Annotated in this window: 50 protein-coding genes and 2 pseudogenes (1 of these 52 cut by a window edge); 22 read left to right on the top strand and 30 right to left on the bottom strand. The window is 74.4% G+C overall.

Annotation, left to right across the window (positions count from 1 at the left end; genetic code table 11):
- Nucleotides 1-428, top strand: partial view of a xylose isomerase gene (xylA, locus tag ABZ234_RS04500; protein ID WP_267947724.1) — the 3' end only. Its footprint begins 730 nt before the window's first position; the window shows 428 of its 1,158 coding nt (coding positions 731-1,158); the start codon falls outside the window, past its left edge; its stop codon occupies nt 426-428.
- Nucleotides 429-697: 269 nt separating this feature from the next.
- Here the strand turns inward: xylA and ABZ234_RS04495 are convergent, their stop codons facing one another.
- Nucleotides 698-958: a DUF397 domain-containing protein gene (locus ABZ234_RS04495; RefSeq protein ID WP_344176671.1), complete on the bottom strand. Its 261-nt coding sequence runs from the start codon at nt 956-958 to the stop codon at nt 698-700.
- On the bottom strand, nt 955-1,755 hold the full coding sequence (locus tag ABZ234_RS04490) for a helix-turn-helix transcriptional regulator (protein ID WP_267947723.1): 801 nt from the start codon (nt 1,753-1,755) through the stop codon (nt 955-957). Before ABZ234_RS04490 ends, ABZ234_RS04495 begins: the two co-directional genes overlap by 4 nt.
- Nucleotides 1,756-2,106: 351 nt before the next feature.
- Here ABZ234_RS04490 and ABZ234_RS04485 point away from each other — a divergent pair, with 351 nt between their 5' ends.
- Nucleotides 2,107-2,589, top strand: a complete 483-nt coding sequence (locus ABZ234_RS04485) for an ATP-binding protein (protein ID WP_355011034.1) — start codon at nt 2,107-2,109, stop codon at nt 2,587-2,589.
- Between the two features lie 151 nt (nt 2,590-2,740).
- Nucleotides 2,741-2,902: pseudogene (locus ABZ234_RS04480) on the top strand (BldC family transcriptional regulator); the annotation flags it as partial.
- A 549-nt stretch (nt 2,903-3,451) separates the two neighbouring features.
- Here ABZ234_RS04480 and ABZ234_RS04475 read toward each other — a convergent pair.
- Complete coding sequence (locus ABZ234_RS04475) at nt 3,452-4,435, bottom strand: LacI family DNA-binding transcriptional regulator (RefSeq protein ID WP_355011033.1); 984 nt, start codon at nt 4,433-4,435, stop codon at nt 3,452-3,454.
- Between the two features lie 307 nt (nt 4,436-4,742).
- On the opposite strand from ABZ234_RS04475, the gene ABZ234_RS04470 reads away from it, so the two are divergent.
- Both ABZ234_RS04470 and ABZ234_RS04465 read left to right on the top strand, forming a co-directional pair.
- On the top strand, nt 4,743-5,123 hold the full coding sequence (locus ABZ234_RS04470) for a hypothetical protein (RefSeq protein WP_355011032.1): 381 nt from the start codon (nt 4,743-4,745) through the stop codon (nt 5,121-5,123).
- A 10-nt stretch (nt 5,124-5,133) separates the two neighbouring features.
- Nucleotides 5,134-5,790, top strand: coding sequence for a hypothetical protein (locus ABZ234_RS04465; protein WP_355011031.1), 657 nt, complete (start codon nt 5,134-5,136; stop codon nt 5,788-5,790).
- 206 nt (nt 5,791-5,996) lie between these two features.
- On the opposite strand, the gene ABZ234_RS04460 is transcribed toward ABZ234_RS04465, so the two are convergent.
- Nucleotides 5,997-6,476, bottom strand: a complete 480-nt coding sequence (locus tag ABZ234_RS04460; RefSeq protein ID WP_355011030.1) for a DUF6194 family protein — start codon at nt 6,474-6,476, stop codon at nt 5,997-5,999.
- A 96-nt stretch (nt 6,477-6,572) separates the two neighbouring features.
- Between ABZ234_RS04460 and ABZ234_RS04455 the strand changes: the two genes are divergently transcribed.
- Nucleotides 6,573-7,292, top strand: a complete 720-nt coding sequence (locus ABZ234_RS04455) for a MerR family transcriptional regulator (RefSeq protein WP_355011029.1) — start codon at nt 6,573-6,575, stop codon at nt 7,290-7,292.
- A gap of 73 nt (nt 7,293-7,365) precedes the next feature.
- Here the strand turns inward: ABZ234_RS04455 and ABZ234_RS04450 are convergent, their stop codons facing one another.
- The 8 genes from ABZ234_RS04450 to ABZ234_RS04415 form a co-directional block, all read right to left on the bottom strand.
- On the bottom strand, nt 7,366-9,816 hold the full coding sequence (locus ABZ234_RS04450) for a PEP/pyruvate-binding domain-containing protein (protein WP_355011028.1): 2,451 nt from the start codon (nt 9,814-9,816) through the stop codon (nt 7,366-7,368).
- Nucleotides 9,817-10,094: 278 nt separating this feature from the next.
- Complete coding sequence (locus ABZ234_RS04445; RefSeq protein WP_276567183.1) at nt 10,095-10,427, bottom strand: thioredoxin family protein; 333 nt, start codon at nt 10,425-10,427, stop codon at nt 10,095-10,097.
- Entirely contained in the window at nt 10,424-10,822 is a 399-nt protein-coding gene (locus ABZ234_RS04440) for a MerR family transcriptional regulator (protein WP_267947715.1), read from the bottom strand. Before ABZ234_RS04440 ends, ABZ234_RS04445 begins: the two co-directional genes overlap by 4 nt.
- A gap of 136 nt (nt 10,823-10,958) precedes the next feature.
- Nucleotides 10,959-11,678: a class I SAM-dependent methyltransferase gene (locus ABZ234_RS04435; RefSeq protein WP_355011027.1), complete on the bottom strand. Its 720-nt coding sequence runs from the start codon at nt 11,676-11,678 to the stop codon at nt 10,959-10,961.
- A gap of 11 nt (nt 11,679-11,689) precedes the next feature.
- Nucleotides 11,690-12,061 carry an STAS domain-containing protein gene (locus tag ABZ234_RS04430; protein WP_267947713.1) on the bottom strand — a complete coding sequence of 124 codons (372 nt, stop codon included), beginning with the start codon at nt 12,059-12,061 and terminating at the stop codon, nt 11,690-11,692.
- Nucleotides 12,062-12,411: 350 nt separating this feature from the next.
- The gene (gene meaB / locus ABZ234_RS04425) at nt 12,412-13,455 is read right to left on the bottom strand and encodes a methylmalonyl Co-A mutase-associated GTPase MeaB (RefSeq protein ID WP_355011026.1); all 1,044 of its coding nucleotides are present in this window, start codon (nt 13,453-13,455) and stop codon (nt 12,412-12,414) included.
- A gap of 62 nt (nt 13,456-13,517) precedes the next feature.
- Nucleotides 13,518-15,743, bottom strand: coding sequence for a methylmalonyl-CoA mutase (scpA, locus tag ABZ234_RS04420; RefSeq protein WP_352983140.1), 2,226 nt, complete (start codon nt 15,741-15,743; stop codon nt 13,518-13,520).
- Nucleotides 15,740-17,665, bottom strand: coding sequence for a methylmalonyl-CoA mutase subunit beta (locus ABZ234_RS04415; protein WP_355011025.1), 1,926 nt, complete (start codon nt 17,663-17,665; stop codon nt 15,740-15,742). Before ABZ234_RS04415 ends, scpA begins: the two co-directional genes overlap by 4 nt.
- A gap of 207 nt (nt 17,666-17,872) precedes the next feature.
- Between ABZ234_RS04415 and ABZ234_RS04410 the strand changes: the two genes are divergently transcribed.
- Together ABZ234_RS04410 and ABZ234_RS04405 are read left to right on the top strand one after the other, a co-directional pair.
- Entirely contained in the window at nt 17,873-18,703 is an 831-nt protein-coding gene (locus ABZ234_RS04410; protein WP_355011024.1) for a transporter substrate-binding domain-containing protein, read from the top strand.
- A 190-nt stretch (nt 18,704-18,893) separates the two neighbouring features.
- The gene (locus ABZ234_RS04405; RefSeq protein ID WP_355011023.1) at nt 18,894-19,676 is read left to right on the top strand and encodes a DUF4184 family protein; all 783 of its coding nucleotides are present in this window, start codon (nt 18,894-18,896) and stop codon (nt 19,674-19,676) included.
- 54 nt (nt 19,677-19,730) lie between these two features.
- On the opposite strand, the gene ABZ234_RS04400 is transcribed toward ABZ234_RS04405, so the two are convergent.
- Nucleotides 19,731-20,129 (bottom strand): spore-associated protein A, encoded by a 399-nt coding sequence (locus ABZ234_RS04400; RefSeq protein WP_355011022.1) that lies wholly within the window; start codon nt 20,127-20,129, stop codon nt 19,731-19,733.
- 29 nt (nt 20,130-20,158) lie between these two features.
- A complete protein-coding gene (locus tag ABZ234_RS04395; protein WP_355011021.1) occupies nt 20,159-21,790 on the bottom strand; it encodes a serine/threonine-protein kinase in 1,632 nt (543 codons plus the stop codon).
- A gap of 354 nt (nt 21,791-22,144) precedes the next feature.
- On the opposite strand from ABZ234_RS04395, the gene ABZ234_RS04390 reads away from it, so the two are divergent.
- The 6 genes from ABZ234_RS04390 (at nt 22,145) to ABZ234_RS04365 (ending at nt 27,787) form a co-directional block, all read left to right on the top strand.
- Entirely contained in the window at nt 22,145-22,336 is a 192-nt protein-coding gene (locus ABZ234_RS04390; RefSeq protein WP_355011020.1) for a hypothetical protein, read from the top strand.
- Nucleotides 22,337-22,601: 265 nt separating this feature from the next.
- Entirely contained in the window at nt 22,602-24,965 is a 2,364-nt protein-coding gene (locus tag ABZ234_RS04385; RefSeq protein WP_355011019.1) for a protein kinase, read from the top strand.
- Nucleotides 24,966-25,456: 491 nt separating this feature from the next.
- Nucleotides 25,457-26,029 carry a hypothetical protein gene (locus ABZ234_RS04380; protein ID WP_352983149.1) on the top strand — a complete coding sequence of 191 codons (573 nt, stop codon included), beginning with the start codon at nt 25,457-25,459 and terminating at the stop codon, nt 26,027-26,029.
- 42 nt (nt 26,030-26,071) lie between these two features.
- A complete protein-coding gene (locus ABZ234_RS04375; RefSeq protein ID WP_355011018.1) occupies nt 26,072-26,494 on the top strand; it encodes a hypothetical protein in 423 nt (140 codons plus the stop codon).
- A 15-nt stretch (nt 26,495-26,509) separates the two neighbouring features.
- Nucleotides 26,510-27,355 carry a hypothetical protein gene (locus ABZ234_RS04370; protein ID WP_355011017.1) on the top strand — a complete coding sequence of 282 codons (846 nt, stop codon included), beginning with the start codon at nt 26,510-26,512 and terminating at the stop codon, nt 27,353-27,355.
- A gap of 9 nt (nt 27,356-27,364) precedes the next feature.
- Nucleotides 27,365-27,787 carry a hypothetical protein gene (locus ABZ234_RS04365; RefSeq protein ID WP_355011016.1) on the top strand — a complete coding sequence of 141 codons (423 nt, stop codon included), beginning with the start codon at nt 27,365-27,367 and terminating at the stop codon, nt 27,785-27,787.
- A gap of 137 nt (nt 27,788-27,924) precedes the next feature.
- Here the strand turns inward: ABZ234_RS04365 and ABZ234_RS04360 are convergent, their stop codons facing one another.
- The 12 genes from ABZ234_RS04360 to ABZ234_RS04305 form a co-directional block, all read right to left on the bottom strand.
- On the bottom strand, nt 27,925-28,419 hold the full coding sequence (locus tag ABZ234_RS04360) for a DUF4913 domain-containing protein (RefSeq protein WP_344184370.1): 495 nt from the start codon (nt 28,417-28,419) through the stop codon (nt 27,925-27,927).
- 89 nt (nt 28,420-28,508) lie between these two features.
- On the bottom strand, nt 28,509-30,125 hold the full coding sequence (locus ABZ234_RS04355; RefSeq protein ID WP_355011015.1) for a hypothetical protein: 1,617 nt from the start codon (nt 30,123-30,125) through the stop codon (nt 28,509-28,511).
- A 22-nt stretch (nt 30,126-30,147) separates the two neighbouring features.
- Entirely contained in the window at nt 30,148-31,518 is a 1,371-nt protein-coding gene (locus ABZ234_RS04350) for a hypothetical protein (RefSeq protein WP_355011014.1), read from the bottom strand.
- Between the two features lie 68 nt (nt 31,519-31,586).
- On the bottom strand, nt 31,587-32,240 hold the full coding sequence (locus ABZ234_RS04345) for a hypothetical protein (protein ID WP_355011013.1): 654 nt from the start codon (nt 32,238-32,240) through the stop codon (nt 31,587-31,589).
- A gap of 56 nt (nt 32,241-32,296) precedes the next feature.
- Entirely contained in the window at nt 32,297-34,111 is a 1,815-nt protein-coding gene (locus ABZ234_RS04340) for a TraM recognition domain-containing protein (RefSeq protein WP_344184374.1), read from the bottom strand.
- 8 nt (nt 34,112-34,119) lie between these two features.
- Entirely contained in the window at nt 34,120-35,673 is a 1,554-nt protein-coding gene (locus tag ABZ234_RS04335) for a hypothetical protein (RefSeq protein ID WP_344184375.1), read from the bottom strand.
- A 12-nt stretch (nt 35,674-35,685) separates the two neighbouring features.
- The gene (locus ABZ234_RS04330) at nt 35,686-37,155 is read right to left on the bottom strand and encodes an SCO6880 family protein (protein ID WP_355011012.1); all 1,470 of its coding nucleotides are present in this window, start codon (nt 37,153-37,155) and stop codon (nt 35,686-35,688) included.
- Nucleotides 37,156-38,739 (bottom strand): hypothetical protein, encoded by a 1,584-nt coding sequence (locus ABZ234_RS04325; protein WP_355011011.1) that lies wholly within the window; start codon nt 38,737-38,739, stop codon nt 37,156-37,158.
- A 55-nt stretch (nt 38,740-38,794) separates the two neighbouring features.
- Nucleotides 38,795-39,634 (bottom strand): hypothetical protein, encoded by an 840-nt coding sequence (locus tag ABZ234_RS04320; protein WP_355011010.1) that lies wholly within the window; start codon nt 39,632-39,634, stop codon nt 38,795-38,797.
- 35 nt (nt 39,635-39,669) lie between these two features.
- Nucleotides 39,670-40,011 (bottom strand): hypothetical protein, encoded by a 342-nt coding sequence (locus tag ABZ234_RS04315; RefSeq protein ID WP_344185298.1) that lies wholly within the window; start codon nt 40,009-40,011, stop codon nt 39,670-39,672.
- Nucleotides 40,012-40,013: 2 nt separating this feature from the next.
- Nucleotides 40,014-40,349 carry a hypothetical protein gene (locus ABZ234_RS04310; RefSeq protein WP_344185299.1) on the bottom strand — a complete coding sequence of 112 codons (336 nt, stop codon included), beginning with the start codon at nt 40,347-40,349 and terminating at the stop codon, nt 40,014-40,016.
- Nucleotides 40,350-40,365: 16 nt separating this feature from the next.
- The gene (locus ABZ234_RS04305) at nt 40,366-40,899 is read right to left on the bottom strand and encodes a hypothetical protein (RefSeq protein ID WP_355011009.1); all 534 of its coding nucleotides are present in this window, start codon (nt 40,897-40,899) and stop codon (nt 40,366-40,368) included.
- A gap of 601 nt (nt 40,900-41,500) precedes the next feature.
- Here ABZ234_RS04305 and ABZ234_RS04300 point away from each other — a divergent pair.
- The 7 genes from ABZ234_RS04300 (at nt 41,501) to ABZ234_RS04270 (ending at nt 50,588) form a co-directional block, all read left to right on the top strand.
- Entirely contained in the window at nt 41,501-42,121 is a 621-nt protein-coding gene (locus ABZ234_RS04300; protein ID WP_355011008.1) for a hypothetical protein, read from the top strand.
- Nucleotides 42,118-43,584 (top strand): C40 family peptidase, encoded by a 1,467-nt coding sequence (locus ABZ234_RS04295; RefSeq protein ID WP_355011007.1) that lies wholly within the window; start codon nt 42,118-42,120, stop codon nt 43,582-43,584. Before ABZ234_RS04300 ends, ABZ234_RS04295 begins: the two co-directional genes overlap by 4 nt.
- A 46-nt stretch (nt 43,585-43,630) precedes the next feature.
- On the top strand, nt 43,631-44,032 hold the full coding sequence (locus ABZ234_RS04290) for a hypothetical protein (protein ID WP_355011006.1): 402 nt from the start codon (nt 43,631-43,633) through the stop codon (nt 44,030-44,032).
- A 195-nt stretch (nt 44,033-44,227) separates the two neighbouring features.
- Nucleotides 44,228-45,241 carry a MoxR family ATPase gene (locus tag ABZ234_RS04285; RefSeq protein ID WP_355011005.1) on the top strand — a complete coding sequence of 338 codons (1,014 nt, stop codon included), beginning with the start codon at nt 44,228-44,230 and terminating at the stop codon, nt 45,239-45,241.
- Nucleotides 45,241-46,368, top strand: coding sequence for a DUF58 domain-containing protein (locus tag ABZ234_RS04280; protein WP_355011004.1), 1,128 nt, complete (start codon nt 45,241-45,243; stop codon nt 46,366-46,368). Before ABZ234_RS04285 ends, ABZ234_RS04280 begins: the two co-directional genes overlap by 1 nt.
- Nucleotides 46,356-48,623, top strand: a complete 2,268-nt coding sequence (locus tag ABZ234_RS04275) for a transglutaminase-like domain-containing protein (RefSeq protein WP_355011003.1) — start codon at nt 46,356-46,358, stop codon at nt 48,621-48,623. The genes ABZ234_RS04280 and ABZ234_RS04275 overlap by 13 nt, the downstream gene beginning before the upstream one ends.
- A gap of 48 nt (nt 48,624-48,671) precedes the next feature.
- The gene (locus ABZ234_RS04270) at nt 48,672-50,588 is read left to right on the top strand and encodes a protein kinase (RefSeq protein ID WP_355011002.1); all 1,917 of its coding nucleotides are present in this window, start codon (nt 48,672-48,674) and stop codon (nt 50,586-50,588) included.
- A gap of 49 nt (nt 50,589-50,637) precedes the next feature.
- Here the strand turns inward: ABZ234_RS04270 and ABZ234_RS04265 are convergent, their stop codons facing one another.
- The 4 genes from ABZ234_RS04265 to ABZ234_RS04250 form a co-directional block, all read right to left on the bottom strand.
- Nucleotides 50,638-51,075: a spore-associated protein gene (locus tag ABZ234_RS04265; protein ID WP_355011001.1), complete on the bottom strand. Its 438-nt coding sequence runs from the start codon at nt 51,073-51,075 to the stop codon at nt 50,638-50,640.
- The gene (locus ABZ234_RS04260; protein WP_355011000.1) at nt 51,072-53,282 is read right to left on the bottom strand and encodes a fibronectin type III domain-containing protein; all 2,211 of its coding nucleotides are present in this window, start codon (nt 53,280-53,282) and stop codon (nt 51,072-51,074) included. Before ABZ234_RS04260 ends, ABZ234_RS04265 begins: the two co-directional genes overlap by 4 nt.
- A gap of 272 nt (nt 53,283-53,554) precedes the next feature.
- Entirely contained in the window at nt 53,555-55,060 is a 1,506-nt protein-coding gene (locus ABZ234_RS04255; protein WP_355010999.1) for a PQQ-binding-like beta-propeller repeat protein, read from the bottom strand.
- A gap of 116 nt (nt 55,061-55,176) precedes the next feature.
- On the bottom strand, nt 55,177-55,797 hold the full coding sequence (locus tag ABZ234_RS04250; RefSeq protein ID WP_267947673.1) for a YigZ family protein: 621 nt from the start codon (nt 55,795-55,797) through the stop codon (nt 55,177-55,179).
- A gap of 53 nt (nt 55,798-55,850) precedes the next feature.
- On the opposite strand from ABZ234_RS04250, the pseudogene ABZ234_RS04245 reads away from it, so the two are divergent.
- Nucleotides 55,851-55,948, top strand: a pseudogene (locus tag ABZ234_RS04245) (glycosyltransferase family 2 protein); the annotation flags it as partial.

Below are 55,948 nucleotides of genomic sequence, written 5' to 3'. Positions count from 1 at the left end.
ACATCGACCTCAACGGGCAGCGCGGGGTGAAGTACGACCAGGACCTGAGGTTCGGCGCGGGGGACGTGAAGGAGGCGTTCTTCCTCGTGGACCTGCTGGAGAGCGCCGGGTACGAGGGCCCCCGGCACTTCGACTTCAAGCCGCCCCGGACCGAGGACATGAGCGGGGTGTGGGAGTCCGCCTCGGCGTGCATGCGCAACTACCTGATCCTCAAGGAGAAGGCCGCGGCGTTCCGCGCGGACCCGGAGGTCGTGGCCGCACTGGAGGCCTCGCGCGTGCCGGAGCTGTCGGTGCCGACGCTGGGCCGGGAGGAGAGCCTGGCCGACGTCCTGGCGGAGGAGATCGACCTGGCGGAGGTCGGGGAGCGCGGTTACCACTTCGAGCGCCTGGACCAGCTCGCCCTGGAGCACCTCCTCGGCGTCCGCTGACGCGGCCCCGGGCCGGGCACCGCGGAGCGCGGAGGGCTCCTGCCGCGGACGGGCCGACGGGTGTTCGCGGTGGAACCGGGCCGACCGGGGCGGCCGTCCGGCAGAGGGGCGGCGTGACCTCGGGCGAGTACGGGAAGCGACCGCGCCCTGACGCTCCGGGAGGGGACTTTGGTCACCGGCACAGGCGGTGACCTGCGGGTAGCCTGGTCGAGCAGAACACGACCGCCCCCTGCCAACAGCCCTGGCAGGGGGCGGAACTGTGTGCGGGACTACTGACCGCTGAGTGCGAGACGCAGTGCGTCCCATTCGCGGACCGGCACCGACAGGTGGCCGGACCCGCGGTTCTGCGTGTCGCGCAGGAGCACGCGCGAGGCGGCGGAAACGGTCCGGGCCTCCACGCAGTGGCCGCCGTTGCCGTTGCCGTAGCTGGACTTCTTCCAGGTCTCGCCCATCGCGTGAACGCGTGCCTCCACGCAGTTCCCGCCGTCGCCGTTGCTGTAACTGGACTTCTGCCAGCTCTGGCCCATCATGCGCTATCGCCTCGAATCTGTTCCATCAGAGACCGTGATGCGGGAACCGGCAGGGCGGCGCTCCTCAGCTCCGCGAAGGTCCGGTCGTAGCTGGCCACGATCTCCGGTTCCTTGAGGGACATGCCCGCTTTGTGGCCTTCGACGTAGGCGAAAGTGCCACGGTCAGGGGCAGAACTAAGCATAAACGCGCCCCCCAGACCGGCGTGGCCCTCTGTGCACATCGGGACGACCTGGAGGGTGATCCGGGGCCGGTGCGACGCCTTGATCAGATGGGTGATCTGGGCCGGCATCACGCCGGGGTCCGAGAAGCGGCGGAGCAGCAGCGTCTCGTCCAACAGCACCGTCACCCTGGGGGGATGGGGTCTCTTGAGGATCTCCTGCCGTTTCAGCCGCGCCGCGACGATCTGCTCGATGGCGTCCGGGGAGGCGTGCGGCGAGCCGATCTGGATGACGGCCCGGGCGTACTCCGCCACCTGGAACAGGCCGGGCACCAGCCCCAGCGCGTACTCCCGGATCTCCACCGCGACCTGCTCCGCCTCGGCGACATCGCGGAAGTAGGTGTTCATCCCGGACGGCGAGAAGGCCGTGTCCCAGGAATTGACGAGAACGTCGTGTGCGATAAGCGCCCTGTCGATGCGTACCACTTGCTCACGCCGTGTCCCTTTGATACCACGTTCCAACTCGCTGACCGTACTCTGGGCGATCACGGCAGCCCGAGCCAGTTCGTGTTGCGTCATACCTGCTTGCAGGCGGTATTTGCGCACCAGTAGACCGAACCGCTCGCGTGCGGAATCCACTTCTCCACACCTCATCGCTCATATCGCTGGATTATCGTTTGTCATCGCACGGCATACGAAAGGCAACGTCTTTCCTAATGAATGTAGACCAGGAAATGCCACAAGTGGAAGAGTCGTCGCCGGGAGGGGCCCGGACCGGCCACGATGCGGCGGCACGGGGTGCTCCCGGCCACCCGTCCACCGGTCGGGAGGTGCGCATCCGAGCCGGAAGGACCGGACACGCGGGGCCGCTTCGTCCACCGAGGAACAGGGTGGGGCGGCCCCCCGGCACGAGTTGGCCCGGAGGCCGGGGACGCAGACGGCCGCCGGGACCAGGGCCCACCTGATGACAGAGACCACGAGGTGAGACGTATGCAGCCTGCCGCCGCACCCCCGGCGCCTCCAGGCCCGGACCCCGAACCCGTTCCGTACCCGCACCGCCTCCGCTTCGAGGAGCGCCACCGGAGCGGCATCGTCCTCGGCCCCGAACCCGACTACCGGACCCTGGACTCCTGGGTGCGCGGAACCGTCCTCGGCCCCGCCTCGGACAGGGTCGCACGCGTCACGGCCGCCCTCGTCTCGAACGCCCACCGCCACTCCCTCAGCGGCGAACCGGGCGGAAGCGTGCGCATCGTGATCGACCAGAACCCGTTCCTGCTCACCGTGCGCGTGACGGACGACGGCCCCAGGCCCGGCGCGGAAGTGCCGTATCCGCGCCTGGGAGAGCCCGGCCGGGCCCCGCTCCCCGGCCTGCGCCTGGTCGACGAGCTGACCGTGTACTGGGACTGGGAGTGGGAGTGGCGGGGCACCACGATGGGCCCGCTCACGATCCGCGCCGTGGTCGAGACCCCCTGAGCCGGGTGCGGCGGTCGAGCCCCCACGGCCCCGCCGCCGCATCCCCGCGCACCGACACACCGACGCACCCGCAGACGCGGGAACCGCACCCGCACCGCCCACCGACCGAGGAGACCGCTCCGTGCCCGCCCCTTCGTCCCTGCCCGACCTCATGGACACCGCCGAGGACCTCCTCACGCCCGGCGAGGTCGCCCGCCTGTTCCGCGTGGACCCCAAGACCGTCGCCCGCTGGGAGAAGGACGGCCGCCTGTCCTCGGTCAAGACCCTGGGCGGACACCGCCGCTACCCCAGGTCGCAGATCACCCACGTCCTGCACGCGGGGACGGGCAGCGGCGAGGTCGTCCGCGCCCTGGAGCAGGTCCACGCCCTCGCACTGGAGGTCGGGGCGGTGGGCGACGCCGGACACATCGCGGCCCTCATCGAAACCCTGCGCACCGGCCACCGCTGACCGCGCCGGGCGGGAACACGTACCACCGGGCCCCGCTGCCGCATCGCCCGGGCCGTGGCCGGGGCCCACAGCCGGAAAAGGTCCCCATCCCCCACACTGTTAACAAAAGTGGCCAATACCGACACCAAGCATTGCCGGGGCAGGGACGGGAGAACCATTCCTTCTTTTCCGAACTCCCTGAACTGCGAGAATCCGAAGGGGCATGATTTTTTTCGCCTCTTCCACGAAAAGCAGCCTCCCCCTCGCCTTTCTCCTCTATCCTGTGACCGAACAGGCATCCCCATCCGCACAATGCCCCCGACCGCGTTTGATCGGCGCCCGGCGCCGGGGATGGCGAGCCCGACCCCTTTCGCCCGAAAGGATTGTCGGCCCGCACCGTTCGGCGCCGTTCTGCCCCGGGCGGGAGCGCGGTGTTCAGGGCCGGGGCGCGGTGCTCTGCCTCGTGGTCAGCCTCGGCACCTGGAGGGTCACCCCCGGGTGCGCGGGCCCCTCGATCTTGTCCATGAGCAGGCCGACGGCACGGGCGCCGACCTCCTCGGCGGGGAGGTCCACCGAGGTCAGCGGCGGGACTCCGGGCGGCACCGGCCCGATGGCGACGACGGACAGCTCCGGGACGGTGCGCCCGTGCTCCGCGAACGCCTCGAGCAGCGGGCCCACCGAGGGTTCGTTGTGCACGATGAGGCCGGTGACCCCGGGGTGCTCCCCGACCAGCGTGCCGACGACCTCGCGGACGGTGTCGGGGGAGCAGGGGTGCGAGGTGGCGACGACCCCGCGCTCGGCCGCCGCCTCCTCGAACCCGGCGACGGTGCGCTCGGCGAACCCCGTGCGCCGCTCGTACACCGACGGGGGCTGGCCGACGAACGCCACCTCGGTGTGTCCCAGGTCCGCCAGATGGTGCACGCATGCCGCACCGGCGGCCGCGAAGTCCAGGTCCACGCAGGTCAGACCCTCGGTGTCCTCGGGGACCCCGATCAGGACGGACGGCAGGTCCAGGGAGCGCAGGACGGGCACACGCGCGTCGTCGGCCTCCACGTCCATGACGATCACGCCGTCCACCATCGCGCTGCCGGCGACCCGGCGCAGCCCGTCGGGCCCCTCCCCCTGGGTGAGGAGGAGGACGTCGTGGTCGAAGGCGCGGGCCGCGGTGACCACGGAGACCGCGAAGCGCATCGCGACGGGGACGTGGACGTCCTCGCGCAACGGGATGACCAGGGCGATCACGTTGCTCCGGCGGCTGGCGAGCGAACGGGCGCCGGCGTGGGGCTGGTAGCCGAGCGCGTCGATGCTCTCCCGCACCCGGCGCGTGGTGGCCTCGGAGATCGAACGCTTGCCGCTGAGGACGTAGGAGACCGTGCTGGGCGACACTCCGGCGTGCCGGGCCACATCGGAGATCCGCAAGTGCCGTCCCGTCCATCGTCGAACCGGTTCGAAGAGATGTTACGCACCGCGCCGAACCGGCGCAATGCCACGCCATCATGGCACGGAGCCGGTGTTTCCGGGGTGGACCGGGGCGAATCCGGCGTCCGGCGCGGAGGAGTCCGGCCGCGGAACGGCGGGCCGGGCGGGGCCGCGGGTCGGGAGCCGGACGCGCATGCGGTGCCGGGGTGGAGGCCGGTGCGGTCCCCTGTGGCCGGAATCAGCCAGAACCGGGTACGGAGCACACACCCGTCGTTAGGGTCGGGATGTCCTGCCCCTCGGAGGCCCCATGTCCAGCACCCCCCTGCTCACCGTCCTCTTCTCCGCGCTGACCGTCCTCCTGCTCGCGCTCCTCGGCCTCGTGGTCCTGGTCCTCGCCTTCGCGGCGCCGTCCGGCCGCAAGGGGCCGGTGGCCGCGAGCGGCTCGCTCATCACCGTCGGAGCGCTCCTGGGCGGGCTCGTCCGGGCCGGCGGCCACTACGTCTTCACCGACCTCGGGTACGGCGCCGTCCCCCCGCTCCTGTTCACCCTGGTCTCCCTCGTGCCCGGCCTCGTGTCCGCGGCGGGGCTGCTCCTCCTGGTGGTCGCGGCGACCAGGCGCGTCCCGGACCCGCACGGTCCCCCCGGAACGCCGCATCCCCCTGTCCCTCCGACACACCGGGCGTCCTGAGGAGGCCGACGTGTACATCCTGAGCATCCTCGTCACCGGCGTTGTCGTCGCGGGACCGGTCGCGGCGGTCGGGGTCGTCGCCCTCGTGCGCGCCCGCAGGGCGCCCCGCTCCCCCGGCACGGTGCGGACCGCCGGCGCCCTGTTCCTCGCCGCCGCCCTCCTCCAGGCCGTCGGCGCCCTCCTCCCCCCGGTACTCATCGCCTCGGGGCTGCCTCCCGACCGGTACCTCCTGCTCAACGGCATCGCGCCGATGGCCCTCGACGTCCTCGACGCCCTGCTGGTCTGCGGGGCCGTCGTCCTGCTGGTCGTCGCCCTGCTGCGGGCGGGGTCCGGTCCGGCGCGGGGACCCCGGTACCCGGGGGCGCCGAGCCCGGGGCCGGGACGGCGACCGCGTCCGGGTCCCCGGGGGCGGCCGAGCCCCGGCCACGCGGCTCCGGGCCGTGCGGCCTCCGCCGGGTACGGCCCGCAGCCGGTGTACGGCGCTCCGGACCCAGGCGTCCCGGGCCCCGACCGCGGTGTGCCGTACGGCGACCGCGGCACGGATACCGGCGGGAGCGGTGGCGACGGCGGCGGCTCCGGCGGTTCGGGCTGGGGCGGCGGTGACGGCGGCGGACACAGCGGCGGCGGTGGCGGAGGAGGCGGGGACGGAGGAGGAGGCGGCATGTGACCGCCCCCGAGCGGGTGCGGGCCGGGCTCGGAAGAAGTTCACCGAGGCGGAGGCCGAGTGACCGCCCCGAGCGGGTGCGGGGCCGGGGCAGCGGGTGACGTCCCCCGGCCGGGCTCCGCCCCGGCCGACCCCGGACACCCGCGCCGACGGACCGGCGTGCCCCCTCCTCCGGCCGCCGGGTCCGCTGCCGGGAGCGGGCGTGACCGCTACCGGGCCGGATCCTCTCCGGCACGCCGCTCGTAGCGCGAGCGGGCCAGGCTGTGGGCGGTGACCAGCAGGTCCCGCACGGCCGGCTCCGTTCGCGGACCCGGTTCGACCACGGACAGCCACCCCAGCGCCCCGTAGACGGGGTGGGGGATCAGGGCGTCGGTCTCGCTCGGGTCGGCCCCGTCCGCGGCCGCGTCACGCGGCTGGCGTCCCGTCCGCTCGACGAAGGCGTCCTTGCCGGCGGAGATGTTCAGGCGGAAGGCGCCGGGGCGGTCCAGGCGCGACGACGTGTCCTCCGGGTAGTCCTTCGTCACGATCGTCGCGAACGGCTGGGTCGTCCGCGGGACCTCGCCGTCGGGAGCGTAGTAGAAGAACGTGTCGCCCCAGCTGAGCTCGGGCGAACCGTCCCCGGGCCCGGGCCGGAGGGTCAGAACCCCGTCGAGGCCGCCGACGAATTCCATGATCTCTTCTGTGGTCATGCCTTCTAGTATTTACTTCATGTGCTTGTGGAGACTTGGCCTCAAGGAAGCCCAGGCAGTCCGGTGAGAAGTCGCAAGTCGGCTGTTCTGCGAACCGTGGACGTCGCACGCCGTGCCGGGTACTCGGTCCAACAGGTGCGCAACCTCGAACGGGACGGTGTGCTGCCGCCGGTGCCGCGCACCGGGTCCGGCTACCGGGTCTACGACGCGTCGCACGTGGGTTCCGCGCTCGCCTACCGGGCTCTCGCGCACGGCACGGGGCCCGTGGAGGCAAAAAGGATCATGCGGGCGGTGCACGCGGGCCCCGGCTCGGAACCGCTCGCACTGCTCGACGCGGCGCACGCGCGGCTCCACACCGAGCGCCGGGACCTCGCTCTGGCCAGGACGGCCGCCGGCCTGATCTCCGCCGAACCGATCGGTGACGTGCGCCCCTCGGACGCCATGGGCATCTCCGAGCTCGCCGCCGCACTCGGCGTGCGCCCCTCGACACTGCGGCACTGGGAGGCCGAAGGCCTCGTCGCGCCGCCCCGCTCCTCACCGCGCGGTCCGCGGCGGTACCTCCCCGACGACGTCCGTGACGCGCGGATCGTCCATCAGCTGCGCCTGTCCGGCTACCGTGTCGCCACGCTGCGGGCGATGATGCCCGAACTGCGGCGCGCCCGCCGGTGGGAGGAGGTGGCGACCGCGCTGGACGCCCGGGACGCGAGCATCGATGCCCGGTCGAGGTCCCTCCTCGACGGCGCCGCCGCCCTCGCCGCGCTCGTCGTCCGGGTGGGGGAGCGGCCTCCCGGGGCGGGCGGGGACCGGCGCGGGTGAAGCGGGCCCCGTGCGCCGCCGGCCACGGGGGTGGGGGTCCCCCGCCCCCTCCCCTCCCCCCGCCCCCCGTTCCTCAGTCCTCCAGCCGGATCGTGCCCGCGCCGCCGTCGATCGTGATGGTCCCTCCGTCACGGACCAGCTCGGTGACGCCGGGCACGCAGATCACGCAGGGGATGCCGTACTCCCGGGCCACGGTCGGTCCGTGCGCCACCGTCGAACCGGTCTCCACCACCACCCCGCCCGCGGTCATGAACAGCGGTGTCCATCCCGGGTCGGTGGTGGGCGCGACCAGGATCTCCCCCGGCCCCAGCGACGCCCCGACCGGGTCGTGGACCACCCGGGCCACACCCGTCGCGGTGCCGGCGGACGCGGCCACCCCGACCAGCACACCGTCTCCCGCGTCCCCCGTGGAGAGGGCGGGGAGGGTCGTCTCCACGTCCGTCCCGTCGGACAGCAGCACGGGGGGCACCCTGCGGCGCCGCCGCTCCCGCGTGTACACCGCCCGGCGCTCGGCGACGAGCTGTCGCCGGTCCGCCCCGTCCAGCGCCGCCCGGGCCTCCTCCAGGTCGAGGAACATGATGTCGTCGGGAGCGTCCAGCCTCCCCTCGGCCACCAGGGCCTCCCCGACCAGGAGGAGCTGGCGCCGCATCTCCCCGATCGCGAACAGCCACGCGAACTTGGGGTACTCGCGGAGTCCGGACAGTGCGCGCGCCCGGTCGAAGAAGAACGCGGCCAACCGGGCCCGCACCGGTCTGGACTCCATCGCGCGGCACACCAGCTCGTCCCGCATGCGTTCGGCCTCCGCCGCCGCGCGGGCGAAGCGCCGGTCCGGCGCCTGGTCGGGGTCGTCCACCCGCAGGTAGTTGGCGATCACCCCGAACAGCGGCGCGGGGTCCTCCGCCCAGCGGGGCACGCCGACGTCGATCTCGGCCGCGCCCCGGTGGCCGTAGCGTTCCAGGAAGCCGCCGAGCCCGAACTCGGGCAGCTCCCCGGCGCGGTACAGCTCGGCCAGCCGCCCGGGGGGCGTCTCCCCGAGCAGGGCTCGGTGGGGGCCGGCCTCCTCCGCGAGGCGCCACAGCGCCAGGTCCATCTCCGTGGTGATGTTGTGCGGCATGCCCCCGAGGACGGTGGCGACCTCCCCCGGGGCCGCCACGCCCCGGAGCAGGAGCTCGGGTGCCTTGGCGGAGAGGATGCCGGTGTACAAGGCCCCCAGCATGGGGGTCATACCGCCCGTCATCACCGGGACCTGGACCCCCTCCGCGAAGGCCAGGCGCTCACCTGGCGCGACGACGCCCCTGGAGGACTCGGCGATCTGCCGCCGGATCTCGGGCCCGGCCCGCAGGACCCGGCGCCTGGCGTCGTCGGGGAAGGCGAGGGCGGTCACCGCCCCCGCGACGAAGTCGCGTGTGAGCGGCGCGACCCCGGCGACGATCCGGGCCACGGCGCGCGGGTCGACGCGCCCGCCGCGCCGGGGAGCGAACCGGGGGTCGGCGAGGAGCGCGCGCACGGACGCGGCGGTCCGGGGGCCGTAGACGTTCATCAGCCCCGGCAGGAGACCCCGGATCACCCGGTTGCGCAGGAACGGCGTGAGGTCGAGGTAGAACCTCCCGCCCACCTCGGCGACCGACCGCTCCCACGCGCCGCCCCTCGACGCCCCCACCGCGCGGAACCACGCGAGGCCGGCCACCCGGAGCCCGGAGAACCCCATGGGGGTGAAGGGCCGCAGCATGCCCTGCATGTTGCCGGACTCGAGGTAGGCGCGCGGCCCGTCGGAGGGCGGGGGGAGGGGGAACAGGGTGGTGATCGGGCGGGACTGGAGGATCCAGGCGGTCCCGTCGTGGTCGACGGCCCACTCGACGTCCTGCGGAGCGCCGAAGTGGGCCTGGAGCCGTGTGCCCGCGGCCCGGAGCCCGTCCACCTCCCCGGGGGAGAGGCAGCCGTCCGGGGGCCCGTCGGTGCTCCCGTCGGGGCGGACGACGTAGTGGTCGGGCTCGGCCGTGCCGTCCACGACGGCCGTGCCGAGCCCCGGCACGGCGTCGAGGACCGTCTCCCCGCGGGTGCCGGTGACCGGGTTGGCGGTGAACAGCACCCCGGCCGCCCGGGGGCGCACCATGCGCTGGACGATGACGGCCATGCGCACGGAGGCGTCGTCGATGCCGAGGTCGCGCCGGTAGGCGACGGCGCGGTCCGTCCACAGGGAGTCCCGGCACCGCCTGACGGCGTCGAGCACGTCCTCGACGCCCTCGACGTCGAGGTAGGTGTCCTGCTGTCCGGCGAAGGAGGCTTCCGGCAGGTCCTCGGCGGTGGCGCTCGACCGGACGGCCACGGGTCCGCCGCCGAGTGCCGTGTACGCGGCGGCCACCTCGTCCTCGGGCACCGCCCCGGAGGCGTGCGCCGCGGCGGTCACGCAGAAGCCGGGTGGAACCCTCTCACCCGCCCTGATCACCTCGCCGAGCCCGGCGGCCTTGCCGCCGACCGGCCCGGCCGGGTCCGCGTCGATCCGATCCAGTGGAATCACCGGCACGGCCGTCACCTCCGTCTTCCCGTCCTCCTCCGTCCTTCCCCGCGGGAGGGGGGGTGCACCGGGTTTTCCACAGGACGGGTTCGGGTCGTCGCCCCCTCCCCCGCCGCCGGGCGGGCCGGGACGGGAGGGCCCCGCCCCCGGCTCCCCCGGGAGGGGGCGGCTCCGCCGCGCACGGCGAGGGGAGGGCGGCGGCCCGGAAGGCACGACACCGCGGAATCCGCGGGAGCCGCGGACGGACCGGGGCCGCCCGTACCGGAGGGGGTACGGGCGGCCCGGCCTCACCGCACGTCCTCCAGCTCCTGGAGGAGGCGGCGCCTGGAACGGGCCCCGACCATCGTCATCACGGGCGCGCCGTCGCGGAAGACGAGCATCGTGGGCGTCCCCATCACCCGGTAGGCGCGCGTGGTCCCGGGGTTGGCGCCGACGTCCAGCCTGACCACCCTGATCCGGCCGGCCGTCTCGGCGGCGACCGCGTCCAGCACGGGCACCATCTGCCTGCACGGCGGGCAGTGGTCGGAGGTGAACTCCACCAGGACCGGCCGGTCCGCCCCCAGCACCTCGTCGTCGAAGGTCGCGTCCGTGACCTCGTCCAGCCCCGTCGTACCGTTCATCCGTGTCCCCTCGTCTGGCACAGCGGCTCGGGCGCGGCGGACCTGTCCGCCTCGGCCCGGGCCAGCTGTGCGCCCACCTGGGCGCGTACCGCCCCCAGCCGTCCGATCAGCGCGTCGAGCTCGGCCAGTTTGTCCCGGTAGACGTCGAGCGAGGCGGGGCAGGAATCCCCTGTCGGGTTGCCCTCCCGCAGGCACTCCACGAACGGCCGGGTCTCCTCCAGTCCGAAGCCGAAGTCCTGGAGCGTGCGGATCTGCTCCACCAGCCGCAGGTCCTCGTCGTCGTAGACGCGGTAGCCGTTGACCGCGCGGCGGGTGGGGAGCAGCCCCCGGGACTCGTAGTACCGCAGGGTCCTCGTGCTGACCCCCGCGCGTTCCGCGAACTCTCCGATGCGCATGGACGCCACGCTAGACCTTGACGTCCGCGTCAGGGCAAGGGAGTTCGGGGCCCGTCCGCTCCTGCAGCGGCCGGGGCGGGGCCGGGAGGAGTGCCGGGGCCGGGACGGGAGGAGGGCCGGGGGCGGGGCCCCGGGTTCAGGCGGGGCGGTGGTACACCAGCGAGTACCGCCAGAACAGCAGCCTGCGCAGCCGGGCCCCGGGCAGGTGCCTGTCGACCGCCTCGGCGATCTGGCCCATGTCCATGTCGGGCTCGCGGACGGGCATCTCGGCCGTGGGCCCCACCTTGTGCAGGTCGGGCGTGCCGGTGAGGACGCGCGCCAGTCCCAGGCCGACGCCGATCGCCCACTGCGGGCCGAGCGCGGCCAGGCCCACGGCCGCGTCGGTCCCGCCGCGCTCCCGGTAGTGGCCGAGGACGGCCAGGGTCCCGCCGGGGGCGAGGGCGGACGCCATCCGTTCGAGGGACGGCCCGAACGGCATGTGGTGGATGCTGGAGACCGCGCTGACGAACCCGTACCCCGCCGGGTCCAGTTCGGCCTCCTCCAGGGAGGCCACCCTGTAGTCGACCGGCAGCCGGGGCGGTGTCAGCGTCCGTGCCAGGTCGATCATCCGGCTCGCCGGGTCGATGGCGTCCACGGCGAACCCCCGGGTCGCGAGGACCCGGGCGAACCTGCCGCCGCCGCAACCGACGTCGAGGGCCCGGGGCCGCGCGCGGAGCGCGTCGCGCGAGGGCCCCGGGGCGCCCCGGCGGCCGGCGGGCGGGCCGTGCCCGGGCACCTGGCGCAGGAGGTGATCGTGGTAGTGGCTGTTGTGGTCCCACGAGAGGTCGACGGGACCCGGGGGGAGAAACCGGCTCATGCGGCCGGAGACTACCCGGCCTGCCGCTTGGCCTCCAGCGCCTCCATGGCAGCGACGGCGGTGGCCACGGTCTGGTGGACCGGGACCTGGCGGTGCAGGCCGACCAGGCGGACGACCTTGGTGACGCGTTCGTTGAGGGCGGCCAGTGCCAGCGATCCGCCCATCTCGCGAACGGTCCGGTAGGCGTTGATGATGACGTTCAGGCCGCTCGAGTCCATGAAGTCCAGACCGGACAGGTCCAGGATCAGCCACGGACCGTGGTCCTTGACGGCGGACTGGACGTGTTCCTGGAGGTCGGCGGCGGTCGCGATGTCGAGTTCTCCCTCGATCGCGACGATGACGCTGCGGCTCTCTACCCGCGTGCTCAGCCCAAGCCTGTGCACGTTCACTCCTCCCGGCCCCACATTGAGATGGTGAGGGGTCCCTCGCTTAACCATACGCAGACAGGCGAGTCGCGCCCACCCGGCCCGGCGCCACTCCCACAGAACCGGACCACCGGGGGCAGGACGCTTGCGCGTCCGCGAGTCTGGTAGGTCGTTGGACACACACGGTATAAGCGAACCGCCCGTTCGGGAATGGCATAGGGCAAGAAATTTTCGCCTCGTGGGCACGAACCTCCCTCCGGCCAGGTGGTATCACCCGTTTACGCTGGGTCATTTCACGACATGGAGCCCCTGCGGCCGCACCCGCGTCGAGCACCGGCGCCAAGACCCCCGGTCCGGTCACCGTGTGTTCACCCCTTCGGGGAAGCGTCACCCTGGGTGAAGGCCTCCAGCAGGGTGAGCGCCGCGAGGGTCGCCGTCGTCTCCCCCGAGCGCACCCCCTCCTCCGTTCCCGGGATGAGGGAACTCACCCCCGGGTCCCGCAGGAACGAGTCCATCAGCCTGTCCCGCACCTGGTCCCACATCCAGCTGACGCCCTGGTCCCGGCGGCGCTCCCCGAGGGCGCCGTCGGCCTCCAGCGTCCGGCGGTGCCGCAGGACCGCCTCCCACACCTCGTCCAACCCGTCCCCGGTGAGGCCGCTGCACGTCAGCACCGGCGGGCGCCACCCCGGGTGCACCGGCTGGAGCAGGCGCAGCGCGCGCGACAGCTCGCGGGCCGCCTTGCGGGCGTCGTCGGCGTGGGGTCCGTCGGCCTTGTTGACCGCGGCCACGTCGACCAGTTCGAGCACGCCCTTCTTGATGCCCTGGAGCTGGTCGCCCGTGCGGGCCAGGGTGAGGAAGAGGAAGCAGTCCACCATGGCGGCCACGGCCACCTCGGACTGGCCGACGCCCACCGTCTCGACGAGGACCACGTCGAACCCGGCCGCCTCCATCAGCAGCATGGTCTCCCGGGTCGCCCGGGCGACGCCGCCCAGCGTCCCCGCCGTGGGCGAGGGCCGGATGAACGCGTTCGGGTCGACCGCCAGGCGGGCCATCCGGGTCTTGTCCCCCAGGATGCTCCCGCCCGACCGCGTGGACGACGGGTCGACGGCGAGGACGGCCACGCGGTGCCCGGCGCCGGTCAGCCGGGTGCCCAGCGTGTCGACGAAGGTGGACTTGCCCACGCCCGGCACCCCGGTGATCCCCACGCGGTGGGCCTTCCCGGTGTGCGGGAGCAGCCGGACGAGGAGTTCCTGGGCCGACCGGGCGTGGTCCGGACGGCGTGACTCCACCAGGGTGATCGCCCGTGCCAGCGTCGGCCGGTGCCCGGCCAGGACCCCCTCGGCGAGGGCGGCCACGTCGACCGGCCGCCTCCCGCCTCCGCGCGCCCCCGGTACGGATCCCTCGTCGCCCACGCCTTCTCCCCTTCCGGCCCCTCGGCCCCCGTCGCCGTGCCGCCCGCGCTGCCGACGGCCCGCTACAGCCCCTCCCCGTGGCCCCCCAGCCGCTCCTCCAACTGGTCGAGCAGGTCGACGGCGGCCTCCGCGATGACCGTCCCCGGGGGGAAGATCGCCGCCGCGCCCGCCTCGCGCAGGGCCGCGAAGTCCTGCGGGGGGACGACCCCGCCGACCACGACCATGATGTCCTCCCGCTCCAGGGCGGCCAGCTCCTCGCGCAGGGCCGGCACCAGGGTCAGGTGCCCCGCCGCCAGCGAGGACACGCCGACCACGTGCACGTCGGCCTCCGCGGCCTGGGCGGCGACCTCGGCCGGGGTCTGGAACAGCGGACCGACGTCCACGTCGAAGCCCAGGTCGGCGAACGCGGTCGCGATGACCTTCTGGCCGCGGTCGTGGCCGTCCTGCCCCATCTTGGCGACCAGGATCCGGGGGCGGCGGCCCTCCGCCTCCGTGAACTCGTCCACCCTCCGGCTCACGCGCTCCATGAGCCCGGCCGCGTCCGCGCTGCCGGCGGCCTCGTTCCTGTACACACCCTGAATCGTACGGATCTGCCCCGAGTGGCGGTCGAAGACCTTCTCCATGGCGTCGGAGATCTCGCCGACGGTGGCCTTGGCGCGTGCCGCGTCCACGGCCGCGGCCAGGAGGTTGTTCGTCAGGGACTCGTCCGCCCTGGACTCGCGTCCCGCCGCCTCCGTGAGAGCGGCCAGGGCGCGGCGAACCCCGTCCTCGTCCCGCTCCTCGCGCAGGCGGCGCAGCTTGTCCAGCTGCTGGGCGCGCACGCTGGAGTTGTCGACCTTGAGGACGTCGATCTCGTCGGCCGTGTCGGGGCGGTACTTGTTGACGCCGATCACGGGCTGGCGGCCCGAGTCGATGCGCGCCTGGGTGCGCGCGGCGGCCTCCTCGATGCGCATCTTGGGCAGGCCGGCGTCGATCGCGGCGGCCATGCCGCCCGCGCCCTCCACCTCGCGGATGTGCGCCCACGCCTTCGCCGCCAGCTCCTGGGTGAGGCGTTCGACGTAGTAGCTGCCGCCCCACGGGTCCACGACCCGCGTGGTGCCGGACTCCTGCTGGAGCAGCAGCTGGGTGTTGCGGGCGATCCGCGCGGAGAAGTCCGTGGGCAGGGCCAGGGCCTCGTCCAGGGCGTTGGTGTGCAGCGACTGGGTGTGCCCCTGGGTGGCGGCCATCGCCTCCACGCACGTGCGGGCCACGTTGTTGAACACGTCCTGGGCGGTGAGCGACCAGCCCGAGGTCTGGGAGTGGGTGCGCAGGCTCAGCGACTTGTCCCCGGTCGCGCCGAGGTCCCTGACCAGGCGCGCCCACAGCAGGCGCGCGGCGCGGAGCTTGGCGACCTCCATGAAGAAGTTCATGCCGATCGCCCAGAAGAACGAGAGGCGCGGGGCGAAGGCGTCCACGTCCAGCCCGGACCTCCGGCCGGCGCGGATGTACTCGACGCCGTCCGCGAGGGTGTACGCCAGTTCCAGGTCGGCCGTGGCCCCGGCCTCCTGCATGTGGTAGCCGGAGATGGAGATGGAGTTGAAGCGCGGCATCCGCTGCGACGTGAACGCGAAGATGTCGGAGATGATCCGCATCGAGGGCTGCGGCGGGTAGATGTAGGTGTTGCGGACCATGAACTCCTTGAGGATGTCGTTCTGGATGGTCCCGGACAGCTTCTCCGGGGGGACGCCCTGCTCCTCCGCGGCGACGATGTACAGCGCCAGGACGGGCAGCACCGCCCCGTTCATCGTCATGGACACGCTCATCCGGTCCAACGGGATGCCGTCGAACAGCTGGCGCATGTCGTAGATGGAGTCGATGGCCACGCCCGCCATGCCGACGTCGCCCGCCACCCGGGGGTGGTCGGAGTCGTAGCCGCGGTGGGTGGCCAGGTCGAAGGCGACGGAGAGCCCCTTCTGCCCGGCGGCGAGGTTGCGCCGGTAGAAGGCGTTGGACTCCTGGGCGGTGGAGAAGCCGGCGTACTGGCGGATGGTCCAGGGCTGGTTGACGTACATGGTCGGATACGGGCCGCGCAGGTACGGCGGGATGCCGGGGAGGCCGTCCACGAACTCCAGGCCCGCGCGGTCCGCGGAGGTGTACAGGGGTTTGACGGCGATGCCCTCGGGGGTCTCCCACTCCAGGGCGTCCGCGGCCTTGCCGGTGGCGGACTCGACGGCCTCCCGCCAGGCGGCGGGAGCGGTGGGGACGGCGCCGGACGGTTCCGGGGCGACGGCGGAGAAGTCGGGGATCATGCGTGCGCCCCCTGGGCTTTCGCGGGTGGAACGGGCGGCTCGGTGGCCAGGACGTCGACCAGGTCCGTGAGCAGGGCGACCGCGTCGCAGCCCCGGTGGGCGAAGGCGTCCACCCCGGCCTCGCGGTAGGCGTCGCGCGGCGGTCCCGCGAGCAGCACCCTGCGGGCCCCGGCGCCCTTCAGCGCCCGCGCGACCGCCTCGGCCTGCTCGCCGTACACCCTGTCCGAGGAGCAGATCACCGCGACCCTGCACCCGGAGGCGGCGAACGCCCCGGCGGCGGCGTCGGCGTCGGCCAGCGGTCCGGGTTCATGCACCCCCACGCCGCCCGCGGCGAGGAGGTTCGCGGTGAACGACGCGCGGGCCGTGTGCACCGCGACGGGCCCGAGCGTGGCCAGGAACGCCGTCGGACGCGTCCCCGTCCTCGCCTCCTGCGCGTCGCCGCGGTCCCGCAGCGCCTCGAAGTCCGCGGCGTACCGGCGGACCGGGAACCAGGTCCCGGCCACCGCGGCCGGGTCGGGCTCGCGGACCAGGCGCTTCTCGGCCGGGTCGGGGTACTCGCTGACCCCTGTCAGCGGCGACCTCCGGTGCGCGAGGTCGCGGCGGCGGCGCTCCCACACCTGGTCGACGCGCTCGCGCAGCGAGCCGTCCGCGACGGCCTCGGCCGCGCCGCCCGCCGCCTCGAGCTCCTGGAAGAACTCCCAGCCCGTCCGGTACAGGTCTCCGGTCAGGGCCTCCACGTAGAACGAGCCCCCGGCCGGGTCGATCACCCGCGCCAGGTGCGACTCCTCGATCAGGAGCGACTGGGTGTTGCGGGCGATGCGGCGGGCGAAGTCGTCCGGCAGGCCCACGGCCGAGTCGAACGGGGCGACGGTGACCGCGTCCGCGCCGCCGACCCCGGCCGCGAAACACGCCACGGTGGTGCGCAGCATGTTCACGTGCGCGTCGCGGCGGGTCATCATCGCCTCGGACGTGGCGGCGTGCAGGCTCATGGAGCGCCGGCCGGCGGGCACCCCGCTGGCGGCGAGCACCTGGTTCCACATGCCGCGGACCGCCCTCAGCTTGGCGATGACGCTGAACTGGTCGGCGTTCGCGGCCAGGCGGAAGCCGATCCGGGAGGCCGCCTCGGCGACGTCCAGCCCGGCCGCGTGCAGGGCCCGCAGGTAGGCGGTGCCCGCGGCGATCGCGAACCCCAGCTCCTGCGCGTCCGAGCCGCCCGCGTTGTGGACGAGGGTGCCGTCCGCGACGAACAGGCCCAGGCCGGGGCGTTCCCGGGAGAGTTCGGCGGCGAGGCGGGCCGGGTCCATGACGTCGGGCCGCTCGCCCGCGCGCGCCGCCACGGTCAGGGGGTCGATACCGAGGTGGGAGACGATCCGGCCGTCGGGCACCCCCGCGTCCGCGTGCGCGCCGAGCAGCGCCGCCGCGGCGTCGGCGTGGTCGGCGCCGGGTTCCAGGACGACGGGCGCGAGGTCGAGGTGGACGTCGGCGAGGGCCTCCCCGAGCGCCGGGGGCGGCAGGCCCGCGCCGCCGACGGCGATCCACAGCGAGCCGACACCGTTCATGAGGTCGGCGTGCAGCCGGCGGCGGAGGACGGCCGGGTCGGCGTCGGTGTGGCGGGCGCGGATGTCCCAGCCGTCGGGCCCGCTGCCGCCGGGCCGGTAGCCGCGGGTGAAGGGGGGCAGTCCCGGGAAGCCCGGGTCCGCGGCCGGGGGCTCCGAGGTGTAGAGGGGCTCGATGTCGAACCCGTCGTAGGTGTGCGTGGCCAGCGCCGACTCGGGTGCGTCGGCGAGCTTCTCCTCGGGGACACCGCTCTTGCGCAGCACCCCCGCGACGAGTTCCCGCCACCTTTGTGGGGTGGCGTCGGGAAACCCTTCGGCCAGGTTCGGGGCGCCGGTTCCGGCGGCCCCGCTCTCAGGGACGTCCATACACCGGATGGTAGAGAACGGCGTTCGGTCGCGGGGCTCCGGGGCCCGTGCCGGGCGTGTCCGCGCGGCGGCCGAACGCGGCGGCCGGACGCGGCGGCCGGACGCGGCGGCCGGGCGGAGACCGCCGTCGGTAGCATGACGCGGGTCACACGGCGTCCCGCGCGGCCCGCCCCCGCGGTCCGCGGGACGGAACACGGAGGAGACCCAGTGAAGACCCGCGCCACCACCCTCACCGCCCTCGCGGCCGTCGCACTCGCCACGGGATGCTCCGCCGCCGACACCGGCGGCACCGGGAACGCCCCCGACGGGGAACAGGTCTCCGGGAGCCGGCTCGACGAGATCCTGGAGAGCGGCACGCTGCGCGTGTGCACCACCGGCGACTACCGGCCCTTCACCTACCTCGACCCCGCGACGGGCGATTTCACCGGGATCGACGTCGACATGGCACGCGATCTCGCCGACGACATGGGCGTGGAGGTCGAGTGGGTCCGGACCAGCTGGGACGACCTGATGGGCGACTTCCTCAGCTCCTGCGACATCGCCGCGGGCGGCATCTCGATCAGCACAGAGCGCGCCCGGCAGGTGTACTTCTCCGCGGCGCTCATGGAGGACGGCAAGACGCCCATCACCCTGTGCGAGAACGTCGACGACTACCGGACGATCGAGCAGATCAACCAGCCGGGCGTCCGCTCGATCATGCCCAGCGGGGGGACCAACGAGGTCTTCGCCGAGGAGCACTACCCCGAGGGGGAGCTCATCCGCCACGACAACAACACTGTCTTCGAGGAGATCATCGCGGGCAACGCCGACGTCATGACCACCGACGCGTCCGAGACGCTCTGGGCGGCCAACGAGCACGAGGAACTGTGCGCGGTCCACCCGGACGAGCCCTTCGACTACTTCGAGAAGGCCTTCATGCTGCCCCTCGGCGACGAGGTCCTGAAGCACTACGTCGACCAGTGGCTGAACATCGCCCTCAACGACGGCACCTGGGACGGGATCGTCGAACCGTGGTTCGGCGAGGACGTGGAGCTCTGACCCCGGCGGCCGGGGTCGCCGGGGCTCGGGCGCGGCTCGGGCGCGGTCCCCTGTGGCCGGGCGGCGCGACCGCGCCCGCCCCCCTCTCCCCGGGGGCGCCGGAACACCGGGTCCCACCCGCCCGGCCGCCCTTCCGGAGGACCGCTCGTCCTGCCCCGGAGCCCGTGCGGGAGCCCGGTAGCCTACCGCCGTGCCCTTCACCCTCAGCCACGTCGCGGCCGTGCTGCCCCTTGCGCGCACCCGGCTCCCCCCGGCCGCGCTGGTGGTCGGATCGGTCGTGCCCGACCTGCCCTACTACCTGCCGCTGCCCCTTTCCGCGACGACCACGCACACGCCCGCCGGGCTGTGGCTGGACGTCCTTCTCGGCGGCGCCGTGCTGGCGGTGTACACGTATGCCCTCCGGCCCCCTCTGCACGCCCTGGCGGGCCGAGCGCCGGGGGCCGGCGGGGCCGGAGCCGGGCGGCCGGTACACGCGGCGGCACTCGCCGCGGCCGCCCTCGCCGTGGGCGCGGCCACCCACATGGCCTGGGACGCCTTCACACAGACCGGGGGCGCCCTCGTCCGGGCCTGGCCGCTGCTGAGCGCACAGGTCGTGGGTCCGCACCTGCTCTACAACGTGCTCATGTACGCGAGTTCCGCCCTGGGCCTGGCGGTCCTGGCGTGGTGGGCGTGGCGGAGGCGCGGTCGGCCCGGGAAGGGGGACGCCTCCCCCGGAGCGTGCGGACCCGGCACGGACCGCACGCGCGGCCTCCCCGCACCGCGTGTGCGCACCGCCGCGCTCGCCGCCGTCGCCGTGTGCGCGGTGGCGGGCGCCGCGCTGAACGGCCTGTCCGAGCGGGCGGCGGCGAGCGGCTACGACCTGGTGCGCTGTCTGCTCGTCGGCGCGGTCACGGGCACCGCGCTCGGTCTCACCGCGTGGACGGCCGCGTGGTGGGGGCGGTTCGTCCCGGCGACACGGGCGGGAGGCCCCTGACACGGGAACCGCCCCTCGTGCGGGAGCCCGTTCGGGGGAGCCGCCGTGCCGGGGTCAGCCGCAGTTGGTGCCGGTGCGGACGACCCACTCCCCGCCGATCACGCCGCCCCAGTCCACGCACTGACCGGCCGCGTCCAGGTAGACCGGGCCGGCGTACTCCGTGAAGTTCCCCGGGTCGGTCTGCCACGAAGCGGAGTCGCTGCGCTTGAGGGCTGCGTCCATGTCCATCGCGGAGCCGGGGTTCGACCGCGCGACCACGACGCAGTTGCGGCCGTTGGAGTTGTTGTACGTGAGGTGGACCGTCCCCCCGCTGATGGAGGTCTTGTTGACCTCCCTGTAGCCGCTCCCGCACTGGCCGCCGTACGCGGCCGAGGCGGGGGCCGCGGTGAGGGCGGTCGCAGCCAGCGCCAGCCCCAGCGCGGCGGCGGCCCTGCGGACCAGGGTCCTCGACATGTCTCTCCTCACGGTTGCGATCTGCCCGGCTACCACGGCGGCGTGCCGGAACCGCCGGCGCGGTGCTGCTCCACCAGGCGGGTGATGGTGACGGTGCCGTCGTCGGCGGTCGTGTAGGTGACCTCGGCCCGGATCGTGCGGCTGCCCTGGTTCACGTAGCCGGTGAGCGCCGACGGGCTGGAGGACACGGTCCCGGCCTCGCCGTCGCCGACCGCCCCGGCGCCGTCCTGGCAGAAGCTCCACGCGCACAGCACGGTCGCGCCGTCGAGGAGCGCGTACCGGGCGGAGCCGCCGGAGGGCTGGAAGGCCACGACGTGGTCCCCGGAGGGCTGCGAACCGCTCGCGCCGACCCCGGCCCCGACCACGGCGGTCGCGGTGGCGGTCTCTCCCCCGCCGCCGGAGCCGTCCTCACCGGCGCCCGCCGCGTCGTCCGAAGCCCCCGCGGCGGGCTCCTCGGAGGGCGACGGGTCCTCCCCGTCCTCCCGGACCGCCGCACCGGAGCGGCGCTCGCCCCCGGAGGGTCCGTCGTCGCTCCCGGCCGCCTCCGCCGCACCGCCGTCGAACCAGGCCGCGACGGGCAGCGAGTCCCAGTCGCCCGCCACGGCGGCGCCTCCGACGGCCGCCCCCGCGAGCAGGAACAGGGCCGCGGCGACGGCGAGCACGGACCACGCCCCGGAACGCCGTCCCCGGGAGGTCCTGCGGGGAACCGTGACCTCGCGCTCCCGCGGCATGTGCACGCCGTGCCAGCCCGCGTGGAGCGTGGTGGCCACGGCGTCACCCGCCCCCTGCGGCCGGGTGACCGGGGTTCCGCCCAGGTTCGCCGCCGCCATCACCCCGGTCACGAGGGCCAGGGCGCCGGGCCTGCGCCCGGCGTCCTTGGACAGGGCCCGCCGGGCCAGGTCCGCGAGCGGCCCGGAGAAGCCCTCCATGTCGGGTTCCCCGCTCAGCACCCGGTGCGCGACGGCCGCCGGGTCGCCGCCGCCGAACGGGGGACGGCCGGTCGCCGCGTAGGCCACCAGGGCGCCCCAGGCGAAGATGTCGTCCGCGGTGCTGATCGGCTCGCCCCGGTAGTGGGCCGGGCTGATCCAGCCCGCCGACCCCAGCAGCGAACCGGTGCGGGTGAGCGCCGTCTGGTCCAGGGCCCGGGCGATGCCGAAGTCCAGGACCCTCGGGCCCTCGGGGGACAGGATGATGTTGGCGGGCTTGAGGTCGCGGTGCACCACCCCGGAGGCGTGGATCTGCGCGAGCGCCTCGGCGATGCCGACGGCCAGGCCGTACTGGAGGCCCTCCGGCAGCGGCCCCCCGTTCTCCTTCAGGTACGCGGAGAGGGTGAGGCCGCGGATGAGCGGCGTGGCCAGCCACGGCTGCTCCCCGCGGGTGTCGGCGGCGAGCAGGGGGACCGCGCAGGCACCGCCGACCCGCGAGAGCATCTCCACCTCGCGGGCGAAACGGTCCCGGAACTCCGGATCCGCCGCGTACTCGGGGTGGACGACCTTGACCGCGACGAGCTCGCCGTCGTCGGCGCGGGCCGCGTACACCACACCCATGCCCCCGGCGCCCAGCCTCTTGAGCGGCGTGTAGGGACCGACCGAGGCGGGGTCCTGGGGCAGCAGGTTCGTGGCCGTCGCCGGAAGCGACGCGGAGGGGCGTGCGGGAGACATGGTGGCTCACAGGTGAGGGTGCGTGGGGCCGGGATCGACGCTTCGGAGGCAGGGGGCGTCGGAGAATCAACCGGACAAGGCATCTTAGCGCCGCCCCCGGAGCGGCGGTACGGCAGGGCGTTTCCACCTGCGAGAAGAGTCCTGTGACCGGGTCCGGCCGGGCCGCAGGGCGCGGGGCGGTCCCGGGCCCGTACGTCGCACGGCGCCCTTTCGGCCGGTCCTGGCGCCGTGTTAGCATCCCGCCCGTCTCGAAGGCCGGTACCGTCTCCCGGACCGGTCGCAGAGCCGCCTGCTCTCCCTGCTCCGTTGAGCGCCTGACGCACATCGACGACTTCGCAACAGGAGAAACCCGGCATGGCCACACGCAAAGAGATCAAGGACGAGCTGAAGAAAATCCAGGAGCAGAACGCGCCCACCTCCCTGGCCGCGCACCTCAAACGCTCCGTGAAGTCCGTCGGCCAGAGCGACCTGGGCAGCAGCGGGGTGAGGGCGAGCAGGAGCCAGAAGCCCGGCAGGCTGTCCCGCAAGAAGGGAAAGAGCGCATAAACGCCCGGCGAGCCTGAACGGCGCGGGCCCGGTGGGGAAACGCCCCGTCCCGGCCCGCGTACGCTCGCTTCCGGGTGAACAGGCCGTGCACTAGGCTCACCCACGCACCACCGGGGCTCACAGGGCGCGTCCTCGCCCCCGTTCCGCCCCCTCCCCCTGCTCCCGTCGGATGGGCCGGTGGTGTTCCGCCGTGCCACCCCTCCCCAGGTCCCCATGACGCCGGGGGAGGAGACCGGAGGGCACGGGCTCCACCAGGAGGGACGCCATGAGAAGGACCAGCCGCCGCGAACCGCCGCCGCCGTTCCCGGGCATGCGCGACCTGACGACGCTGTACTGCGGCAGGAGCGCACTCCTCTACCGCGCCGAACGCGAGTCCGACCGCGCCCCGGTCGTGGTCAAGCTGCTGGGGCGGGGTCCCGGCACGGCCGGGCCCGACGAGGCCGGTCTCTGGGACCGGCTCACCCCCGTGCCCGGTGTCCAGCCGCTCCTGTCCTCGGGGGTCACCGGCGCGGGCCGCGCGTTCGCCGTGACGGAGTACCGCGGTGAGGGCGACTACTCCCGCGCCCTGGCCGAGGACGGGCCGCTCGCGGTGGACGAGGTCCTCACCGTCGGCCGGACCGTGGCGCGGGCTCTGGAGGGCATGCACGAGCTCGGCCTGCTCCACCACGCGGTGACCCCGGCCAACATCCTCCGCGGGGCGTCCGGGCCGACCCTGACGGACTTCGGCTCGACCCTGCCCCTGGACCACCCGTTCCCGCCCGTGTACTACACGCGGGCGACCCTGGACCACGCCCCTCCCGAGGAGGTCGCCGGTTCCCGCCCCACCCCCGCGTCGGACGTGTACCGGCTGGCCTCGACCCTCTGGACCCTCCTGGCCGGGCACGCCCCGTTCGCCGGTCCGGGGCAGGAGGAGGCCGGCCCGCGGGAGTACCGCTCCCGGCTGCTGTCGGGCACGCCGCCTGAGATGGACCGCGGGGACGTCCCGGACCGGCTGCGCGCCGTCCTCCTCCGGGCGCTGGCCACCGAACCCGGGCGGCGGACGCCGACCGCCGCGGAGTTCGGCCGGGCCCTGGAGCCGGGGCCGGCCGCACAGGACGTTCCTGACACGGACCTGGACCGGACCGCCGCCGCTGCGGGGTCCGCGGACGACGGGCCCGAGGCGTCGGCGGCCGAGTCCGAGGCAACGGTCGCGCCCGTGCCCCTCGCGGCGGCAGCTCTTCCCGCGGAGGCGGGCACCGGGACGAGCGCGGACCCGGCCTCGGACGACCCCGGGGCGGAAGAGGCCGAACCGGAGACCGCGACCGGGACGACCGAACCGGAGTCCGGTGCGGAAGGGACGGCGAACGGGTCGGAGGTCTTCACCGAGGAGACCGTCGAACCCGACGAGGACACCGGCCACGGCCCGGACGACGACGGGTACACCGACGGCGCCTGGTACGACGACGATGACGAGGACGGCGCCTGGTACGAGGTCGACGACGTCCTGGGCGAACACGGGGACGGCGAGGCCCCGGACGACGCCGGGGAACCGTCGTCGGCGGACAGCGGACCCGAGGCGGGCGCGCCCCTCGCGGCGGACAGCCCCTCCGGGACGCACGGGGCGGCCCCGGACCCGGCGGCCGGACCGGCGGAGACCGGCGAGCCGGTTGCGGCGGCCGACCCGGGCGACGGGCTCCCGGACGGTCCCGAGGTGCACGAGGCGGCCCCGACCGGCCCCCCGGCGCCGGTCGCGTCCTCCACGACCGGGTCCCCGCCCCGCACCTCCTCTCCACCGGTTCCCGACCGCGACGAGCCGTCCTCGGACGCGGGGACCGGGGGTCCGGCATCCGTCCCCCTCGACTCGTCCCCCCTTTCCGCTCCCACCCCGGTCCTCGGCCCCGGACGCGTCGGGGAGGCCGCCGGGGGCCCGCTCCCGGGCAGCCGTCCGCCGTCGGCGGAGAGGACCGCCCCCGCTCCCTCCCCCTTCTCCTTCGAGGCCATCACACGCGGGGCGGAGCCGCTGACCAACCGGTCCGCACCGCCGGCCCACGCGTGGAGCGCCCCGGGCGCGCCCCGGACCGCCGACGCCGGCTCCTCCTGGACCGACGAGCGGCACGCGCCCGCGAACGCCACGGCGTGGGCCCCGGCCCCTCAGCCGGAGCGCCACCGCACGGCGGTGCTCCTCCCCGTCCTGATCGGCCTCGTCCTGGTCACGGTCGTGGCCGTCGGCGCGCTCCTGATCACCGGCCGGGACTCCGGCGCCCCCTCCGCGGAGGCGCCTGCTCCGGCCGGGGGCGGAGGGGCCGCTCCGGAGGTTCCCGGGGGCGCCGCGGGAGGGGGCGGGCCCGCGGAGGAGGCGGACCCGTCGGCCATCGCCCCGACGGGGGTGGAGGTCGCCGACGACCTCGTGGGCGTCTCGCTGTCCTGGACGGACAACACCGGCGGCTCCGCCCCGCACTTCGTGGTCGGCGGTCCTGTCGGGGCCCGCACCACGTCGATGGCGAACGTCCCGGCCGGGGCCTCCACCGTCGATGTCAGCGGCCTCAACCCCGAGGTCGAGTACTGCTTCCGGGTCGTCGCCGTCCGGTCCACGGACGTCATGGCTCCCTCGGAGGAGGTCTGCACCGACCGGGGCGCGGCGGGCGGCTGACCCCTCCCCCGGTTCTGCCGACGGAGGCGGTCCGCTCCGTGGGGACCGGGCCACCACTCAGGCCCCGGCCCGGCCGCGCGCCGCCGGGACCGCCGGACGCGGCGGCGGACGGACCGGGACGGCCGGACACGGGGCGTCGACACCATTGTCCATAGGTGAGACGAAAACTTATCCGTTCATATTCAACGGAGTCGCCGCTCCCCTTCCTCGCCTGTCGGCCGCAGAAACAGAAGCATTCCGCTCCTGCTTCCGGCGCGAAATCCCGGCGCCCGTGGCACGGAACGGCGAGTCGGCGGGGACCGCTCTCCCCCGCCGACGTTCCGCACACGGGACGGCACCTACCGCACCCGCCGCCGACCTCCCGGCCCCGGAATTTCTGAATTCAACTAACTGTGATGCAAGTCACACAACGAGCCCACCTGGGAAACCCTACGCTTGGACCCCGTGAGCCACAGAAGCCCAGACCAAGGATAAAGAGCGGAGATCCTTTCGTGCCCACCGGATCTTTCATGAGCCTCCTCCCGATTCCTCTGCAACTCATGCTCTGGTCCTACACGATCATCGCGGGGATGGGCCTCATGCTCAGCTATTCCATTCGAGCACGCCTGAACATCAACAACACGAAGAGCGAACGACTGCTCCAGAGCGGACCTCTTCCGGGCGAGGAGAATCAGAACTTCCCGTCGACGAAGGAGAAGATCGGCGATCTGAACATCGCGTCCAGGGAGGAACTGAACGCGCTCGACATCCGGATCGCCGACCTCCGTGACAGCCTGCGTCCGACCCAGGAGGAGACCCGCCAGATGGGGGTCCACGGCGACAGGGCCAAGAGCCTCGCCACCTTTCTCGACGGGACCTCGAAAAGGTATGACGGACTGCTCAAGGACTCGCGCCTGGCCCTGAAGGCCCTGGGGGTGGACGGCGACAAGGAGTCCACGAGCACCCCGGAAGGCGCCGCGACACCGTCGGCCGGACAGGCGAGGGCCCGTCCGTCCGGTTTGGTCGTCGTGCGCAGCGAACGGAGAAACCGCCCCCCGAACAGGAGCACCGGCCCCTCCCTCTAGGAATGTCGTGACCACCGCAATTCCGAAGAAAAGGTTCTTACCATGATCGATGAGCGGGTGCTGGCCGTCGCCGGCGTCGCGGTTCTCATCCTGATCGCCCAAGGCCTGATCCACCTCTTCCTGACCGCGGCCGGGGTGTACCTGTCCGACCGCACCCCGTCGGAGCCGGATTCATCCGACGACCGGAGGACTCTGCTGGAGTACCGGTCCCTCCTCCGCGAGAGGTTCCACCGCCTCTTCGCCGGGGACGGCGAACCCCCCGGTGACGGGCCCGTTCCCGGGAGCGCGCCAGGAGACCGGCCGACCGCGCCGGGGGAACAGGACGCACGGCTCACGGAGGCCAGGGCCCGGGCCGCGCTCGTCAGGGACCGTCCGGCCCCCTCGCGGCCCGGCTTCCAGGCCGGCGTGCTGACACGGCCCGCCCTGGTGCTCCTTATCGCCCTGTCCGCCGTATTCAACTGGTAGCAGCGAGGAACACGCATGGTACCCATTCTGGTCGCCTCCATCCTCACGGCCGCTTTCAGCGGACTCATGTGGGGAATCTCGACACAGATCAGAGACGCCATCAAGAGTGCGAGGGTCAAACAGAGGGGCAACCACCTCAAGGCCAAGATGAGCGCGTCGGACAAGACGAAGAAGCTGGCAGAAATCGATGACCTGCAGCGGGAACCCGAGATCCAGCGCGATAAACGGGTCGAAATCCTCGACAACCAGGCCATCAATGTCAACAGCGCCAACCTCCATGCGAACGAGGCGTCACGCAAGCGGGACGAATTCCTTCCCCTGGCCGAACTCATGGAGAAAGCGGGGGCCCTCACCATCGGTTTCGTCCTCACCGACAAGGGGACCGCGGCCGACGCGGACCGCGGGCTGATCGCCACAGCCATCGGCGAGCGCGCCGCGCTGGCCGCCGCGGGGGAGGACACCACCGAGGCCACCCGGGAACTGCGGAAGAAAGCCGCCTCAGGGCTCGTGGTGGAACAGTACGAGGTGAAACCGGACAACCCCCTCTCCGGCGTGGAACTGGCCACGCTCGAAAGGCTCGTCAAGGAGGGGAACCACCTCAACTCCTTCGTCGAGGACGCCCTGCGGGAAGGCCTGGAGATCCGCCCCGGCAAGGTCGCCAAGGCCAGGACGGAGCACGGTTTCGCGAACCCCGACAGCACGAGCGCCCTGCCTCCCCTCTTCCTGGCCGAGCTCGGTCCCGGGCGGGGCATCTCCACCGCGCTCCAGAACAGGTCGGGCCAGGCTCCCGCGCCCCGTACCGCGCCCGCGTCCGGCAACCGCCCGCAGCCCCCCTCGCCCGGCCGGGCCACGGGTTCCTAGACAGGTTGGGTGACAACGATGGTTCTCGTTCTCTGCTTCTTCGCCGGGGCGTTCGTCTTCTCGACGTCCCTGCGCAGGGTCATGGAGCACCAGCTCGACGCACCGCGCATGAACACCGCTCTCGCCGCGGAGCACGAGCGGGCCCGTACGGAACTGGCCGGGCTGGAACGCGTGGACGCCCTGTTGGACGCGTGGGAGGAGCGGCGCCCGGGCCCGGGAGGGGAGTCGGCCGCCGAGGAGCGGAAGCGGATCGACGCGGCGTTCTCCTCCGTCCGCGCCGAGGCCGAACGCGCGGCCGAGGCCGTCCGGGGGGAGCTTCCGCGCAAGGAGCGGTTGAGGTCCTTCGCGCGGGTGGCCGACATCGTCCTCGTCGTGGCCGGGGCGGCACTGATGGTGGTCAGCCCGGTCCTCGGGGTCTCCATGGCCCTCTGACGGAGTCGTACCCGGCGTGTGCGCACAGGCCGGCAGGCGTCCGGGGCCGCCCGGAGAGGGCGCCGACAGGACGGAGGGGACCCGCCGCAGGTGTGGACGGGTCCCCTTCCCGGTCCGTCACCGTGCTCGGGCGGCGGTCACCACTCGTCCTCGAACCAGCCCTCGGGGGACGGGTCGGCGGGGAGGGGACGCGGGTCCTGGTGGCGGCGCGAGGTGCACTCGCGGAACGGCCCGTTGTCCCCGAGGAGGATGCCCATCTGGAAGTCGAGGTGGTCCCGGTACCAGACCGCCATCCCGGTGCCCGCCTCCCATCGCAGCACCTCCCAGGCGTGCCACAGCGCCTGGAAGCGCGACACCGCCTCGGCGTGCCGCCACCACTCCTTGCACCAGCGGAACTGGCCGCCCTCGGGTCGGACGTAGACCGGGAGGAAGCGCAGCCGCACGAACTCCTCGACGTTCTTGAACACCGGTTCCGGCGCGGGCTCTCCGTCGTCCCCCTCGCCGCCGTCGACCCCGGCGACGGCCGAGGTGACGTCCGGGGCCTCGGCGGTGAGGCCCCCGCCGGCGGACGGGGTCTCCCGGGGCTCCTCCTCCAGGAGGTCCGCTGCGTGGTCGTGGGGTTCGGTGCTCATGGTCGGCGTCGTCCTTCTTCGCGTTCGTGGTCGTGTCGGGGCCCGTGGGGCCGTCCGGGGTCGCAGGGGCGGTCGGGCCGCTCCACGGGTCACCGCGCGCGGGAGGTCCGGGTGTGCGCGGTGGTGGTGGAGCGGCGCCTGCGCTGCCCCTCGTGCACGGCGGTCAGTCTCCCGACCGCGCGTTCCCGCTGGGCGCGTTGCGCGGGGAGCCCGCGCGGCGAGTCGCCGGCGGCGGCACGGGCCGCCTCGCCCCGCCTGTAGAGCGCGGCCTGCGCGCGGGTCCGGGCGAGCTCGGTCCGCTTCTCCCGGCGCTCACCCTGCTCGGCCGCACGGGCCTCGGAGCCGCGTGCCCCGGGACCGCGGCCCGGCGCGATCCCCTCCCCGTCCCGCGCCCCGAGGCCGCGTACCCCGTCCGGACGGAGGACGGCGCCCCCGTTCTCGTCCCGCGCCCGGCCCAGCTGAGCACTGGTCACGGGGAGCCGGGAGTCCCCCAGGACCAGGGCCGGGCCCAGGGCCCTGGTGGCGTCGTGCGCGCGCAGGTCCGCCTTGACCGCGTTGCCCGCGGCGACGGAACCGGCCCGGTCCGGCAGGCTGTTCACCGGGTAGCCGCGGGCCCGGTCGAGCGTGTCGAGCAGGGCGTCCCCCTGCGGGAAGGCGTCCGCCGCGCCCCCGGACACGCGTGCCCGCGCCTTCTCCAGGTTCCTGTCGTGGTCCTCGCCGAACCCGGGGAGGCTCTTGTTGGCGGCCGCGCCGGCGCGCACGTCGGCCAGGACGGTGACCGGGACCCTGCCGTCGAGGACGGCCGCGGACAGCGACTCGGCGTCGTCGCGGAGCTTGTTCAGGTCGGCCCGGCTGTCCTTGAACCAGGGGACCGCCTTGGCCCAGTACTCCTCCATGGTCTCCAGCGGACGCCCGTCGGCCTGCGGCGAGGCGCCCGCCATGACGGAGTTGGCGTCGATCCGGGAGGACGCGGCGCTGCCCGTGTGGTTCGGGTCCCGCAGCATGTGCCGTTCCACGGACTCCGCGAGCTGCGGGTGCTTCCCGGCCAGCTCGGCGAAGAACCTCTCCTGCGCCTCCCGCGCCCCGGGCTCGTTGGAGTTCGCCGCGCTCAGCCAGTGCAGCGCGAGCTCACGGGGGTTCATCCTGCCCGTGTCCAGGGTCTCGTCGAGCCCGCGCCGCCACAGGTGCTCCGGAGGCGTGTCCGGGTCCGGCCCCTGGCCCCGCATGCCGGCCCGCAGGGCCTGCTCGATCCGCCCGGTGCGGTAGTCGGCTCGCAGCACCGCGTCCACGTCCTGGAGCACCGTGTTCCGCTGGACCTCGCGGACCCGCTGGACGTCGGCGCCCAGGACGTCGGCGACCAGGCGCGCGTCGGCCCGGCGGATGAGGCCGAGACCGCCCATCGCGACCCCGGGCGAGTACCCGACGTGCTCCTCCGCGAAGAACTGCTCCCCCCTGCTCTGCCTGCTCCGCTTCCTCAGGAAGTGGTACAGGGAGCCCCTGGCGAGGGCCCCCGAGTTGCTGATCCCGCCGGGGCCGACGGAGGAGCCGATCGCGGCGAGGAACAGGGCCTCGCGGATGTCCGCGTCACCGCCGCCTCCGGACCCCGCGCCCGAGGACGCGAGGAGTTCGGCGAGCCGCGCGCGGTTGCGGCGCAGCTCGTCGGCCTTCTTCCCGCTGATCTGGCCCTTCGGCCGCTTCGGGCTCATACGGTCCTCCTGTCGGGTCCGGTCACGGGGTCGCCCTGCCGTTCCGCCCGGTCCTGAGCCCTCTCCGGACGTGGCGGGGCGCGGCGGCGGGGCGGGCCTGCCCGGCGCTCGCGCTCCGGAGAGCACGGGTCCTCAGAGCGGCCCTGGCGTTCCGTCCACCGGCGGGAGACGCGGCGGAGGAGGGGGCGGGAGGCGCCGACGCGTTGCGGGCGCTGTTCGCGGAGGCGTTCGGCAGGTTCCGGCTCGCGGGGTCGGCCGCGGCCATGCGCTCGTTGAACCGGCGCCGCTGGACGGTCGCCTTGGCCCCGTTCCAGCGGAGGAGCTGCTTGGCGTCGTCCTTCGGGGTCCCCCTCCTGGCGTGGCCCTTGAGATCGTTCACACGTTCGTCGACCTGCCCGACGTAGGTGTCGTGGGCGGCCTGCGCCGCGTCGACGGCGCGGCGTCCCCGGTCCTCGGCCCTGCTCACCAGCCCGTCACGCCTCTGCTCGGCCGTCCGCACCAGGGCGTCGCCCTGCCGCCGGGCGTCCGCCACCCGTGCCGCTCCGGCCGCGTCCGTCCTGCGGACGTCCGCGTCGCCGGCCCTCACCGCAGCGGCGATCACCCGGTTGCCCTGTGCCGCGGCCCTGGCCGTCCGGCTCGTGCGCCGGTCCTCCGCCGCCCGGACGAGCGCGTCCCCCCGGCGCCCGGCGTCCCTCTCGGCGACGGCGCCCCTTCCGGACGCGGCGTCGACCAGCTCCCGCCGCCGCCCCTTCGCCCGCTCGACGTCGGCGTCCGCGGACGCCCTGACACGCGCAGTCACGCGGTCGACCCGTTGGCGGGCGCCGGTGATCCGCGCGTTCCTCCTGTCCCGGGCGGCCCCCAGCTCCGCCGCGGCCCGTGCCCCGGCCCGGTCGACCGTCCGGTCGCGTGCCTGCTCCGCGGCTTGCACCATGCCCTCGCCCCGGGCCCTCGCGTTCGCCACGTACGCCTCCGCCCGCCGCCGGGCGCCCTCCAGGGCCCGGCCCGCGCTGATCCTGGCGAGCACGGCCCTCGCCCTGCGCGCCGCGACCCGCGTGCGGATCGGGATGCGGCCCTTCCGGACGCGCCACCGGACGAAGGCCGCGGCGAGCCCCGCCACCGGGCGGAGCACCGCCATCGCGAGGCCCAGCACCGCCTGGAGGAGCGCCTGGAAGATCCGCACCAGGTAGTCCAGGACCCACGCGGCGAACCTCGTGACGGAGGAGAGCGCGGCCTGGGTCTCCGACGCCACGTCGCCGGCCCCGCTCGCGCTCTGGGGCGCGTCCGGCGGACCGGCCGACATGTTCCGCCGGTCGTGGGCGGTGTGCTGCCTGGCGGCGGGCTCGTTCCCCACCCGGGGAGGGGGCGGTTCAGCGGTGGCTGTCGGGGAGGCCATGGTCCCGCTCCTTGCCGGTCGGTGCTGCTGGGTCGCGGGTCACGGTGCGCGCGGCGGAGGGTGTGCGCTCAGGCACCCGTCCCCCTCCCGCGCCGTTCCGTCGGGCCCCGCCGTCGTGCCGCGGGCCGGACGGCGGTCCTGTCGGCGGCGGCCCGGGGCGCCCTCCCGGAGCGGTCGTGCAGCTCGGTCCGGGGAAGCGGCGCGGAGGCGTCCGCCGCGCGGGCTCCCGGGGCGGACGCGCCAGGGGGCACGAGGGGGTCCCCCTTCTCCCGGGCGGGGGCCGGGCGCACGAGCCCCTCCTTCTGGTCGAGGAGGGTGAGGAACCCCGTGAGCGCCCTCTCCCCCCGGTCCCTGTCCGTCCGGAGAGCGGAGTGGAGGTCGGCCGCGGCTCCCCGACGACCGGTCCTCCACCCGAGTTCGAGGTCGGTGATCCTGTTCCGGTTCCTGGAGAGGTCGAGCGAGAAGTAGGTGTGCGCCTTCTCGACCTCCGCGATCACCCGGCCGCTCAGGTCCCGGGCAGCCCCCGCGGCGGCCCCGCCGCTCGGCCCCACGGCCTTCTGGTACTCCACGGCGGCGGCGCAGACCTCGGCGCACCGCTGCTTCGCCTTCTCCCGGTGGGCGTCGATCTCGTCCAGCCGGTTCGCGATGTCCCGCTGGAGGGGGGTGAGGGAGTGCGGCAACAGCGTGTTCAGCACCCTGGTCCTGCGACTGGTCTGCGCCATGGTCCTTCTCCTCGTCCTCGCCGATCGGGTCGGGCGCGTCGGTCGCCGACGCCTTTTCACGCGCCCCGGGGTGCGTCGTACCTCGCACGGGCCCCGGCGGTGATCAGCTCCTCGGCGTCCTTGATCGCCGCGGTGACCAGCCTGGCCCTGTCGGTCCTGTACCAGGGCCGCATGCGCAGGATCGTGGGCCGGGCGGCCGTGGCGAAGAGCAGGCACTCGCCCTTGTCGATCTGGCGGATGTCGGACCCCTGCATGATCTCCTGCCTGCGGAGCTGCACGGAGTGGTTGCCCTTGCCCTCCCCGTAGCTGAACGACGTGGTGGAGACGTCGTGCTGGCCGATCAGCTTGGAGAGGGCGTCCACGATCTTGTGGTCGTCCAGCCCGGCGCCGAACACCTTCACCGTCGCCGCGGACCACATCGCCTCCATGCCGTTCTCGGTCCAGACGCGCACGCCCTGCCGGTAGCTCTGGAGGATGGTGACCGGGACGATGCCGCGGGACCCCAGGTGGGAGTACATGTCGGGGAGGTCCGCGATCTTGCAGATGTTCGCGGCCTCGTCCAGGACGGCCACCAGGGGCGGGTCGAGCCGCCCGCCCTGCGCCTCGGAGGCCTCCTCCCCCGCCAGGAAGATCGCGTCGGTCAGGGCCGCGATGAGCGGCGCGGAGGCGGCGCGTGACTTGCTGAGCAGGTGGAGGGTCTGCTTGCTGGTGACGAACGACCGCGGCTCGAACTCGGGGAGCGGCCGGTCCCCCGGTGGGGTCACCCACTCCATGATCCGGGGGTCGTCGAGGCAGCGCGCGGCCGTGCGGGCCGTGGTGTAGATGCCGTCACGGGTCTCCGCGACGATGTTCTGGGTCTCGCGCAGGGCCTCGGCGTAGGCGGTGAAGCCGTGCTCGAAGAGGACGTCCACCGGCTGCGGGAGCTTGGTGTCGTGCAGCCACTCCCCGACCGTGGACAGCGACCTGCCCGAGAGCGCGGCGGCGAGGATGAGCTGGGAGAGGAGCGCGCGGGCCGCGGGGCCCCACATGTCCTTCTTCGAGTCGTCGTCGATGGTGAGGACGAAGTGCCCGGCGAGGCGGTAGGCCTCCTCGACGCCGCGGACGTCGGTGAGGGGGTTCCACCAGAACTCCTGGCCCTGGTGGGTGACCTGCTGGGGGTCGAACAGCCACACGCGCTCGCCGGTCGTGTGCTCGCGGATCCGCGCGGTGGCCGACCACACGTCGGCCTTGTTGCTCGTGGCCAGCGCCGGCCCGGGCGCGTCCAGGACGTAGGGGATGGCCATCGCGGTGGTCTTGCCCGCGCGGGGGGCCATGAAGGCCAGGACGGTGTCCTCCCACGACGCGAAGAGCCGGGCGCCCGTCCGGTTCCCGTCGCCGCGCATGTCGCCGATGGTGAGGCCCACGTCCGCGTCCTTGAGCCCCCTGCCCCTGCGTCCGGCCAGCGATGTCCTGCGCAGCCGCACCGCCTTGTCGGCGGCCTCGGGCCGGGCCAGCTCCGCGACCGTCTCGTTGTCCTTGTTGAGTGCGCCGATCGCGTCCGGCTGCCCGTACAGGGCGTTCCGGACCCGGTGGAGGACCCACCAGAGGAGCGCCGCCGACAGTGCGGCGAAGACGCCGAACAGCAGGACGACGGGGAGGGTGGGCGTCCCCGGCCAGACCGTGCCGGTGTCCCAGACGACCAGGGAGACGACCCACGCCATGCCGAACCCGCCGACGGTCCCGCCGGTCAGGGAGGCGACGATCCGCGCCGCCAGCCAGAAGAGGAAGAAGAGCCCCACCGTGCCCCAGAGGGCGATCAGCACCAGCAGGGGCGGCGCCCCCGCGGCGGCGGCCCCGCCCTTCACCTGGTACTTCGGGCGTTCACGTGACATGGTCGTCCTCACTCCCTCCGGATGGCCTGGTCCGTGTCGTACAGGGTGAGTTCGTCACGGGTGAGCGTCATCTGCACCGGGATGCCGAGCCGCTCGGCGCCGGTCTTGATCAGGTACTTGCCGCGTCCGGGGTGGCGTGCGCCCGGCTGCCAGGAGTCCGGTGAGGACCAGGACGCCACCAGCCCCTGCTCGGGGCCGGTCATCGGGGTGATCCGGTTGACGGAGGCCAGCTCGCGCGGCGGCAGTCCGGCGAGGACGGTGATCGCGGAGCGGTCCACGAAGCCCCGGGCCTTGGCCCGGTCCTCCTCGGTGGCCAGCGCCTCCAGGTCGCCGAGGGAGTGCGTCACCATGACGGACGCCATGCCCTTGGAGCGGTTGAGCCGGGTGAGGGAGTCGGCGAACTCCACCAGGCCGGGGGCCCCGCGCAGGGCCCGCCACAGCTCGTCCATCACGCCGATGTAGGACCGGCGCCGGATGAGGCCGTGTTCGGCGAGCACGGCCGCGGCGTCGACCATCCCGAAGCCGTAGCTCCACGTGCACAGCATCGCCGCGGTCAGCAGCTTGTCGCCGGCGGCCCCCACGCGGGAGATGTCGACGCTGATCCCCGGCGCCTCCATGTCGAGCGGGCTCGTGGTCTCGCCGTCGAAGACCCCGGCCAGGGAGCCTGTGCACAGCAGGCGCAGGGTGAAGACGAGGTCGTCGACGCGCTTGTCGTACTGGTCCCTGGTGTCGGCGCGGGCGAACGACCGCAGGGACTCGGGTCCCTCCTCGACGACCTGGAGGACGTCGATGACGTTGGGCTGGCGCGTCCCGGCCAGCCGCTCGTCCAGGAGGTCGACCGCGGCGCCGAGGACGACCTCCTCGGCGTTGGCGATCCTGTCCTCGCGGACCAGCGTGCACAGGGCCATCAGCAGGGAGATGCGGCGGGAGCGCACCTCCCAGCGCAGCTTCTCCCGCTCCACCTCGGTGAGCCGGCCCATGACCCCGCCCAGGGGTCCCGCGTCGAGCGGGTTGATCCGGTCCAGCCCGCGCCCGATCCGCACGACCTGCCCGCCGAGGTGGCCGATCAGGTCGGTGTAGTCGGGCTTGGTGTCGCCGAGGATGATGGCCTGCGACCCGAAGGCCACCGCCCCGGTGACGAGGCGCTTGACGAACGTGGACTTGCCCGTGCCCGGCTGTCCCAGCACGAAGCACCCGGGGTTGGTGATCAGCCCCGCGCGCAGCCAGGCCATCGGGTCGAGGCAGACGACCTCCCCCGACAGCAGGTCGCGTCCGATCGGGGTGCCGATCGAGGGCGGCTTGCTGCTGGTGACGAACGGGAACAGTCCGCACGCCTGGGCGGTGGTGGCCTGGTACTCGACCGCGTTGGGGATGTTCGGCGAGGCGCCGCCGCCCCGGTGCCGCCAGCCGAGCAGGGGGGCGATGACCTCCCTGTCCCTCTCCGCCGACCGGTCCGGCCGCTCCGCCCTCTCCTTCTGCTCCTGCCTCTGCTTGAGGCGTTTGCGCTCCGCCCGCTGCTGGCGGCGCTCCTCGCGCCGGCTCTGCCGGTCCACGATCGCCATCGGTGCCCCCTTCTAACCCATACCGCGTTGGACGAGGAACGGCGGGCACACGCCGAGGGGCAGGGTCGTGGCGAACGCGACGTCCTGGCTCCCCCAGGCCCTGCGCAGCCGGATCCGGGAGGTCTCGGCCGCCGACTCGGTGTGCGCGACGGCCTGTTTGAGCCTCTGCTCGTCGTCGACGGTGGCCGTCGTGTACAGGCTCACCTGCACCAGCCCGGCCCCGCGCGTCTCCTCCTGGGCCGCCTGCCTGGCGTAGGCGAGGTCCTGGCTGTCCCTCGCGCTCACCCGGTGGCGGACCCGCCAGGACAGCTCGCTCTTGTACTGGGCCGCCGAGTTCTGACTCTCCAGCGCACGCGCCGCCGCGGCCGCCGGCCAGGGCCGGAACAGCAGCGTGGTCCGCTTGGCCCAGCGGGTCGGGGAGAGGAGCTCGGCGAGCACCGTGCTCGTGACGTGGGTCCTCGGCGCCTCCTGCCAGATCCACGAGACGCTGGTGCCGCTGTCGTGGGTGTAGCGGTCGTGGTGCGCCTCGGCCTCGACGGGGGTCGCGTCCGTCCAGTCGAGCGTCCCGATGTCCTCGGGCGTCGAGTGGAGCAGGGTGCTGAGGTCGTTGAGGGCCGTCGGGTCGTAGGCGGTGCGCACCATGGCGACGAGCTGCTCGGGCGTCGCGCGCCCCAGCACGGACACCCCCGTGGTGGCGAGGCTCGACTCGATCTGGTTGAGGTAGCCGCTGATCTCCACGGCCGCCTGCATGCGGTCCTTGGGGGCCACCGGGAACTTGCGGGGGTCGTAGGTGATGCTGATCCGGGTCTCGACCTGGGCGCTCACCGTGGGGGCGCTCAGCACGAGGTCGCGCATGATCTTGCGGGCCGCCGCCGGGGACTTCGGGTCGATGTCCGCCTCGACGTTGGTGCGCAGCGCGCTCCCGGGGTCGGGGCGCGACTCGACGGTGACCGTGACCCACTGGACCCACGGCATGTAGCCGAGGGAGGCCAGCCACTGGTGCCAGCTCGCCACCCAGGTGTCGACGTCGGCCGGCTCGGCGAGCCACACGGAGTTGGACGAGACCAGGACCGTCGCGGTCATGTGTCCCAGCCGCCGGTTCCAGGCGAGGCCGAACCGCCCTCCCCTGCCGTCCTCGCAGGAGAGCAGGGTGACGGGGGCGAGGATGCCGGGCAGCTGGAAGGCCCGCGGGTGCTCCACCATGACGCCCGCGCGGTAGCGGGTGTGCCCGAGCACCTTGGCCCACCACCACCGCAGGCGGGTGAGCAGGAAGCTCAGCAGCGACTCCCCCTGGACCGGCACCGCGGCGAACACGAAGGCCACCGCCATGACGGGCAGGAGGTAGAGGGCGAGGCCGGGCGCGAACATGCCCGCCAGCATCAGGACGATCAGGCCTCCGAGGAGGACGAGCGTCGCGGTGAGGCCGAGCCCGAACAGCCCGATGCTGCGGCGGCGGCGCCACCCTCCGTACGTGCGGACCACTTAGACCATCCTTCCGTCGGCTCCGTCGGCGAACTGCGCCCCGGACGCGCCTTCCGGCGACACCGCTCCGGCGCCGCCCGGGTACCCGGCGCCCGGGGCGCCGCCCGACACGGCTCCGGTGTCGGCCGCCCCCGCGCCCGCGGGGGCGTCCCCGACCGCGCCGGGGTCGGAGCCGCCGTCACCGCCCGCGCCCGACGCCACCGTCTGGCTGTACCCCTGCTCCGAACCGCTGACGGTCGTGGAGCTGACCGACTCCGTCGCGCCCGCGGCGGCCACGGCGCCGCCGTCCTGCGCGCCGCCGCCCTCGGGGCCGCCCATGGCGCCGTCCACGCTCGCGGTCCCGTCCGCGCCGCCCGAGAGGCCGCCCGCGCCGCCCAGGGGGCCGCCCGCACCGGCGCCGAGCCCGCCCTGCGTGCCCAGGGTGCCGGTGTCGACGGCGCCCGTACCGGCCGCGCTCGCCGCCACCGCCGGGGACCCGCCCCCGGCGGGCTGTCCTGCGCCGCCCTCGTCGAGGTTGCGCGCCACTCCGGCGGCGCGCTCGTTGGCGCCGGCCGCGGCGGCGGCCTGGGCCCCGCCGTCGGCGGACGGGGCGTTGCCCGCGGAAGGGGAGCCGGACGCCGACGAGGGAGACGCGTCGGCGCCGCTGCCGCTCCCTCCTCCGCCCCCACTGCCCCCGCCGCCGATGGAGCTGATGCCGCCCGCCGCGAGGGCCATCATCCAGACGCTGCCCGAGCTCATGAGCTTCATCAGGACGGGGAGGGCGCCGGTGGCCATGAGCATGACCGCCGCCCCCAGGAGGTACCTGGACAGGCCGCCCTCGGCATCGGTGTCCGTGGTCGCGATGAGGACGAGGCCGGACAGGTAGACGAGCAGCAGGAGCGGCTTGTACAGGAGGCAGGCGAAGAGCCAGCCGATAACCTTCGGGAAGATCTTCAGCCCGGGGACCAGGGAGCTCGCCGCGGCCAGGGGCAGGAGGCAGGCGAGCAGGTAGACGATCGACTTGAGCATCGCCAGGACGATCATCTGCGCGATGAGCCCGAGGATCACCGCGAGGCTGACCAGGTAGGTGACGGCCTCGCGCGCGGAGTCCTCCGCGAAGCCGAGGTCGTTGTCGCCGACGCCCACCCGCATGATGCTCGGGTAGACCTCCTGCGCCGCGACGAGGAAGCTGACCTGCCGCGACCCGTTGCCGTTCTCGTAGGGCGCCGAATACGTCCCGGTGTCCAGGATCATCTGGGTGAGGCCGCTGCTGAAGCCCGCCAGGACGTAGACGAAGAAGAGTCCGGCGAACGTGGTGATGATGACGGTGAGCAGGCCCCGGACCAGGTCCATCATGGGGTCGAGCCGACGGGTCCAGAGCAGGCGGACGGCCGCGAGCAGGATGCCCAGCGTGGCCAGGAACAGGATCAGCGGGTTGAAGACGTTCTGGAGCTGCAGCACGCCCTGGTCGACGACGAGCTGGTTGCTGCCGTACTCCCGCTGGAGGGGCGCCCCGCTGCCGCTGCTGATGAGCAGACCGAACATCCGCTCGATGATGCCCTGAAGGCTTTCCGTGATCCAGCTCGCCGTTGCCTCGTTCTCCATTCAAACACCCCCCTTTTCCGTCGTCCGAACGAATTCCCTTGCACAGGGCACTGCGCTATCCGACGTTGCAGTAATCGTCCCCGACTTGTTCCTCGCGCTTGTTACCGTTCGCCCACTCGGGAAATTCGGTGCAGATGTAGTACTTGTGCATGGCGGGCTCACCGCGCCCCGCGGCGGCGTACTCGCGCGGAACGTCGTCGAAGTGGTCGACCGGGTTGTCCGGGCACGAATCGCTCTGGTCCCACAGGGACGAGGGCAGGTTGGGGCAGTGGTACTCGGCCCAGATCCAGTCGCCGCCGTTCAGGAGGTCCATGCCGTCCCGGTCCGGGGTGCAGGGGGAACGCGTGTAGGTGTTCCCGTCGTGGAACCCGGGGTCGAAGCAGTAGTCGTAGCAGTCCGCCTTGCCGTCGCGCGTGCAGCGCTCGTCGTCGGCGCCGGTCAGCGGAACGGTGTCGTGCAACCGGTCCCACCCGTCGTCGTCGGGGCAGAGGAACTCCTGGGAGCCGGGGTCCCGGAGGGCCCCGTCGCAACCGGCCGCCTCCCGCTCGGTCTCGCCCTGCTCGGCCGCGACCCCTTGGATGAGGGACCCGAGGTCGTCCTCGGTCTCGTGGTAGGAGCCCTGGAGCAGCGTCCCGGCGAGGGTTCCGGACGCGACCAGCAGAACGACCCCGAGGACCACCCAGGGGAGTTCTGCCATGCCGCGCGCGGCGATCCAGGGGTCGCCGGTGAAGTTGGCGTGGATCATGCGCCCGCCGATGATGATCAGCGCGAGGACGCCGATGACGGCCCCTGCCCAGGCGACATATCCCAGCACCTCGTTCCCCGACTGCTGGAACTGCGCCATCGCCACCGGGTTCCGCGCCGCGTCGGCGGCGAGGATCCGCTCGTACACCATTCCGCTCTCCCCCCGACCTCTCACGACCCGGTCCACTACCCGACGAGCGTGGTGACCACGGAAACGGCGACCAGCATCAGCGAGACGCCCATGACGGTCCACACCACGCCGCCGACGCCCTCGGCGGCCACCTCGGAGCGGCCCAGCTTGCCGGCGGCCATCTTCGCGGCCGAGTACAGGATGCCGATGACCCCGATCACGACGACGACGCCCTGGGCGATGTTGAGGAACCGCCCGATCGGGTCCCCGTCGGGGTCCTGGGTCCCCCCGACCCCCCAGTCCGGCATCCGCGGCCGGACGTCCCACGTCACCTCCGCGGGAAGGGCCGCGGCCAGGTGCGCCGCGTCCGCCGCCGCCGACAGGAGTTCCAGCGGCATCGTCAGCCGCCCGCGACGTTGGCGACCGCCAGGATGACCGGGATGGCGACGAGCATCAGGGAGATCCCCATGACCGTCCAGACCAGTCCGCCGACGCCGTCGGCGGCGAGGTCGGAGCGGCCGAACTTGCCGATGGCCATCTTGCCCGCGGCGAAGAGGATGCCGATGATGCCGATCACGACGATGATGCCCTGGCCCCAGCTGAACACCTGCTGGATCGGATCGTGTCCGTCCTCGAAGGCGGGCAGGTCCGGGTTGGTGTCCCAGCCGAAGGCGCCGTCCATCGGGACGGCGGCCATGTGGGCGACCAGGTCGTTGGTGGCGTTCAGAACGTCCATGCGTATCCAGTTCTCCTTACCCTGAGGCCTGGCGCGCCAGGGTCTCGCTCGCCGCTGCGAGGCACGCGTTCCTGACCCGCTCCAGGGCCCGCCTCGCCCTCGCGGGAAGTTTCACCCGGTCCGCCTCGACGGCGTCCACGTAGCGCAGGGCCGGGACGAACGGGAAGCGGACGAGGAGGCCGACCCGGTCGCGCACCAGGCCCAGGCGCGCCGCGGACTCGGCGGGTTCGGGCCCGGAGCCGTCCGCCGCGACCACCAGCGCCGCGGGCCGGAGGCCGTCGGCCTCCAGGACGTTGATGACCTCGGCGGCGCGGGCCGTCGAGGCGACGCTGTTCCGGGAGACGAGGACCAGGGGCCGTCCGAAGGCGCCGACACCGCCGCGGTCGGAGGAGTAGGCGCCGAGGTCCCAGGGGGTGTTCAGCAGCACGCGCAGCGTGGTGGTGCCCGCTCCGCCGTGGCAGCCGAGCACGACGGCCTCCCCGGCCCAGTCGGGCAGGGGCGGGCCCGCGGGTTCGCCCTGGTCCGTGCCGCCGGCCTGTCGCCTCCCCATGTGGTCCCCTCGTCCGTGTCGTGAAGGCGCCGCCTCCCCGGCGGGGTCGGCGCTCCCCGCGCGGCCGTCTTCCAGGACGCCGCGCCGGGCTGGGCGTCCGGGGCCCTGGGAGCGGTCGTCCGCCCTCGGATGCCTCCGGCAGTCCCGCCGCACCGGGGGGTTTCGCGTGACGACGCGAGAATGCGGTGGCGCCGTCGAACCGGGTTCGGGGGCCGAACAGCAGGCTATATATACCGCACCGAATCGAATCCGATCAAGTGACCGTTTTCATTCCTGCTACTTTGCGTGACCGGCCGGACATTGGAAACACTGGAAAGTGAACGAGGTCGACCTTATTTCACGAACGCAAAAGAGCCGACCCGTTCTTCTGCGTGATAAGCCTTGATCAATGCCATTGCTGCGCACCGCCGCCTCGGAGATCTCGACCTTTTTCCACGGGAGAACCCGCAGGTCTCCGGCCGAAACGTTATCGATTATCACCCTTCGTGACCCTCCTGTCGCACAGGCCCCATTGCGCTCCCGGTGCGCTCCCTGTACGCATGGGTGCATCTGTCCGCCCTCACGACTGGTGGGTACCCATGATCAGAACAGCGTGGCCGTCATGAGCGACTTCGCCGGCGGCTCGCGGGAGAAGACGATCGTGTTCGGGATCCTCGCCGTCCTGGTCGTCGTCCTGGTCGTCCTCGCGCAGCAGCTGCTCTCCGGTCCGGACGACGGCGAGGCGGCGCCCCCGGCGGAGGCGTCCACCGGGTCCGGGGGGAACGGGGGCGGAGGAGAGCCCGTCGGCGACGTCATGGCGCTGATGCCGTACTCGGAGGCCGAACTGGAGGCCGGGGCGGAGACCGCCGCGGCCTTCGTCGCCGCCTACAGCGAGGTCGATCCCGGGGAGAGCGACGACGAGCGCCTCGCCCGCCTCTCCCCCCTGCTCTCCGAGGACTTCTTCGGCGCCGTCGAGGAGTTCGTCCTCAGCACGCCCAACAGCGGGGCCTCCCGGGGGACCCCGCGGCGCGTCACCGCGGAGGCGACGGCCACGGCGATCCGCAACGTCGGCTCAGGGTCGGTCATCGTCGAGGTGGAGGCGCGGTTCATGACGGAGACCGGAGACGACGGCGGGACCGAGCCGGCGTCGTACGCGGTCACCGTGGTACCCGAGGGCGAGGGCTGGACGGTCTACGCCTTCCAGGACGCGGCGGTCGGGAACATCGCCGAGGAGGGCGCGTGACGGGCGCCTCCGGCGGCGCCGCCGGGGTCCTGTGGGATCGGGCCCGCGCCTTCCTCCTCCCCCGGCGGGGACGCGGCGGGGACCGGGGCAGCGCGACCGCGCGCGTGGGCGGGGGCGTCACGGCGCTCGCGGTCATGGGGGGCATCGCCTACGCCGCCACCGTGTGCGGCCCTGCGGGCGGAGCCGCGCCGAGCAGCGCCGACGGGGCCGGCTCGTCGGGGGGCGTCGTCCAGGCGTCCGCGAACACGTCGAGCGAGACGATCAGCATCAGCGCGCACGGGGAACCGGGTTCCTCGCAGAAGTCCGTCCGCGTCGACATCCCCGACAACGTCCTCCGCGCGCACCGCATGGCGGCCGAGGCCTACGGCCTGCCCTGGGAGCTCATGGCCGCGATCGGCGCGATCGAGACCCAGAACGGCCAGTACGTCTCGACGGACCCGAACTGGCACTCCGGCCTCCGGGAGGGTGAGCGCAACCCCTACGGCGCCGCCGGGATCGTCCAGTTCGGCGTCCAGGACCTGCGGACCGGACAGGTCGGCGGCCGACTCGGCAGCGCGGGCAACTCGTGGGGCGGGAAGCCGAAGGAGCCGGTCGAGGACCGCCGCTTCCACTACGAGGTGGGCGAGATGCCGGGCAACCCGACCTACTTCGGGATCGACGGCAACGACGACGGCATGGTCAACGTCTGGGACCCGTGGGACAACATCGCCTCGGGGGCCTTCAGGATCGCCTACTACGCCGACCAGGCGGAGAAGAGGGGGTCGGGCTCCGTCTGCGGGAGCGGGCGGGCGGACCTGACCCCGATCGAGTGCACGGTCTACAAGCACAACCCCGCCCGGTGGTACGTCGCGCAGGTGCTGGAGGTGGCCGAGTACTACAGCGGCTCCGGCCTCGCCCCGACGTCCCCGTCCCTCGAGCTCCAACAGGCCTCCTCGACCCCGGGACAGGGGCGGGACTGCGAGGAGCAGGGCGGCAACGCGTCCCGGGCCGCGTTCCTGGGCGACGTCGGCGAGGAGCACCGCACCGCGGTGGAGTTCGCCAGACAGCAGATCGGCAAGCCCTACGTGTGGGGCGCCCGGGGGCCCGACTCCTACGACTGCTCGGGGCTCACCCAGGCCGCCTGGCGCGCGGCGGGGGTGACGATCCCCTGGGTGACGACGACGCAGTGGGATCCGGGCAACGCCGAGTACCGGGGAGGGACGGCCCGGCGCGTCCTGGAGGGGGACCTGGACATCTCCGTCCTCCAGCCCGGCGACCTCCTCCTCTTCCACACCAGTCCGAGGTACGCGAGCCCGTCGCACGTCGGCATCTACTCCGGCGGAGGCCGCATGATCCACGCCGCGAACCCGAGCAAGCCGATCGAGGAGGTGTCGATCGACTCCGGGTACTACCGCTCCTCCTTCGTGGGGGCGGTCCGGATCAGCCCCGACTCCTCGGGCGGCGAGGACAGCTTCGCGGCGTGACGGCCCGTCCCCGCGTTCCACGAACCCATCGAGAGGATGATCCACCATGGTCGCACCTGTCGTCGTCGCCCTCGGAGGCGCAGCCCTGCGTGCAGGGGCACAGAGGCTCGGCGGCGCCGTCGCCTCCCGTGGCGGGGCCTGGCTCGCCGGAAGGGGCGGCTGGAAGGGCCTGATGACGGGGGCCGCCAAGGGCGCCGGGGCCTTCTCCCTCGGCGCCCTCAAGTTGGGGGCGAAGGCCGGGGTCCAGGGCCTCGGAGCCCTCGGCGGCCTGGCCATGGGCGCCGCCTCGGGCGTCATGGGCGCGGCCGGCGCCGCGGTGGGCGGCGCCACCGGCCTGCTCTCCGCCCTGGCGGGAGCCTTCGAGACCGCGGGCTCCGGGCAGAGCTACGGCATGTCCGGACCGATGCTGAGGGGAAAGGGCAGGGGCGCCACACCGCTCCATGCCTGACGCCGCCCTCCCCCGGACCGCTCCCCCGGGAGCGGTCCGTCCCATCCGTACCGGTTCGTGCGGTTCAGCCGCGATCGCGCTATCTTCACGCCGGTGAGCGCCTGCCCCGAGTGCTCCCTCCGACACGCCTCCCCGCCGCCGTGAACGGCGGCGGCGCTCCACCCCCAGCACTTCACGCGGAAAGACGCCCTCTCCATGAACACCCACGTCTCTCCCCCCTCGGACGCCCCCCTGTCCTCCGACGACGCGGTCATCCGCGCCGACGAGTTCGACGGCATCGCCGCCTCCGTCGAGGCCGCGGTCCTGGGCAAGTCCGACGTCGTACGCCTGGCCCTGGTCGCGATGCTCACCCAGGGCCACATCCTGCTGGAGGACGTCCCCGGCACCGGGAAGACCACCCTGGCGCGCGCCATCGCCGCGAGCGCGAACGGCGACTGGCGGCGCATCCAGTTCACCCCGGACCTCCTGCCCTCCGACATCAGCGGCGTCACGATCTTCCACCAGGGGACCCGCGAGTTCGAGTTCCGTCCCGGTCCCGTGTTCGCCAACGTCGTCATCGCCGACGAGATCAACCGGGCCTCGCCCAAGACCCAGTCGGCCCTGCTGGAGGTCATGGAGGAGCGGGCGGTCACCGTGGACGGCGTCCGGCACGGCGTCCCCTCCCCCTTCCTCGTCGTGGCGACGCAGAACCCCGTGGAGATGTCGGGCACGTACCGCCTGCCCGAGGCCCAGCTGGACCGGTTCCTGATGCGCCTCACCCTCGGCTACGCCGACCCGGCGTCCGAGCTCGCGATCATCCGGGGCGACCGGCTCGTCACCCCCGAGGACCTGGAGCCGACCGTCGACGCCGAGCGGATGGCCGCCATGAGGCGCGACGCCCGGCGGGTGTTCGTCCACGACTCCGTCTACGAGTACGTGCTCCGGGTCGCCCACGCCACACGCGACCACCGGGAGCTGAGCGTGGGCCTGTCGACCAGGTCGACGGTGGCCATGGCGAGGACGGCCCGGATGCTCGCGCTCGTCTCGGGCCGGCCCTTCGTGGAGCCCGAGGACGTCAAGCTCCTGGCCCAGCCGGTCTGGGCCCACCGCCTGGTGCTGTCCCCGGAGGCCTCGGTCGGCGGGCGCACCGGGGCCGACGTCCTGGACGGGATCCTCCGTGAGACCCCCGTGCCGTCCCCGGGCGCGGCCGGGGTCCCGGCGGTCCGCTGATGCCGACCGTCCGGGGGTGGCTCGTCGCCGGGGCGGGCCTGGTCCTCCTCGCGGTGGGCGTGGTGTCCCAGTACCAGGAACTGGCGCTGCTCGGCGGCGTGGCCGTGACCGCGGTCGCCGCGGCGTCGCTCGCGGTGGGGCGTCCGGCCGCCGTGGCGGTCCGGCGCTCGCTCCCCTCCCCGCGCACCTCGCCGGGGTCCGCCCTGCGGGTGCGCCTGGAGATGCGCAACCCCGGCCGGCGCTCCGTCAGCGTGGTCGAGCCCGTGCGCGGTCACGGGGGCGAGCGGCCGGTGCGGCTGCCGTCCCTGGGAGCGCGTGCCGCGGGCGGGGCCGAGTACCGCGTCCTGGCGGCCCGGCGCGGGGTGGTCTCCCTCGGCCCCCTCCGGGTCGGGCGCGCGGACCCGCTGGGGCTCGCCGCGGTGTACCGGGAGTCCGGCGGCGCCGACCGGGTGTGGGTCCATCCCCGGTGGGAGCGCCTGCGCACCGTCCCGGTCGGCCGGGTGGCCGACCCGGAGGGCACGGCCGACGGCGCCCCGGCGGGCGCGCAGACCTTCCACTCGCTGCGCGACTACGTGCCCGGCGACGACCTGCGGCTGGTCCACTGGCGCAGCTCCGCGCGGCTGGACAAGCTCGTCGTGCGCGAGTACATCGACACCTCGCAGCCGCGCCTCCACGTCATCGTCGACGACCGGCCCACGGCCGGGGGCGAGGACCGGCTGGACGAGGTGGCGAGCGCGGCCGCCTCGGTGCTGGCGACCGGGGTACAGGCGTCGCTCCACTGCGAGGTGAGCCTGGTGAGCGGTCGGGGGCGCGACAGCTCCGGAGGGCTCCCCCCGCTGCTCGACCTCCTGGCCGAGGCGCGTCCGACGCCGGACGCCGACCTCCCGCAGGCCCTCCGCCTGGCCCGGACCCGGCCCTCCGGGGACACGGCCGTCCTGGTGAGCGGCGCGCTCACCACCACCGACCTGCGGTCCTTCGGAGAGCTCGGACACCACTACTCGGCCCTGGTCGCCGTGACCGTCGGCACGGAGGACCGGCCGAGCGCCCCCGCTCCGGTCACCCTGCTCGCCGCCGGCGACGCGGCGGGGTTCGTCGAACGCTGGAACGAGACGTCATGGCCACGCTGACCCCGCCGCGCCCCCCGGAGACCGCGCCCGCCCCCGGTCGGGGGCCCGGCACTCCGCTCCGCGCCGTCCTGGCCCCCGTCGGGCTGGTCATGGCCGCCGCGGCGGGGGGCGTCGCCCTCGCGCCCGGTTACGCCGACCCGGCGCCGGTCTACGCGGTGCTGCCGCTCTGCGCCCTGCTCTCCGTCGCCGTGACCCTGGCGGCGCGGGCCCGGCTGTCCCCGCTCGCCGGGATCCTCGTCGGTCTCCCCCTGCCCCTGGCGGGCGTGGTGGTGTGCGCGGCCCGGATGCCCGGCCAGGGGACGGGCGTGCTGGGAGGGACGGTGGAGGCCCTCCTCCACTCCGGGGCGCGCATCCTGACGAGTGCGGCGCCCACCCCCCTGAACGCGGACACCCTGACGCTGCCGCTCCTGGCCACGTGGATCACCGGTGTGGCCTCGGTGCTGCTCTGGCAGGGGACGCGGCCCGCGCTGGCCGTCCTCCCCGGCCTCCTGGCGCTCGTCGGCGCCGTCGTCCTGAACGGCCCGGTGGCGCCGCCGGGGTTCCCCTCCATCGGCCTGGTCGCGGTCGCCGCGGTCCTGCTCATGGCGGCGTCCTCCGACGGCCGGACGGCCGCGCGGGGGCGCGCCGGGTCGGAGGACCTGCGGATCGAGGTCGACGCACCGGAGACACAGACCCTCGGACGGCTCGGTCGGATCCTGGTGACCGCGGTCGCGGCGGCGCTGGCGGCCGCCGCCACGGTGTTCGGCGGTCCCGTCCTCCTCTCCTCCTGGGAGGCGGCCCCGGGCGACCCGCGCGAGGCCGTGCGCCCGCCCCTCGCGCCGGAGGCCGCCCTCAACCCGCTCGGCTACCTCGCGGCCTGGGCCGCCGAACCGGACGACCCGCTGCTCACAGTGCGCTCCGAGGAGCCGGTGGACCTGCGGTGGGTCGCCCTCGCGGAGTTCACCGGGACCACGTGGCTGCCCGAGGGCGGCTACCGCGCCGCCGGGGAGGTGCTCCCCGACCCGGTGCCGCCGCCCCCGCACGCCACCGGCGTCCGCGCGGAGATCTCCGTCGGCGACGACCTTCCGGGCGGCTGGGCGCCGGTCGTCGGGGTTCCGCGGCGGGTCGGGCTCCAGCCCCTGGGCTACGACGCCGTCTCGGGGACGGTGGTGAGCGCGGACGGCGGCATCGCGGGCGCGCGCTACGAGGTCGCCGGCGACGTGGCGGACTGGAGGGCGGCCGAACTCGCGGACGCGTCCGTTCCGGCCGACGCGGTCTTCGACCGCTACCGCGAGCTGCCCCCGGGGGCGCCGCCGGTCCTGAACGACGTGGCGGCGGCCGTCGCCGGGCAGGGGTCGCCGTACGAGCGCGCCGTCCTCCTCTCGGAGTACCTGCGGGAGTCCCACTACTTCTCGGCGCAGACCCCCGGCGGCCACGGCTACGCCAACGTCGCGGACATGCTGGCCCCGCCGGGGCAGCAGGGCGGCGGCGGGACCTCCGAGCAGTTCGCGAGCGCCTTCGCCATGCTCGCCCGCGCGGCGGGCCTGCCGAGCCGCGTCGTCGTGGGGTTCGGCTCCGGCGCCGACGAGGGGGACGGCGTGCGCACGGTGACGACCGGTGACGCGCTGGCGTGGGGCGAGGTCTACTTCAACGGCGTCGGATGGGTGCCGTTCTCCGTCACCCCGGGGGAGGAGGGCGGGGACGGGGCCGAGGAGGCCTCCTCCGGCGCGGCGGAGGCGGAGGCCCCCGAGGAGGCGGACGACGCGAACGGCGCGGACGACGACACAGGCCCCGGCGCACCGCCGGAGAGGGAGCCCGGGGCGGCGCCGCTGTGGCCCTTCCTGACCGCGGGGGGTCTGCTGCTCGCCACCGCGGCCGCCGTTCCGGCGCTGCGGCTGGCGCGGAGCCGGTGGCGGCTGAGGCCGGGCGCCCCGGAGCGGCGCGTGCTGGGCGCCTGGCGGGAGCTGTGCGACCACCTGCGCCAGTGCGCGGGCGCCCCTCCGCCGCCGGGCCACACCGTCGGCGACACCGTGGCGCTCGTCCAGGCCCTCCTGCCCGAGGAGGGGCGGGAGTGGGCCCGGGTCGACCTGCGGCGCCTCGCGGGGGCGGTCAACCGGGTCGGCTTCGCCCCGGGCGCCGGGGTCTCCGCGACGGAGGCCGCGCACATCACCGACGGGGTCCGCCGCCAGTCCCGCGCGCTGCGGCGCACGCTCGGCCGCGGCAGGAGGCTGGCCTGGTGGTTCGATCCCCGTCCCCTGTTCTGGCGGGCGCCGTGACGCCCGTCTCCGACCGTCGCCCGCCGCACGGCGGGGAAGGGGCGTTCCATGAGTAGTACGGGGTCCGGCGCCAGCCTCGTCCCGGGGTTCCACTCCCTGGAGGTGCTGCACCGCGGCGCCTCCTCGACCGTCTACCGGGCCGTCCCGGACGCGGGCGGCGACCCGGTCGCCGTCAAGGTCCTGCGGGGCCCGGACGGCGGGGCCGAGTCCGAGCGCCTGCGCCGGCTGTCCGGCGTGCCGGGGGTGGTGCGGGTCCTCGGCCACGGCTCGACCACGACGGGGCGCCCGTTCGTGGCCATGGAGCTCCACGCGGGCGGGGACTACGGCCGGGTCCTGGCGGACCGCCACCCGCTCCCGGTGGACGAGGTCGTGCGCGTCGGCCTGGACGTGGCCGGCGCGCTGGCGGGCGTGCACGCGCTCGGCCTGCTCCACCACGCCGTGGAGCCGTCCAACGTGCTGGCGGGAGAGGGCGGCGCCGTCCTCACGGCCGCGGGCGCGACGCTGCCCGGGGGCTCCCTCCCGCCGCCGGCCGGGCCGCGTACCGGCGCGCTGCTCCACGCCCCGCCGGAGGCGGTCCGGGGCGGACCGCCGACCGCCGCCTCCGACGTCTACCGACTGGCCGCCACCCTGTGGGAGCTGCTGGCGGGACGGCCCCCGTTCGGTGACGGGGCGGAGGCCGCCGCCGACCCCTTCGGCTACCGGGAGCGCGTGCTCGGCGGCGGGGCCCCGGGACCGCCGCGCCCCGGCCTGCCCGCCCCGCTGGTCGCGGCCCTCGCACGGGCGCTCGACCGGGACCCCGGGAACCGCTACGCCGACGCGGAGGGCTTCGCCGCGGCCCTGGCCCCGGACGGCGGCGGGGCTGCGGGGGCGGCCGTCGCCGCCCCGGCTCCGGCGCACGGCGGCGTCCCGGACGCGCCCGGGCCGGTGCCGCCTCCCTCGCCTCCCGGGGCGGACCCGCCGCCGGCCGCCCCCTGGCCCGGGTCCGCCCCGGAGGGCGCGGGCACACCGGCGGAGGACGTCCCGCCGCAACCGTCTGCCGGAACCGGACGGTCCGCAGGACAGGGCGCGCCGACCGCGGGCACCGCCGCTACGGCACGGGAGAGGCCCGCGCACCCGTCGGGGGACCCTGACGCCTTCCGGGAGGACGGTGCGGCTCCGACGGCCCGGGAGCACGCCGTGCCCGTGCTCCCCGACCACCCGCCCGCCGACGACCCGGCCCCCTCAGGCCCGCGCGCCCCGGGAACGGCTTCCCGCACCGCCCCCGCCCCGCCCGCGGGCGACGACACCGCCGACCCCTGGCAGGGGCTCGTGGAGTGGGAACCGCCCCGTGCCGCTCCCGCACCGCCGCCTGCGCCGCCCGCCCCGGCGTTCGGGGCGGGCACGCCGTACGCGGCCCCCGCCGCGCAGGCGCCGTTCGGGCCCGCCACCGGCGGACCGGCCGCGGACCGCGGCCCCGTGCCCCCGCCGGGGGCCCGCGACGCCGGGGAGACGCGGTCGCGGTGGCTCCGCCGCGTCCAGGTGGCCGTGTCCGCGACGGCGGTCGTCGTCATCGCCCTGGGGCTGGCGGCCTTCGTGTACCCGGGGCCGGTCGCCGCGCTCCTGGCCTCCGTCGGACTGGTGGAGCCCGGGGCGGACCCGGCCCCCGCCCCGGTGGACCCCTTCTCGGCCCCGCACGCCGCCGTCTCCCGGGAGTCGGCCCCCACGGGCGTGGAGGTGGAGGACTCCGGCGGCGCCGTGGTCCTCACGTGGACGGACAACGCCGGGGAGGGCACGCCGCACCACGTGGTGGGCGGCCCGGCGGGCGGGGCCTACACGGCGCTCGCGGAGGCGGGGCCCGGCGCGGCGGAGGCGCGGGTGACCGGCCTCGACGCCGCCGGGGAGTACTGCTTCGTCGTCATCGCCGTGCTGAGCGCGGACGAGGTCGCCCCCTCGGAGGAGGCGTGCACGGAGCGCGGAGCGGGGTGACCGGACGGCCCGCGGGAGCGGGCGCGCCGGGGTCCGGGCCCCGGCCCTGTCAGGCGCCGCAGTTGGTTCCGAACCAGGTGTTCGACCGGTCCCCGGCGGCCCCCGACACGTCGACGCACACGTTCTTCGCCTGGACGATGGCCGCTCCGGAGGTCCCGTTACCCGTTCTCCAGTTCGCGCCGCCCGCGCCGTCCGAGCGCCTGAGCCCGACGTCCGCGTAGCCGCTGTTGCTGACGGTCACGGCGCAGTTGTACCCGGTCGCGCCCTCGTAGTAGAGGTAGACGTCGCCCTGCCCGTTGGGCAGGGGCTGGGGCCACCCCTCGGCGTTCTGTGTGTACTCCAGCGCGCCCTCGGGGGTGGCCGCGTTGCACAGCGCCATGGGGTCGGCCCCCTGGGCAACGGTGGCCGAGGACATCACCAGGACCGCGGCGGCCACGACCGCCGCGCCCGCCCAGGTCCGGCGGGCCCGCTTCCGGCGGAGGCTCATCTGAACTCCTGTTCGCACCTGGACTGGCTGCTGGTACTCGAATCGGCTGCGGTCCCGTCCGCCCCCACGGCGACCACGGTGAAGGAGTAGCAGCGTCCCGTCCCCCCGCGCCCGAGGGTGTGGGAGAGCTGCCCGCCCCCGGCGGAGGACCCGGTCACCGTCACGGCCCCGAGCCCCCCGTCGCCGCGCGGCGTGATCGTGTACTCGGCCGCGCCGTCGACCTGGGCCCAGGTCACGGTCACGTTGTCGCCGGAGACCGTGTGCGAGACGCCGGACGGGGCGCCCAGCCGCACCTCGGGCATCGTGAGCGGGGCGCTGTCGGTCGACCCCCCGCTCACCATGCCCTCCGTGCGGGCGGTGACCGTGAACGTGTAGGTCTCGCCGGGCGAGAGGCCCGCGACGTCCACGGACGTCTGGCCCGAGGTGCGGTCGCTGGGGTTCTCGCCGGATTCGGCCCTGGTGGCGACCAGGTAGTCGTTGGCGCCCTCGACCGCGCTCCAGGAGACGGTGGCCGTGCCGCTGCCCGACGCCGTGGCCGTCACGTCGGCCGGGGCGTCCGGGGCCTGCGGGCCCGGCACGATCTCGGAGGTCTGGGCGGCCGGGCCGGTGCCGTGGGAGTTCACCGCGCGGACCATGAACCGGTAGGTGGTTCCGTTGGCGAGGCCGGTCACCTCGGCCTCCAGCTCCTCCCCGCCGACGGTGACCCTGCCGCCCTCCCAGGTGATCCGGTACTCGTCCACGGGCGCGTCCGGCGAGTAGGCCTCGGGCCAGCTCAGGAACGCGGAGCCGTCCCCGGCGGTGACGGACACGGGCGTGGGCGCGCCGGGCGCCTCCCCGGCGTCGGGTTCCCCGTCCGGAGCGGGGTCCGGCTCGTCCGCCCCCGCGGGGGCGGGCTCCGACTCGGGCGCGGACGGCTCCTCGGAAGCCGGGGTCCCGGCGCCCGGGTCGGGGGCGGCGCCTCCGGTCTTTGGCTGTTCCCCCACGTTCCCGCCCGGCAGGGGCTGCGGTGCGGGGGCCCCGCCGTCCGCGTCGCCCGGGCCGGGCGGCGGATCGGCCTTGTCGACGACGGTCGCCCCGCCGTCCGGGTCGACGATCGCGGCCACCCCGGTGTGGGGGGAGTTGATGTACAGGCGCCCTTCCCGTACCTCCAGCTCCAGGGGGCCCTCGGCCCCGGGCAGGGAGACGGGGTTGAGCTCGGCGCCCTGCGCGTCGAACACGCGGACCGTCCCCTCCTCGGGGAACGGCACGTAGACGCGGCCCTCGTAGGCGGTCGCCGTGCCCCCGCCGTCGCCCGCCGGGAAGTGCCCGATCCCGGCGGATCCGGCCGGGTCGGTGACGGTGAGGACCTCGCCGGTCCCGGGGAGCGTCACGGCGACGACGTCGCCGTGGGTGCGGACGGGCATCTCGGCGCCCTCCAGCTCCACGGGGACGTCCGTGACCACGGGGTCGCCGTCGCCGCGCACGGCCACCACCCGCCCTCCCCCGGGGTCGGTCACGAGGGCGCCGTCGTCGAGGACGGTCATGGCGATCCCGGTCCCGGGCTCCGCCACCGCCAGCGTCTCCGTGATGGCGGCGTCCTCGCCCTGGATCCGCACGCCGACGGCCGTGCCCTGCGTGGGCACGCCGAGCCAGAGGGTGTCGGAGTCGTCGAACGCGCCGCCGGTCAGGGGCGCCGGGACGTTGAGCGTGGCCCCGGTGGGTTGGAGGGTGGCCGGATCGACGGCCTTGACCTCGCCCGTGGCGCGGTCGATCACCGCCGCGGTCTCCTCCCCCAGGACGAGTCCGAAGTCGCCCCCGCTCCCGAGCTCCAGCACGCCGGAGTACCCCATGCGCCGGAGGTCGACCGAGGTCACCTTGCCGGTGGCGGGGTCGTAGAGCAGGAGGTACTCGTCGTTCTGGACGACCTGGACGTCCACGCCGGCGGCCTCGGGCAGGGACGCCACGAGGTCGACCGCGGCGTTGTTCCCGTTGACCCGCACGGCCTCGCCGACGGGGCTCGTCCACAGCCAGACGGTGCCGTCGGACATCTCGTCGGCGCGTCCGACGGCGCCGGTCCCGAGGACGGAGCTGACGACGGCCGCCGCCAGGAGCGTGACGGTGATCCCGGAGGCGTGGGAGCGGGTGCGCTCGCCGACCGCCCGCGCCCAGCGCCGCAGGGGGGCGGGGCGGGGAGCCGGCGGCGCCGGGTCGGAGGAGGGGTCCACCATGCTTGGCTCCCGTTTGCGAGTGGCTCACCATCCCGTCGGCCGGCGGGGGCCGGAGCGTCGACGGGGGGTTCGGCGCGGTTCAGGGGCCGGGGAGAGGATGAAGGCACAGAATGTCTACCAGGGCACCGACAGGACAGTCAATGTCGTTCTGTGGTGTTCTGTACGGTCACCGGTGCCGGAGCCCCTCCCGGGCGCGCGTCCCCGGGACGCGCTCCTGCGGGCGGCCTCCTGCCGCACGCGCCCCTCCCCTCCGGCCGGTGCGCCCGGCCCGGTCAGCCCCCGTCGCCGGGGGACCCGGACGGGTCGCCGCCCCGCTCCGGGTCGTCCGCCGGCGCCTCCGAGGGGCCCTCCTCCGGCGGCGGGCCGTACACGAAGCGCTGCCGGTCGTGGACGAGGATCGCGTACCCGTCCTCGGTGACCGCCTCCACGTACGCCGACAGGTCGTCGCCCACCACGTCCATGGTGACGGCGTCGAGCACCAGCTGCTCGTCCGCGCCGGTGCTGCCCCGGGAGTCGCCGTAGACGAGGCCGTCGAAGGCGAAGGCGGGGGAGATCGATCCGGCCTCCTCCTCCAGCCCCCAGAGGACCTCTCCCCCGGCGAGGTCGACGGCGACCGTCGTGGCCTCCCCGCTCGCCTGGGGCAGCAGGAGGACGCCGGTGGAGGCGTCGTACAGGTTGCCGACGGTTCCGGCCGGGTCGAACGCGCCCGCGGTGGGGTTGGCGCCCGGCTCCTCCAGGGTCCACAGCAGGTCCCCGGTGGTGGGGTCGTGGGCGGAGAGCGTCGAAGGGGCCTCGGGCTGGGCCCAGCGCAGGAGCACGACCGCCTCGTCCGCGCCGTCCCCCTCCCGGGCTTCCCCGTCCCCGGCCCCGTCCGCCCCGCCGTCCGCGGGGTCGGCCCCGCCGCCCTCCTCCGGGCCGGGCAGCGGGTAGACGCCCATCACCTGCGGCGGGAGGACGGGCCCGGAGGAGTCCAGGCCGGCGTCCTCCCCGTCGACCGTCCACAGCTCCTCGCCCGCCGTGTCGGCGGCCACGGAGCGCGCCTGGAGCGAGGGGCCGCCGGACGCGAGCACCACCATGTCGCCGCGGGCGGCCACGGGCACGCCCAGCGAGGGTTCCCCCGCGCCACCGTCCCCGTCGGCGCCGTCCCCGCCCTCGGCAGGCTCCTCCGGCTCCTCGGACCCCTCGGACTCCTCCGGTTCGGCGAACTCGTACGACCACAGCTCGCCGCCGTCGGCGTCGAGCAGCGTGAACTCCCCGTGGGGCTCCTCCGCGCTCCACCCCTCGGGGCGCCGCACCGCCAGTCCGTCGAGGTAGGCGTCGCCCTCCTCCTGCGGCTCCCACACCGGTTCGCCCCGGGAGTCCAGGACGAACGGGACCCCGTCGGCGTCCGCCATCGACAGGACCCGGGCGCCGTCGGCGGCGGAGTCGAAGCCGCGGAAGCGCGCCTCGCCCTCCCACAGGGTGTCGCCGGTCGCGGCGTCGTGCAGGAGGTGGCGGTCCTCGCCGCCGGAGCTGATGAGGAAGGACTCGCCGACCGGGCTGATCCGCACGCCGAGGGGGTCGTCGAGGATGTCGTGGGCCTGCGCGGAGTCGCCGTGCAGGTACCGCAGGACCTCGCCCTCGACCCCGGGCGGCGCCTCACCCGCGAACGAGGTCGGGAGCGGGGCGGGTTCCGCCTCGGGGGAGGGCGCGGGAGGTTCCGGGTCGCCGGTGCAGCCGGCCGCCAGCAGCGCCGCGAGGCCGCAGGTGAGGGCCTGGGGCACCCGTGAGCTGCGCATGGACGGTTTCTCCCCGGGAACGACGACGTATACGGCAAATCCTAAGCTGCCCCGTCGTCCGCCGATACACGTGGACCGCCACTGTTACAGCCACGTGAACGTGGCGTCCGGCGGGATCAGGGCTCGACCTCGACGACGGTGGCGCCTCTCACCTCGAACTCGGCCCGGCCCCCGGTCATCTCGGCCAGGCGGAGCCCGAAGCCGTCCAGGTCGGATTCGGGGAGGGCCACCTCGATGCGGACCCGGTCCTCGTAGGCGACCCCGCGCACGGTCAGCGACGAGTCGCGCAGGTCGCTCTCCAGCCGTCCGCCGAGCACGTAGTCGGCGAACACGTCCACGAGGAGGAGGCGCCGGCGTTCCAGGACCCCCACCCGGTCCACCGCGGCGGACACGGCGCCGCCGTAGGCCCGGATGAGCCCCCCGGCGCCGAGCTTGGTCCCGCCGAAGTAGCGGGTGACCACGGCCACGGTGTCGGTGAGCCCGCGGTGGCGGAGCACCTCCAGCATGGGCACGCCCGCGGTGCCCGCGGGTTCGCCGTCGTCGCTGGAGCGCTGCACGCCGCCGTCCTCGCCGAGCACGTACGCGGTGCAGTTGTGGGAGGCGTTCCAGTGCTCCTTGCGCCGCTCGGCGATGAAGGCGCGGGCGGCGTCCTCGCCGTCCGCTCTGGCCAGGGCGCAGACGAACCGGGACCTCTTGATCTCCAGCTCGTGCTCGCCGCCGCGTCTGATCGTTCGCATGTCGCCTGTTCGGCAGGGGTCGTGGTCTGCGACCAGTGTCCCATCCCGCCGCGGCTGACATGACCATCGCGCTCTTCCCCGCCACCCGCATGCGCCTGGGCGGCCACGGTTTCGTGGTGCGCCTCGCCCGGGGCGGGGTCAGCCGGGCCAC

Origin of the sequence: Nocardiopsis sp. NPDC006198, from assembly GCF_040613895.1 — a bacterium.
GTDB lineage: Bacteria > Actinomycetota > Actinomycetes > Streptosporangiales > Streptosporangiaceae > Nocardiopsis > Nocardiopsis tropica.
The sequence above is the reverse complement of the archived record's forward strand: the minus strand, read 5'-3'. Positions and strand labels throughout refer to the sequence as shown.

What these genes read in the sequence shown, in the direction of transcription:
- ABZ234_RS04495 (WP_344176671.1), bottom strand. Translation starts at nt 958, where the DNA reads ATGATGGGCCAGAGCTGGCAGAAGTCCAGTTACAGCAACGGCGACGGC.
- ABZ234_RS04485 (WP_355011034.1), top strand. Translation starts at nt 2,107, where the DNA reads ATGCAGCCTGCCGCCGCACCCCCGGCGCCTCCAGGCCCGGACCCCGAA.
- ABZ234_RS04470 (WP_355011032.1), top strand. Translation starts at nt 4,743, where the DNA reads ATGTCCAGCACCCCCCTGCTCACCGTCCTCTTCTCCGCGCTGACCGTC.
- ABZ234_RS04460 (WP_355011030.1), bottom strand. Translation starts at nt 6,476, where the DNA reads ATGACCACAGAAGAGATCATGGAATTCGTCGGCGGCCTCGACGGGGTT.
- ABZ234_RS04445 (WP_276567183.1), bottom strand. Translation starts at nt 10,427, where the DNA reads ATGAACGGTACGACGGGGCTGGACGAGGTCACGGACGCGACCTTCGAC.
- ABZ234_RS04440 (WP_267947715.1), bottom strand. Translation starts at nt 10,822, where the DNA reads ATGCGCATCGGAGAGTTCGCGGAACGCGCGGGGGTCAGCACGAGGACC.
- ABZ234_RS04435 (WP_355011027.1), bottom strand. Translation starts at nt 11,678, where the DNA reads ATGAGCCGGTTTCTCCCCCCGGGTCCCGTCGACCTCTCGTGGGACCAC.
- scpA (WP_352983140.1), bottom strand. Translation starts at nt 15,743, where the DNA reads ATGATCCCCGACTTCTCCGCCGTCGCCCCGGAACCGTCCGGCGCCGTC.
- ABZ234_RS04415 (WP_355011025.1), bottom strand. Translation starts at nt 17,665, where the DNA reads ATGGACGTCCCTGAGAGCGGGGCCGCCGGAACCGGCGCCCCGAACCTG.
- ABZ234_RS04400 (WP_355011022.1), bottom strand. Translation starts at nt 20,129, where the DNA reads ATGTCGAGGACCCTGGTCCGCAGGGCCGCCGCCGCGCTGGGGCTGGCG.
- ABZ234_RS04395 (WP_355011021.1), bottom strand. Translation starts at nt 21,790, where the DNA reads ATGTCTCCCGCACGCCCCTCCGCGTCGCTTCCGGCGACGGCCACGAAC.
- ABZ234_RS04390 (WP_355011020.1), top strand. Translation starts at nt 22,145, where the DNA reads ATGGCCACACGCAAAGAGATCAAGGACGAGCTGAAGAAAATCCAGGAG.
- ABZ234_RS04385 (WP_355011019.1), top strand. Translation starts at nt 22,602, where the DNA reads ATGAGAAGGACCAGCCGCCGCGAACCGCCGCCGCCGTTCCCGGGCATG.
- ABZ234_RS04375 (WP_355011018.1), top strand. Translation starts at nt 26,072, where the DNA reads ATGATCGATGAGCGGGTGCTGGCCGTCGCCGGCGTCGCGGTTCTCATC.
- ABZ234_RS04370 (WP_355011017.1), top strand. Translation starts at nt 26,510, where the DNA reads ATGGTACCCATTCTGGTCGCCTCCATCCTCACGGCCGCTTTCAGCGGA.
- ABZ234_RS04360 (WP_344184370.1), bottom strand. Translation starts at nt 28,419, where the DNA reads ATGAGCACCGAACCCCACGACCACGCAGCGGACCTCCTGGAGGAGGAG.
- ABZ234_RS04355 (WP_355011015.1), bottom strand. Translation starts at nt 30,125, where the DNA reads ATGAGCCCGAAGCGGCCGAAGGGCCAGATCAGCGGGAAGAAGGCCGAC.
- ABZ234_RS04350 (WP_355011014.1), bottom strand. Translation starts at nt 31,518, where the DNA reads ATGGCCTCCCCGACAGCCACCGCTGAACCGCCCCCTCCCCGGGTGGGG.
- ABZ234_RS04345 (WP_355011013.1), bottom strand. Translation starts at nt 32,240, where the DNA reads ATGGCGCAGACCAGTCGCAGGACCAGGGTGCTGAACACGCTGTTGCCG.
- ABZ234_RS04340 (WP_344184374.1), bottom strand. Translation starts at nt 34,111, where the DNA reads ATGTCACGTGAACGCCCGAAGTACCAGGTGAAGGGCGGGGCCGCCGCC.
- ABZ234_RS04335 (WP_344184375.1), bottom strand. Translation starts at nt 35,673, where the DNA reads ATGGCGATCGTGGACCGGCAGAGCCGGCGCGAGGAGCGCCGCCAGCAG.
- ABZ234_RS04325 (WP_355011011.1), bottom strand. Translation starts at nt 38,739, where the DNA reads ATGGAGAACGAGGCAACGGCGAGCTGGATCACGGAAAGCCTTCAGGGC.
- ABZ234_RS04320 (WP_355011010.1), bottom strand. Translation starts at nt 39,634, where the DNA reads ATGGTGTACGAGCGGATCCTCGCCGCCGACGCGGCGCGGAACCCGGTG.
- ABZ234_RS04315 (WP_344185298.1), bottom strand. Translation starts at nt 40,011, where the DNA reads ATGCCGCTGGAACTCCTGTCGGCGGCGGCGGACGCGGCGCACCTGGCC.
- ABZ234_RS04310 (WP_344185299.1), bottom strand. Translation starts at nt 40,349, where the DNA reads ATGGACGTTCTGAACGCCACCAACGACCTGGTCGCCCACATGGCCGCC.
- ABZ234_RS04305 (WP_355011009.1), bottom strand. Translation starts at nt 40,899, where the DNA reads ATGGGGAGGCGACAGGCCGGCGGCACGGACCAGGGCGAACCCGCGGGC.
- ABZ234_RS04300 (WP_355011008.1), top strand. Translation starts at nt 41,501, where the DNA reads ATGAGCGACTTCGCCGGCGGCTCGCGGGAGAAGACGATCGTGTTCGGG.
- ABZ234_RS04290 (WP_355011006.1), top strand. Translation starts at nt 43,631, where the DNA reads ATGGTCGCACCTGTCGTCGTCGCCCTCGGAGGCGCAGCCCTGCGTGCA.
- ABZ234_RS04285 (WP_355011005.1), top strand. Translation starts at nt 44,228, where the DNA reads ATGAACACCCACGTCTCTCCCCCCTCGGACGCCCCCCTGTCCTCCGAC.
- ABZ234_RS04280 (WP_355011004.1), top strand. Translation starts at nt 45,241, where the DNA reads ATGCCGACCGTCCGGGGGTGGCTCGTCGCCGGGGCGGGCCTGGTCCTC.
- ABZ234_RS04275 (WP_355011003.1), top strand. Translation starts at nt 46,356, where the DNA reads ATGGCCACGCTGACCCCGCCGCGCCCCCCGGAGACCGCGCCCGCCCCC.
- ABZ234_RS04270 (WP_355011002.1), top strand. Translation starts at nt 48,672, where the DNA reads ATGAGTAGTACGGGGTCCGGCGCCAGCCTCGTCCCGGGGTTCCACTCC.
- ABZ234_RS04265 (WP_355011001.1), bottom strand. Translation starts at nt 51,075, where the DNA reads ATGAGCCTCCGCCGGAAGCGGGCCCGCCGGACCTGGGCGGGCGCGGCG.
- ABZ234_RS04260 (WP_355011000.1), bottom strand. Translation starts at nt 53,282, where the DNA reads ATGGTGGACCCCTCCTCCGACCCGGCGCCGCCGGCTCCCCGCCCCGCC.
- ABZ234_RS04255 (WP_355010999.1), bottom strand. Translation starts at nt 55,060, where the DNA reads ATGCGCAGCTCACGGGTGCCCCAGGCCCTCACCTGCGGCCTCGCGGCG.
- ABZ234_RS04250 (WP_267947673.1), bottom strand. Translation starts at nt 55,797, where the DNA reads ATGCGAACGATCAGACGCGGCGGCGAGCACGAGCTGGAGATCAAGAGG.